General features: G+C 48.5%; 40 protein-coding genes (1 of these 40 running past the window's edge). 24 read left to right on the top strand and 16 right to left on the bottom strand.

The features are described from left to right. A protein-coding gene (locus tag HWI92_RS21725; protein ID WP_204664758.1) for a ribonucleoside-diphosphate reductase subunit alpha crosses the window boundary here: on the bottom strand, positions 1-2,386 show its 5' portion. Its footprint begins 59 nt before the window's first position; the window shows 2,386 of its 2,445 coding nt (coding positions 1-2,386); it begins with the start codon at positions 2,384-2,386; the stop codon falls past the left edge of the window. Positions 2,387-2,828: 442 nt separating this feature from the next. Here HWI92_RS21725 and HWI92_RS21720 point away from each other — a divergent pair, with 442 nt between their 5' ends. The 9 genes from HWI92_RS21720 (at position 2,829) to hemC (ending at position 9,591) form a co-directional block, all read left to right on the top strand. Then, on the top strand, positions 2,829-3,737 hold the full coding sequence (locus tag HWI92_RS21720; RefSeq protein ID WP_204659205.1) for a sugar phosphate isomerase/epimerase family protein: 909 nt from the start codon (positions 2,829-2,831) through the stop codon (positions 3,735-3,737). A gap of 122 nt (positions 3,738-3,859) precedes the next feature. After that, complete coding sequence (locus HWI92_RS21715) at positions 3,860-4,105, top strand: type B 50S ribosomal protein L31 (RefSeq protein WP_204659203.1); 246 nt, start codon at positions 3,860-3,862, stop codon at positions 4,103-4,105. Positions 4,106-4,221: 116 nt separating this feature from the next. Next, positions 4,222-5,409 (top strand): putative sugar nucleotidyl transferase, encoded by a 1,188-nt coding sequence (locus HWI92_RS21710; protein WP_204664757.1) that lies wholly within the window; start codon positions 4,222-4,224, stop codon positions 5,407-5,409. A 26-nt stretch (positions 5,410-5,435) separates the two neighbouring features. Continuing rightward, the gene (locus HWI92_RS21705; RefSeq protein ID WP_204659201.1) at positions 5,436-6,554 is read left to right on the top strand and encodes a DNA polymerase III subunit; all 1,119 of its coding nucleotides are present in this window, start codon (positions 5,436-5,438) and stop codon (positions 6,552-6,554) included. Further along, complete coding sequence (locus HWI92_RS21700) at positions 6,551-7,009, top strand: ATP-dependent zinc protease family protein (protein ID WP_204659199.1); 459 nt, start codon at positions 6,551-6,553, stop codon at positions 7,007-7,009. Before HWI92_RS21705 ends, HWI92_RS21700 begins: the two co-directional genes overlap by 4 nt. A gap of 36 nt (positions 7,010-7,045) precedes the next feature. Next, the gene (gene rimK / locus HWI92_RS21695; protein WP_204659197.1) at positions 7,046-7,948 is read left to right on the top strand and encodes a 30S ribosomal protein S6--L-glutamate ligase; all 903 of its coding nucleotides are present in this window, start codon (positions 7,046-7,048) and stop codon (positions 7,946-7,948) included. A 52-nt stretch (positions 7,949-8,000) separates the two neighbouring features. Beyond that, on the top strand, positions 8,001-8,318 hold the full coding sequence (locus HWI92_RS21690) for a type II toxin-antitoxin system HigB family toxin (RefSeq protein ID WP_204659195.1): 318 nt from the start codon (positions 8,001-8,003) through the stop codon (positions 8,316-8,318). Then, complete coding sequence (locus HWI92_RS21685; RefSeq protein ID WP_204659193.1) at positions 8,296-8,655, top strand: helix-turn-helix domain-containing protein; 360 nt, start codon at positions 8,296-8,298, stop codon at positions 8,653-8,655. The genes HWI92_RS21690 and HWI92_RS21685 overlap by 23 nt, the downstream gene beginning before the upstream one ends. Positions 8,656-8,667: 12 nt before the next feature. Then, positions 8,668-9,591, top strand: a complete 924-nt coding sequence (hemC, locus tag HWI92_RS21680) for a hydroxymethylbilane synthase (RefSeq protein WP_204659191.1) — start codon at positions 8,668-8,670, stop codon at positions 9,589-9,591. Between the two features lie 66 nt (positions 9,592-9,657). On the opposite strand, the gene HWI92_RS21675 is transcribed toward hemC, so the two are convergent. Then, positions 9,658-12,570, bottom strand: coding sequence for a TonB-dependent receptor domain-containing protein (locus tag HWI92_RS21675; protein ID WP_204659189.1), 2,913 nt, complete (start codon positions 12,568-12,570; stop codon positions 9,658-9,660). A 303-nt stretch (positions 12,571-12,873) separates the two neighbouring features. Here HWI92_RS21675 and HWI92_RS21670 point away from each other — a divergent pair, with 303 nt between their 5' ends. Both HWI92_RS21670 and HWI92_RS21665 read left to right on the top strand, forming a co-directional pair. Next, positions 12,874-13,944, top strand: coding sequence for a sensor histidine kinase (locus HWI92_RS21670; RefSeq protein ID WP_204659187.1), 1,071 nt, complete (start codon positions 12,874-12,876; stop codon positions 13,942-13,944). Then, positions 13,941-14,675 carry a LytR/AlgR family response regulator transcription factor gene (locus tag HWI92_RS21665; protein WP_204659185.1) on the top strand — a complete coding sequence of 245 codons (735 nt, stop codon included), beginning with the start codon at positions 13,941-13,943 and terminating at the stop codon, positions 14,673-14,675. The genes HWI92_RS21670 and HWI92_RS21665 overlap by 4 nt, the downstream gene beginning before the upstream one ends. 8 nt (positions 14,676-14,683) lie before the next feature. Here the strand turns inward: HWI92_RS21665 and uvrA are convergent, their stop codons facing one another. Then, the gene (uvrA, locus tag HWI92_RS21660; RefSeq protein ID WP_204659183.1) at positions 14,684-17,536 is read right to left on the bottom strand and encodes an excinuclease ABC subunit UvrA; all 2,853 of its coding nucleotides are present in this window, start codon (positions 17,534-17,536) and stop codon (positions 14,684-14,686) included. Between the two features lie 326 nt (positions 17,537-17,862). On the opposite strand from uvrA, the gene HWI92_RS21655 reads away from it, so the two are divergent. The 3 genes from HWI92_RS21655 (at position 17,863) to HWI92_RS21645 (ending at position 23,201) form a co-directional block, all read left to right on the top strand. Further along, positions 17,863-21,180 (top strand): SusC/RagA family TonB-linked outer membrane protein, encoded by a 3,318-nt coding sequence (locus HWI92_RS21655; RefSeq protein ID WP_204659181.1) that lies wholly within the window; start codon positions 17,863-17,865, stop codon positions 21,178-21,180. 28 nt (positions 21,181-21,208) lie between these two features. Then, a complete protein-coding gene (locus tag HWI92_RS21650; RefSeq protein WP_204659179.1) occupies positions 21,209-22,927 on the top strand; it encodes a RagB/SusD family nutrient uptake outer membrane protein in 1,719 nt (572 codons plus the stop codon). Between the two features lie 100 nt (positions 22,928-23,027). Further along, the gene (locus HWI92_RS21645; protein ID WP_204659177.1) at positions 23,028-23,201 is read left to right on the top strand and encodes a hypothetical protein; all 174 of its coding nucleotides are present in this window, start codon (positions 23,028-23,030) and stop codon (positions 23,199-23,201) included. Here HWI92_RS21645 and HWI92_RS21640 read toward each other — a convergent pair. From HWI92_RS21640 to HWI92_RS21625, 4 genes are read right to left on the bottom strand one after another with little or no spacing between them, the layout of a single operon-like run. Then, positions 23,198-23,524, bottom strand: a complete 327-nt coding sequence (locus tag HWI92_RS21640; protein ID WP_204659175.1) for a hypothetical protein — start codon at positions 23,522-23,524, stop codon at positions 23,198-23,200. The two genes, HWI92_RS21645 and HWI92_RS21640, sit on opposite strands and share 4 nt — an antisense overlap. Next, positions 23,517-23,759: a hypothetical protein gene (locus HWI92_RS21635; RefSeq protein WP_204659173.1), complete on the bottom strand. Its 243-nt coding sequence runs from the start codon at positions 23,757-23,759 to the stop codon at positions 23,517-23,519. Before HWI92_RS21635 ends, HWI92_RS21640 begins: the two co-directional genes overlap by 8 nt. 33 nt (positions 23,760-23,792) lie before the next feature. Continuing rightward, the gene (locus HWI92_RS21630; RefSeq protein WP_204659171.1) at positions 23,793-24,401 is read right to left on the bottom strand and encodes an IMPACT family protein; all 609 of its coding nucleotides are present in this window, start codon (positions 24,399-24,401) and stop codon (positions 23,793-23,795) included. Beyond that, complete coding sequence (locus tag HWI92_RS21625) at positions 24,391-25,578, bottom strand: MFS transporter (protein WP_204659169.1); 1,188 nt, start codon at positions 25,576-25,578, stop codon at positions 24,391-24,393. The genes HWI92_RS21630 and HWI92_RS21625 overlap by 11 nt, the downstream gene beginning before the upstream one ends. A 66-nt stretch (positions 25,579-25,644) precedes the next feature. Between HWI92_RS21625 and corA the strand changes: the two genes are divergently transcribed. Further along, on the top strand, positions 25,645-26,589 hold the full coding sequence (corA, locus tag HWI92_RS21620) for a magnesium/cobalt transporter CorA (RefSeq protein WP_204659167.1): 945 nt from the start codon (positions 25,645-25,647) through the stop codon (positions 26,587-26,589). Here the strand turns inward: corA and HWI92_RS21615 are convergent, their stop codons facing one another. Both HWI92_RS21615 and HWI92_RS21610 read right to left on the bottom strand, forming a co-directional pair. After that, the gene (locus tag HWI92_RS21615; protein ID WP_204659165.1) at positions 26,590-27,420 is read right to left on the bottom strand and encodes an FkbM family methyltransferase; all 831 of its coding nucleotides are present in this window, start codon (positions 27,418-27,420) and stop codon (positions 26,590-26,592) included. It lies immediately after the preceding gene. Between the two features lie 123 nt (positions 27,421-27,543). Continuing rightward, positions 27,544-28,428, bottom strand: a complete 885-nt coding sequence (locus HWI92_RS21610) for a glycosyltransferase family protein (RefSeq protein ID WP_204659163.1) — start codon at positions 28,426-28,428, stop codon at positions 27,544-27,546. Between the two features lie 233 nt (positions 28,429-28,661). On the opposite strand from HWI92_RS21610, the gene HWI92_RS21605 reads away from it, so the two are divergent. After that, on the top strand, positions 28,662-29,657 hold the full coding sequence (locus tag HWI92_RS21605; RefSeq protein ID WP_204659161.1) for a ribonucleoside-diphosphate reductase small subunit: 996 nt from the start codon (positions 28,662-28,664) through the stop codon (positions 29,655-29,657). A 183-nt stretch (positions 29,658-29,840) separates the two neighbouring features. Here HWI92_RS21605 and HWI92_RS21600 read toward each other — a convergent pair whose 3' ends face one another. Further along, on the bottom strand, positions 29,841-30,293 hold the full coding sequence (locus HWI92_RS21600) for a regulatory protein RecX (protein WP_204659159.1): 453 nt from the start codon (positions 30,291-30,293) through the stop codon (positions 29,841-29,843). 116 nt (positions 30,294-30,409) lie between these two features. Here HWI92_RS21600 and HWI92_RS21595 point away from each other — a divergent pair, with 116 nt between their 5' ends. From HWI92_RS21595 to HWI92_RS21575, 5 genes are all read left to right on the top strand, one after another. Continuing rightward, positions 30,410-31,225, top strand: coding sequence for a metallophosphoesterase family protein (locus tag HWI92_RS21595; RefSeq protein ID WP_204659157.1), 816 nt, complete (start codon positions 30,410-30,412; stop codon positions 31,223-31,225). 63 nt (positions 31,226-31,288) lie between these two features. Beyond that, positions 31,289-31,861: a Panacea domain-containing protein gene (locus tag HWI92_RS21590; RefSeq protein WP_204659155.1), complete on the top strand. Its 573-nt coding sequence runs from the start codon at positions 31,289-31,291 to the stop codon at positions 31,859-31,861. Positions 31,862-31,872: 11 nt separating this feature from the next. Then, on the top strand, positions 31,873-32,310 hold the full coding sequence (locus tag HWI92_RS21585; RefSeq protein ID WP_204659153.1) for a hypothetical protein: 438 nt from the start codon (positions 31,873-31,875) through the stop codon (positions 32,308-32,310). A 94-nt stretch (positions 32,311-32,404) separates the two neighbouring features. Continuing rightward, a complete protein-coding gene (locus HWI92_RS21580) occupies positions 32,405-32,644 on the top strand; it encodes a hypothetical protein (protein ID WP_204659151.1) in 240 nt (79 codons plus the stop codon). Next, a complete protein-coding gene (locus HWI92_RS21575) occupies positions 32,641-33,051 on the top strand; it encodes a PIN domain-containing protein (RefSeq protein ID WP_204659149.1) in 411 nt (136 codons plus the stop codon). The genes HWI92_RS21580 and HWI92_RS21575 overlap by 4 nt, the downstream gene beginning before the upstream one ends. Before the next feature lie 56 nt (positions 33,052-33,107). Here the strand turns inward: HWI92_RS21575 and HWI92_RS21570 are convergent, their stop codons facing one another. From HWI92_RS21570 to tyrS, 3 genes are all read right to left on the bottom strand, one after another. Further along, a complete protein-coding gene (locus HWI92_RS21570; RefSeq protein WP_204659147.1) occupies positions 33,108-33,386 on the bottom strand; it encodes a hypothetical protein in 279 nt (92 codons plus the stop codon). Positions 33,387-33,448: 62 nt separating this feature from the next. Continuing rightward, a complete protein-coding gene (locus HWI92_RS21565) occupies positions 33,449-33,661 on the bottom strand; it encodes a hypothetical protein (RefSeq protein WP_204659144.1) in 213 nt (70 codons plus the stop codon). A 142-nt stretch (positions 33,662-33,803) separates the two neighbouring features. After that, positions 33,804-35,105: a tyrosine--tRNA ligase gene (gene tyrS, locus HWI92_RS21560; protein ID WP_204659142.1), complete on the bottom strand. Its 1,302-nt coding sequence runs from the start codon at positions 35,103-35,105 to the stop codon at positions 33,804-33,806. A gap of 157 nt (positions 35,106-35,262) precedes the next feature. On the opposite strand from tyrS, the gene HWI92_RS21555 reads away from it, so the two are divergent. Further along, a complete protein-coding gene (locus tag HWI92_RS21555; protein ID WP_374757908.1) occupies positions 35,263-37,047 on the top strand; it encodes a family 43 glycosylhydrolase in 1,785 nt (594 codons plus the stop codon). On the opposite strand, the gene HWI92_RS21550 is transcribed toward HWI92_RS21555, so the two are convergent. The 3 genes from HWI92_RS21550 to HWI92_RS21540 form a co-directional block, all read right to left on the bottom strand. Further along, positions 36,998-37,594, bottom strand: coding sequence for a Uma2 family endonuclease (locus tag HWI92_RS21550; RefSeq protein ID WP_204659138.1), 597 nt, complete (start codon positions 37,592-37,594; stop codon positions 36,998-37,000). The two genes, HWI92_RS21555 and HWI92_RS21550, sit on opposite strands and share 50 nt — an antisense overlap. Positions 37,595-37,673: 79 nt before the next feature. After that, positions 37,674-38,912, bottom strand: coding sequence for an S-adenosylmethionine:tRNA ribosyltransferase-isomerase (locus HWI92_RS21545; protein WP_204659136.1), 1,239 nt, complete (start codon positions 38,910-38,912; stop codon positions 37,674-37,676). Positions 38,913-38,920: 8 nt separating this feature from the next. After that, positions 38,921-39,436 (bottom strand): hypothetical protein, encoded by a 516-nt coding sequence (locus tag HWI92_RS21540; protein WP_204659134.1) that lies wholly within the window; start codon positions 39,434-39,436, stop codon positions 38,921-38,923. Positions 39,437-39,550: 114 nt separating this feature from the next. Between HWI92_RS21540 and HWI92_RS21535 the strand changes: the two genes are divergently transcribed. Then, positions 39,551-40,111 carry a cob(I)yrinic acid a,c-diamide adenosyltransferase gene (locus HWI92_RS21535; protein WP_204659132.1) on the top strand — a complete coding sequence of 187 codons (561 nt, stop codon included), beginning with the start codon at positions 39,551-39,553 and terminating at the stop codon, positions 40,109-40,111. A gap of 73 nt (positions 40,112-40,184) precedes the next feature. Continuing rightward, positions 40,185-41,252 (top strand): branched-chain amino acid aminotransferase, encoded by a 1,068-nt coding sequence (locus HWI92_RS21530; protein ID WP_204659130.1) that lies wholly within the window; start codon positions 40,185-40,187, stop codon positions 41,250-41,252. Positions 41,253-41,295: the final 43 nt, after the last annotated feature.

The raw sequence follows: 41,295 nt of genomic DNA, 5'->3' as shown, positions 1-41,295 counted from the left end.
GGCTGTCACGCACAGGGGCCGGTTTGGTGCGCTCCTCTGCATACTGGACGTAGTTCAGCTCTTTTTCTGCTACCACAGCCATAGCCGGCTCAATTTGTACTTCTGCCTGCTTGCTGACAGTAAATTGTACAGGATCCGACGCGGCACGTGTACGCAGGTAGTACATGCCCGTTTTTAACCCTTTTTTCCAGGCATAGAAGTGCATGGATGTCAGCTTGCCGAAGTTGGCTTCTTCCATGAAGATATTGAGCGACTGTGACTGGCAGATGTAGGCACCCCTGTCGGCAGACATATCCAGCAGACTCCTTTGCTTAATTTCCCAGGCAGTCTTATAAAGATCTTTGATATTCTGAGGAATATTCGGGATCGCCTGTACCGACCCGCTGGCCCGCACAAGGTTGTTTTTCATCTCCTCATTCCAGAGTCCCAGCTTAACTAGGTCTTTCAGCAGGAATTTATTTACAACCACAAATTCTCCCGACAATACCCTTCTCACATATATATTGGATGTAAATGGCTCGAAACATTCGTTGTTCCCCAAAATCTGGCTGGTGGACGCGGTAGGCATCGGTGCCAGCAGCAAAGAGTTGCGAACCCCGTACTGAACCACATCTTTTCTCAACCTTTCCCAATCCCAGTTTTTACTTTCCGGCGTAACATTCCACATGTCAAACTGGAAGATACCCTGTGAGATCGGACTGCCTGCCCATGTTTCGTACGGACCATGTTTGACGGCCAGCTCCATAGATGCTTCCATTGAAGCGAAATAGATCGTCTCGAAAATATCCTTGTTTAGCTGACGGGCTTCATCAGAATCAAAAGGCATGCGCAATACACAGAATGCATCCGCCAGGCCCTGTACTCCGATACCGATCGGACGGTGTCTCTTATTGCTTTTTTCAGCTTCCGGAACAGGATAGTAGTTCAGGTCGATGATCTTATTCAGGTTGCGTGTGACAACCTTGGTTATTTCGTACAATTTACGGTGATCAAAACGCATGATACCATCGGCACCCTGCTCTACAAACTTGGGCAATGCAATGGAAGCAAGGTTACAAACCGCCACTTCGTCCGGTGCAGTGTATTCGATAATTTCGGTACAGAGGTTTGAAGACTTGATTGTACCCAGGTTTTTCTGGTTAGACTTGCTGTTTGCATGGTCCTTGTACAACATATAAGGTGTACCCGTCTCTATCTGCGACTCCATGATCGCAAACCAGAGATCCTGTGCCTTGATCGTTTTTCTGGCTTTTCCTTCCAGCTCATACCTTTCATACAGACGCTCAAACTCCTCACTATGCGTGTCGGCCAGGCCGGGGCATTCGTGCGGGCAGAAAAGCGACCAGGTATCATTGGCCTCCACGCGTTTCATAAACAAGTCCGGAATCCAGAGTGCATAAAACAAATCGCGCGCACGCTGCTCCTCCTTGCCATGGTTCTTTTTCAGGTCAAGAAAATCGAAGATATCAGAATGCCACGGCTCCATATAAATTGCAAAAGAACCCTTACGCTTGCCTCCTCCCTGATCCACATACCGGGCAGTATCATTAAACACGCGCAACATGGGGACAATACCATTCGACTGCCCGTTGGTTCCTTTGATATAAGTACCTGTTGCCCGCACATCGTGAATGCTCAGACCGATACCTCCTGCCGATTGCGAAATGAGCGCACAGTTTTTCAGGGTGTCATAAATTCCGTTGATGCTGTCTTCCTTCATCGTGAGCAGGAAGCAAGACGACATCTGCGGCTTTGGAGTACCTGCATTGAACAAGGTAGGCGTAGCATGCGTAAACCATTTTTCAGACAATAAATGGTAGGTTTCAATAGCTGCCTGCACGTCGTCCTGGTGAATACCCACAGCTACACGCATCAGCATATGCTGTGGTCTTTCAACAATTTTTCCCTCAATTTTCAGGAGATATGATTTTTCCAGCGTCTTATAACCAAAGTAATCGTAGGCATAGTCGCGGTCATATATAATAGTGGAGTCAAAAAGTGATGCGTTCTGGCGGATCACTTCATAAACCTCACGGGAAATCAGAGAGGCATTCTCGCCTGTTTTGGAGTCTGTGTATGTGTAAAGCCGCTTCATGGTAGCGGAGAAAGACTTTAATGTATTCTTATGCAGGTTGGAAATAGCTACACGTGCAGCAAGAATCGCATAGTCGGGATGCTTTGTAGTCATCGAGGCAGCGGTTTCAGCAGCCAGGTTGTCCAGCTCGGCAGTGGTGACACCGTCGTAAATACCTGAGACCACCTTTTTGGCAACCTCTACCGGCTGAATGTAGTTGGTGTCCAGACCGTAGCTCAGTTTCTCGATCCGGGCGGTCACCTTGTCGAATTTCACAGATTCGCGGCGGCCGTCCCGCTTGATGACATACATAGACATAATAGTTGTTGGTTTATAGGAAGTTAGCGTTGTTTTCTCTTGAAAAATGAAGTAGATAAATCAACTTGGGAGGCTTGAAATAACATCAAAAAAGGATCAAACACAACCTGCAAAATGGTCACCAAAATGGGCGTATGGGTATAGTACAAATTACCAAATTGTTAAGCTTCTTATTGTAAAGCGGTTAAGTATAAAGGTTACCAGATTTGAACCTGAAAAAATTTTCAAATTATTTTCCTTTAAAAATTTGTAAACATTTTTTCAGAATATGTCTTTTTATTCTTAAACTTTTACTATATCAATACCTAATTATCAGCTCTTTACAATCTTTTTCTTAATTAAATACATTCTAAATAGGTGAACTTCTCTAAAAGGGGATCATTAAGAAGATAAGAAAAACTTGAACAAACACTATTACTTACTACTAAATGATGATATGATTGACAAAACGACCAGTTCCTCTTCCAGAAGAGACTTTATCAGAAGTACTGCCGGCGCAGCTGCGGGGCTCATAGCAGCACCCGCCCTGTCATCGGCCTCCATTTTACCTTCCAACCGTGCATACAATCTGGCACTGGGTGTGTATGCTGCTTATGACAAAGCCAACTTCCTGAAAGAGGCGGGCTGTACCTACATTGAAGAGTCTGTTTCAGGTTTTCTGCTGCCAGCTACGGACGCACAATATTCCAAAAACCTGGAACAGCTGCATCAGCAACATTTTCCCATTAAATCATATGTTATACTGCTCCCCGGCACATTAAAAACGCTGGGTCCCGATGCCAACCATGAGGCAATTCTGGAAAGGACTGAACTGGTGCTGAAACGTGCCAAAGAATGCAATTCCCAGTACGTTGTTTTTGGGAGCGGTGCTTCAAGAATCATACCCGAAGGCTTTGACCGGAACAAAGCCAAGGCACAGCACATTGAACTCACCAGAAGAATGGCGCCCCTGGCCGAAAAATATGGGGTAACGATTGCCGTAGAGCCACTTAATCGGGGCGAAACCAACTTTATCAACAGCCTGGCCGAGGGCGTGGAGATCGTGGAAGCTGTCAAAAGTCCCGGCATAAAACTGCTGTGCGACATTTACCACATGCTGAAAGAAGATGAACCTGCTACTGAGATCGTCAAATACGGCAAGCATATTGTACACTGCCACATTGCTGAAAAAGAAAACCGCACGCCGCCGGGTGTAAAAGGCGACGATTTCCGTGCATACCTGAGCGCCTTGAAGCAGATCCGCTACAAAGGGGGATTGTCTATTGAATGCTTTGTGTACAACGATTTTGAAAAAGAAGCTAAAAAAGGGATCGAGGTACTGAAACAACAGCTTGCAGATGTGTAGGAAGCTACCTGTTAGAGTATTACCTGTAAAAAGATCAGATGCTACTATTGGTTGAACAAAAAGAATGCTTACTTTTGCAATCCTTTTCAGGGAAGCATAGAAACAAATAATACTATATACCAATGAAAAAAGATATTCATCCCAATTACAGAGACGTGGTTTTCTGGGATTTGTCTAGCGATTTCAAATTCATTACCCGCTCGACAATTGATACCAGCGAAACAATTACTTGGGAAGACGGCAAAACTTATCCTGTATACAAAGTAGAGGTTTCTTCACAATCACACCCTTTTTATACTGGTAAAAACGTACTGGTTGACACTGCGGGCCGTGTTGACAAATTCAGAAAGCGTTACGGACAAAAATAATTCCGGCTTTTTAAGGTTAGCTGTAAAACAGTCTTCCGGTTCTGTCCGGGAGGCTGTTTTCTTTTTTGCCATATGTGAAAAATGGCCGAACTTTGGCAGCACATACGATTAACCTGATGCCCAATATCATTCTTTTTGACGATCCGGCGCTCCGCACACAGCTTTTACCGCTTACCTACACCCGGCCCGTCGCGCTGATTCGTTGTGGCATCCACACGATTGCTGAAAAGTGGGAAGGCTATCTGCAAACCTCCGTGTCGTTTCTGACCGAGGACTATCTTTCTGAAAAATTCCCGGTCAGGCATACCTCCGGAAATCTGTACATCAATGGCGCCTTGTGCCCGGATCAGGATCTGGTAAAATCCATTCAGGAACTTGCGCCTGACACGAAGCTCGTCAATGCGTCCGGTGAAACCCTCGCAGTGCGTGCTGAAAAATGGCATCCCGGAGCAGATGCTCTTTCAGAATCAGTCCGCTATAATCAACCCTGCACACTGATCCGGCAGGTCTGGGATATATTTCTTCAGAATGGGAACCAGATCAGGGCCGACTTTGAACGCATTACGAAAAACCGCAAATCAGCAGCACTCACCGATCCATTTACACACTGCTACCATCCCGGACAGATTTTCATTGAAGAAGGTGCAGTCATCAAGGCTGCCATCCTGAATGCCGAAAACGGTCCGGTTTACATCGGCCGGAATGCCGTGGTTCAGGAAGGCTCCATGATACAGGGTCCCTTTTCACTGGGTGAATACTCCATACTGGCTCAGGGAGCCAAAATCCGCCCCAATACCACCGTAGGGCCGCATTGCAAGGTAGGCGGTGAGGTAAGCAACTGCGTAATTTCAGGCAACAGCAACAAGGGCCACGATGGCTACCTGGGCAATGCTGTGCTGGGCGAGTGGTGCAACCTGGGCGCCAATACCAACAATTCCAATCTCAAAAACGACCATACTGTTGTAAAGCTGTATAGCTATGCATCCGGTAGCTTTTCCGAAACCGGGTTGATTTTCTGCGGACTGATCATGGGTGATTATTCCAAAGCGGGTATCTCCACCATGTTTAATACAGGTACTGTGGTAGGGGTAGGTGTAAATGTTTTTGGAGCAGGATTCCAGGCCAAGCATGTACCTTCGTTTACCTGGGGCGGCAAGGCCGAAGGCTATGAGGAGTACCGGCTCGAAAAAGCATTGGGTGTTGCCCGGGATACGGTAGAAAGAAAACAAGTCGCTTTCACAGCATCGGATGAAAACATCATGCGTTACATTTTTGAAAATACAAAAGAACAACGCAAGGCCTGACAAGGCTTTTCCAAAATCATACTGCCGTGCTCTTTCAGAACATTCCGGGACTTGAACATATCAAAGCGACGCTCCGCCGCTCCGTGCACAACAGCCACCTGGCACATGCACAGCTTTTTGACTCCCCGGCCGGAGGCGGCGGCCTTGCCATGGCACTCGCATTTGCGACTTACATCAATTGCGAAAACCGGAGTGAGAACGATTCCTGCGGGGTTTGTGCTTCCTGCGTGAAAATGCAGAAACTCGTGCATCCCGACATGCATTTCATTTTTCCCATTGCTACCTCCAAAAAAGCAGACGGAAAAACAAGCGAGGCTTTCCTGCCGCTGTGGCGGACATTTTTACTGGAAAGCCCGTATCGCGTCCTGCCCGACTGGCTCGACTTTATTCAGGCCGAGAACAAGCAGGGAAACATTTCCGTGGAGGAGGCCCGGGGTATCCTCAGGAAACTTTCGGTGAAAGCCTATGAGGGTGAATATAAAATTCTCCTGATCTGGAAACCTGATATCATGAATGCGTCCTCTTCCAATGCAATCTTGAAAATACTGGAAGAGCCGCCTCAGAAAACCCTTTTTCTGCTTGTTAGTGATCAGTCCGACAAGCTGCTGACCACCGTGATTTCGCGCACCCAGCGCATTACCGTTCCCGCTTTTACCGATAAGGATGTACGAAGTGTGTTGAAAGACCTCTCGGTAACTGACAGCGTCGCCAGCCAGGTCGCATTCCTTTGCGACGGAAATCTGTCCGAGGCCATGAAGCTTGTGCAGGAAGCTGACGACGACCGGTCGGGCTGGTTTGCCGGATGGATGCGCTCCTGCTATAAATATGACGTGTCCCACCTCGTACGGCTAGCCGACAGCTTTGATGTTATGTCCAAGGAAAAGCAAAAAGGAGTGATGGAATATGCATTGCGGCTTTTCAGGGACATGCTCCTTTGGAGTCACGGCGCAGGCGAATTGTTGCGCGTTCCCGAGGAAGAACTTACTTTCGTCCAGAACTTTTCCAAAGCCGTCAGCATGACAGCGCTGAGTAAAATGATTGAAGAGGTAAACATTGCCTACTACCATATCGAACGTAATGTTCGTGCCAAAATGGTCTTTCTCGACCTGTCGCTTACCATGGCCCACTTCTTTCAGCGCAAATGAAACCTGCATTGACGGTGATCGGTGCCACCGATGTGGCAGACCTGCCTGAGCTCGGCTGGCACCAGGTGCCTGTCCGGGTCGATTCGGGGGCTGCTACTTCGGCTATACATTGTTCCAAGGTACGTTTGGTAAAAAGTGAAGATGATGAGGTAATCCTTGAATTTTTCCTGGATTATAAAAACGGCGCACCTCCGCAGTCATTTTATGCGAGAAACTTCAAGGAAACGATCGTACGCAATTCATTTGGCAAAGAAGAAAAGCGTTATGTGATTAAAACCAGGATTGAGATTTTTGGTAAAAAAATAAGAACAGAATTTTCCCTGGCCAACCGCCGCAAAATGAGGTATCCGATCCTGCTGGGAAGAAAGCTCCTGAAAAACCGTTTTGTCGTAGACGTCGCCCAGAAAGACCTTTCATTTTCCCGTAAACAGTCAAAAGCCGGGAAGCCTCATTGAACCCCCACCACATCTTCATTTACTTAAAGCCATTTTATGAAAATCGCCGTATTATCTACCAACCCCGACCTTTATTCAACGAGGCGTCTGGTAGAGGCAATCAAACAACGCGGTCACGAGGCATTGGTTATCGACCATGTCAAATGCTTTGTCATGATCGAAGGCGGCAGACCTACCCTGCTCTATAAAGGCAAGCCGCTCGACGAAATAGACGCCGTGATTCCAAGAATCGGAACTTCGGTGACGGGATTTGGCTGTGCAGTGGTGCGTCAGTTTGAGTTGATGAAGGTATTTACGACCGTAAAGTCGCAGGCCATACTCCGCTCCCGCGATAAACTCAGGAGCATGCAGGTACTCGCCAAATCGGGTGTTGATATTCCTAAAACCGTCATTGCCAAAAACCCGTCCCAGGTGAATGAGCTGATCCATCTTGTGGGAGGTCCGCCGGTCATTATCAAGCTGCTGGAAGGAACTCAGGGCGTGGGTGTGGTACTGGCCGAGACCATCAAAGCTGCCAAGTCGACCATTGAAGCTTTTTACGGACTGCGTGCCAACTTCCTGATCCAGGAATACATTGCTGAATCCCGCGGGGCTGATATCCGTGCATTTGTGATCGGCAACAAGGTAATTGCAGCCATGAAGCGGCAGGGAGCCGAGGGCGATTTCCGCTCCAACCTGCACCGGGGTGGCGAAGGCTGTGTGATCGAACTCACACCCGAAGAAGAACATACGGCGGTGTCTGCTGCAAAAGCATTGGGTGTGAAGATCGCCGGCGTGGATATGCTGCAATCAGCGCGTGGCCCGCTGGTGATGGAGGTCAATTCATCCCCCGGCCTCCGCGGCATTGAAGAGATCAGCGGGATTGATATTGCCTCATTAATTGTTGCTTACATTGAAGACAGGATTGTGACCGATGAAGGAGATACTGTTGGGGTGTAGCAGTTAATTAGACAACAATGTTACCACTTTGGTAACACACACTATCTTCGATATGCGTATTATCGCGGTAAAAACGCTTAAATATTATTTAGACAAACATCCGCACGCGGAACAGGCACTATTGTCATGGTACGAGGAAGCTTCCTCTGCTATTTGGGAGTCGCCAAACCAGTTAAAGGCACAATACCAGAGTGCCTCTGTGCTGACCGGTAAAAGGGTAGTTTTCAATATTCACGGTAATAAATTCCGTTTGATAGTGGATATTGAATTCAGATTGAAGATTGTCTTTATCGTATGGTTTGGCACACACAAGGAATATGATCAGATCGATGCAAAACAGATTAGTTATGATAACTCCGGTAAAAAATGACAGACAGTACGAGGAGGCGCTAGGCCGAATTTATTTGTTGATGCAGGAAGAGGTTCTTCCCGGGTCGCCGGAATCTGATGAACTTGAAGTACTCTCTATTCTTGTAAAGGATTATGAGAATGAACATTATCCGCTGCCTGCACCCAATCCACTGGAAGCAATCAGGTTCAGGCTGGACCAGATGGGCATGACTGAGAAGGAGCTGTCAGAGATCCTGGGCTATCGCTCCCGGAAGTCCGAGATACTATCCGGTAAAAGAAAATTGAGCCTTTCCATGATCCGAAAGTTGAACGAGAAGCTCCACATTCCGGCACAGGTGCTGATTCAACCTTATTAACGAACATTTATAATGCTAATAAAAATAGGAACCCGCGGCAGCAAACTCGCACTATGGCAAGCATACTACGTTGAGAAAATGCTGCAGAAAGACGGGATTGATACCCAAATCATTATTATCGAAACCAAAGGAGACAAGATTCTTGACAGGTCACTTGCTAAAATCGGGAGCAAGGGGGTATTTACCCAGGAACTTGAAGATCAGCTTCTTACTGGCGCCATTGACATTGCAGTACACAGTGCCAAAGACCTCCAATCGTCTCTGGACCTGGCATTTGAACTCATCGCATTTACCGAAAGAGAAAAAGCAAATGATGTGCTGGTGAGCCGGAACACAAGCCTTTCCTTAAAGAGCGGCGAAACATTCGTGGTAGGCACTTCCTCTACGCGGCGCATTGCAGTCCTGAAACATTTTTACCCGCATATCAAAACCGTAGACATGCGCGGTAACCTTCAGACCCGCCTCAGAAAGCTCGACGAAGGCCAGTGTGATGCATTGCTTTTAGCCTATGCCGGCGTTCACCGCATGGAGTACGACGACCTGATTGCCGAACACCTGCTGCTGGACGAGTTTACACCTGCTGTGGGCCAGGGTAGCGTAGCCATTGAATGCGCCTCGGCGCTTTCCGGTGAGAAGAAAGCGTTGCTCAAAGCGCTGCTCAATGATGAAGATACTGAAAAGTGCCTGCTGGCCGAACGTGCATTCCTGCACAAACTGCAGGGCGGATGCAGTGTTCCTGTATTTGGGATGGCAACGCTGCATGCAAAGCAGCTGAGCATGACGGGCGGCATCATCAGCCTGGACGGCAGTAAAGTGATCCGTAAAACACTCGCCGGCTCCGAAACTTACCCCGAGCAATTGGGAACAGCCATTGCCGATGAATTGCTGGATGCCGGCGCGGGTCAGATTTTAGAAGAGATCAAAGGACATCAATAGCTTTACCAATCAACAAAAAACCCGGCTCAATGCATTGAGCCGGGTTTTTTGTTGCTATATACCGTATTATTCTTTTTTCGGGATTGAATCCGCAGGAACTACCGGTCTTGCGGTAGAATCCTGCTTCATTGGTTGTACTGGTAATGCAGGACGTGCTGTGCTGTCAGGCCGCATGGTCGAATCGGGCAGGGTAGTTGCTGGCTTGATGGTAGAATCAGGCGTAGTTACCGGAGCTTTCAGTGAATCAGGCGCAACCATGGGTTTTGCAGCAGAGTCCGGGCGTGCTGCATTGGGGTTCACGATGGTTTCACGGGGTGAACGCAGCGTGCTGTCTGTCGCCGAGCGCAATCCCCCCTGCGTCCTGGTACCAGCCGGGCTGCCTGCCGGACGGTTTGTAGGAACAGTAATGGCAGGTGCTGCTGATTGTCCGCCGCCTGCATCCATACCGCCGCCTTCGCTTTTCTGGTCATCATTATTGATAGACTTTCTTCTGCGCGTTTTTTGTTCGGTAAATGTCATTTTACCCAATCGGTACGAGAAGTTCACCCTGAAACCGCGGTTAAACAGATAATTGGTATTGTTCTGGGTAAATGTTCTTGATTCAAGGCTGGTTTTCATTTTAAATGAAGGTGCCAGGAAATTCTCCATACCAAAACCTATGCTGCCGCGCTTGTTTTTGAAATCCTTTTTGATCCCCAGGTCATACATCCTGAAACCTGCCTGGGTACCCTGCAGCTGCACTTCCCGGCCACGCATGAAACCGCCGCCCTGCAATCCCCAGCCATTTTTGATCGTAAGGCTGGTACGGAAGCGACCACTAAGTACAAAGCCACTGTTAGACGACTGCAATGAAATATCCGGACTGTTGTTAGACAGGTTTGCATAGTAGGCATCAAAACCTCCTCCAACCTGCCATTTTTTAAAGAAGGTAATGTTACCAAAGATGTTTACCCCCACATTTTTCTTCTCCCCAATGTTCCCGTAAGTTGTTGTAATCACCCCTTCCGGGCTGGTCGTACGGATGCTTTCAATGGAGTTATTGGTAAATCTGGCAAACGTAGATACATTGACATACACTGAATTTTTAAAGAAGCTGGTCCCCAATTCCACCTGGTCGGTAAGCTCGGGACTCAGGTTGGGGTTACCAACTGTAACATTTAGCGGGTTAGCCGCATTTACATTGGGATTCAGAAACTGGATACCCGGGCGCTGCAGCCTGCGGTTGTAGGCCAGCTTCACCGTCTGTCCTTTTCCGAAAGTCTGCGACAGGTTGATGCTGGGTACCAGATTACCGTAGGCGGGCAGGTTAAGACTCCCCTGCTCGCCCTGGGTTGCATTGATGCTGGTGTACTCATAACGCGTTCCCGCCTTAATCGTAAACCTGCTTTTGGTTGACAAAGTGTAAGAAAAATATCCTGCGGCTACATTCTGGTCGTAATCGAGGTTGCTGGCTGCCTGAGGCGTACCCATGGTATTGTAGTAATCATAATTACTTACTACCTGCCGGAATATACCTTTACCACCAATTTCGAGGAGCTGATTTTCCTTGATTGGCGTTTGGTAGTCGAGCTGTACCGTACTTTCCTGGTTATGGCTGCTGTTATTGTTTCCCTGCGAGCCGAGCATTTCGCGGATCTGGTTGGTACTTAATGCAAATACATTGGCGTCGTAATCATTAGTGCGGTTGTTGCGGCTGAACTGGGTCGAAATACTCAGCTCCTGCTGCGGCTTGCCGAGTGTTTTCAGGTAATCTACATTCACGTCCCAGGTACCCGACAGATCTTTTACATCCACATCCCGGTAAGAAGTTGTGGTGCTTGTTCCCTGCGTGTTGAAGGTGGTGAGCTCCTGCGTGTTTTTCATGTTCCGCAAGCCATAACGCACCCCTGCCGACAGGGATGTTTTGGAATCGATCTCGTAATCCCAGCCCAGATTATAGGACCCAAATGCAGTACGGTTATCCGACTTGGTTGTTTGTCTGATCGAGAAGTTCTCAATTTTACCTACCTGCAGGTTTTCTGATTTACCCGGCATATTGTAGTTGAACCGGCCGAACCCGCCCAGGCTGAAACCCATTTTGCCAACCCGGTAATTGCCCCTGAGCCCCAGGTTGGAACCCCGGTTTCCAATGCCGGTATCCACATTGAGGGTACCGCCCTGTATCGTACTTTTTTTGGTAACAATGTTGATGATCCCCGCCGAACCTTCCGCATCGTACCGGGCCGAAGGCGATGTAATCACCTCCACCGACTTGATCATATCCGCGGGAATCTGCTTCAATGCATCGGCTACGCTGGTAGCAATGATCGTGGAAGGCTTGTTGTTGATCAGCACGCGCACATTGGAACTGCCGCGGAGGGAAACGTTCCCGTCCAGATCCACGGTCAGCATCGGCACTTTTTTCATAACGTCCGACGCGTCCCCACCTTTGCTGGTAATGTCTTTTTCAGCATTGTAAACAAGGCGGTCTACCTTCTCCTCGATCATTTGCGCCATACCGACCACTTCCACTTCTTTGAGCTGCACTACATCAGGTGCAAGCGCAATTGAGCCCAGATCCAGGTCTGTTTTGCGATCAATTTTGATGTCCTTAACGGTTTTTGTTTTATACCCGATAAAAGAAATCAGGATATTGAAGTTTCCCGATGCTACCTTGCTAAGACTGAACTGTCCCTTCTCGTCGGTGGTGGTACCATCAATTGGGTTGTTGGTTTTGGTATCGACCAGTGCAAGCGTTGCAAATTCTACGGGCTTTTTACTGATGGAATCTACAAGTATCCCCTTGATCTTGCCGCTGCCTTTGGGTGCGTCATCCAGGGTACCGGGGATGGCTGTTTGGCGCTGACGGTCACCGCCACGCTGGAAATCTCCGCCTCCACCTGAGGGACGTCCACCGCCACCTCCGGGAAACTGGGCAAATGCTGTTGATGTAAACCCTGTCAGCAGGGTGAGAAGTGTAATTCGTAAAACAAGTTTCATGGTTTGAGGTATTGAAAATGTATCCTGCGGAATATCAAAATAAGCTGCTCTTTTCCAGTCTTGAAAAGGGGATAGACGGAAAACGGGTATGTACCGATCAACAGCTGTTTTTGAACGATAACGGCATGTTTACCTCTTTATAAAAGCACGTGCCCGCCTGCCGGCCGGATTGATAGACTGGCTTGTGCGAACAGTCGGTATTTCCCGTACATTGATCGATTGAAATGGCTGCTTACCTTTTTTAGGTGTAAGATTGCAGCCGAATGCAGCGTTTTCTGGCAAACGAACTAATTGAATCTATTCATGGACACACGGGCTGCCAAGAAATACCCACCGGTTTTCTTGCATATTTTAGGATGGAGCTTTCTGGGATTATTCCTGATGTGGCAGCCGCTCAGCTGGCAGATTGTATTCCCGATCTCATTCTGGATCAAGCAAACGGTACTTTTCACACTGCTGATCAGCATATTTTACCTCAACTACTATTTCTGGTTTCCTAAGTACCTCGCCAAGAACCGGTATATGAAGTTTATCCTGTTCAACATCATCTCGGTGGTGATGCTGGCGGTATGCATTGAACAGGTCAAAATATTTATTAATCACGGCGAGCAGATGGACCGTGCTTTTAAAGAAGCCAGGGAATTGAATGGGGATAAAAAGCCTCATGACCGGCTCGACTATTTCTCATTGCTTACTGCATTGATGGTCATAGGGTTAAGCACCAGCGTAGCTGCTGTAAGAACGGCCCAGATGGACAAGCAGTTCAGGCAAAATCTTGAAAAGGAAAAGATTAACTCGGAGCTGTCATTTCTGAAAGCGCAGATCAACCCGCACTTCTTTTTCAATACGCTCAATAACATTTACGCCCTGACGGTCATCGACGTGGAGGCGGCGCGGGAAGCTTTGCATAAGTTATCGCGGATGATGCGGTATGTGCTGTACGAAACGCAGCATGGCACCGTCCTGCTCAGTCAGGAAATTGCATTTGCCCAGGATTACATTCAGCTCATGCAGCTCCGCCTGACCGATAAGGTTACGGTACACCTGGACCCGCCCAGCCCGCTCCATGACGTTTCCATTGCACCCATGCTGTTTTTACCTTTTATAGAAAATGCGTTTAAACACGGTGTAAGTGCCGTACAGCCCAGCAGGATCGACATTCAGATCCGGCAGAGGGATCACAAGATTTTTGTAGAAATAAAAAATACCCTGTTTACCGACAAGCGCGCCATCCTTGATGAAAGCAATGGGATAGGCCTGGCCAATACCCAGCGCCGCCTCGACCTGCTGTATCCCGGCAAGTACCAGCTCGCCGTGAACGAAAACAAGGAAGAAAAGGAGTTTGAGGTACATCTGGAACTGGAAACTGCATGAACGTACTGAATTGCATTGCGGTGGACGATGAGCCGCTGGCACTCGGACTGGTTTGCGCATTCATTGAAAAAACACCTTTCCTCTCCCTGGCCGGACGTTATTCCAGCGCGGTGGAGGCTTTGCAGATGATTCAGAATGCGGCAATTGACGTCATATTCCTGGATATACAAATGCCTGATCTTACAGGAATCGAACTTGCCCGCATACTTGAAAAAGCGGGTAACAAGGCTCCCAGGGTTATTTTTACAACAGCATTTAACCAATACGCACTAGACGGCTTCCGGGTCGACGCTCTTGACTATCTCCTAAAACCCTTTAATTACGAGGAGTTTCTCCGCGCAGCTTCGAAAGCACAGAGCTACGCGGAACTCCTCCAAAAAGCATCGTCCTCCGGCTCACCCGAGCCGAAGGACGAATACTTGTTCCTGAAAGTGGAGTATCAGCTTGTACGCATTGCCTACGATGACATCCTGTATACCGAGGGACTAAAAGACTACGTAAAGGTGCATCTGAAATCGGACTCCAAGCCCGTACTTTCCCTGACCAGCCTCAAAGCACTCGAAGAAAAGCTGCCTCCTTCCCGGTTTATGCGGGTACACCGCTCATTTATTGTCAACCTGGACAAGATCAGTGCAGTAACCCGCAACACCATCCAGATCGGCACGGCCACAATCCCGGTGAGCGATCAGTACAAGGATACATTCAGCCAGTTTTTAAGTAAATGGATGTGAGCTGAGGTTTATTTCAGCTCTTCCTGCAAAAAGTGTCCGGTAAAGCTCCCTTTTACCCTGGCTACCTTCTCGGGTGTGCCTTCTGCAATAATGCGTCCGCCACCCGCACCGCCTTCGGGTCCCACGTCAATGATGTGGTCAGCTACCTTGATCACGTCGAGGTTATGCTCAATGATCAGGACCGTATTGCCTTTTTCCACGAGCTTGTTGAGCACATTGAGCAAATGCCTGATATCCTGAAAGTGCAGTCCGGTAGTAGGTTCATCCAGGATGTACAGCGTCTTACCGGTATCTCTTTTTGAAAGTTCTTCCGAAAGCTTCACACGCTGAGCCTCCCCGCCCGACAAAGTGGTCGCATGTTGTCCCAGCGTAATATAGCCCAGTCCCACATCATTCAGTGTCTGCACTTTCCGAAGCAGCCGCGGCTGATTTTCAAAAAATTCAAGTGCAGTTTCAACCGTCATATCCAGCACGTCGGCAATGGATTTTCCTTTAAACCGCACTTCGAGCGTTTCCCTGTTGAACCGCTTTCCTTTGCAGGTTTCACATGCAATGTGCACATCCGGCAGGAAGTCCATTTCGATCTTCTTCATACCGGCACCTTCACAGTCCTCGCAGCGCCCGCCTTTTACATTGAATGAAAACCGTCCTGGCTTGTAGCCCCGGATTTTCGCTTCGGGAAGTTCTGCAAAAAGGGTGCGGATATCCGTAAAAAGGTTGGTATAGGTAGCCGGATTGGAGCGGGGCGTACGTCCGATCGGCGACTGGTCCACCTCAATGACCTTATCAATGTGTTCAAGCCCATCAATGGATTTGTACGACAGCGGCTCTCTTCTTGATTTATAAAAATGATGGTTGAGGATCGGAAAAAGGGTTTCATGGATCAGCGATGACTTCCCGCTGCCGCTCACCCCTGTCACGCAGATCATCGTACCCAATGGAAACGATAGCGTCACGTTTTTCAGATTATGCCCGGTACAGCCTTTGATTGTAATGGCATTGCCGGTTCCTTTCCTTCTTTTTTTGGGTATTTCAATGGATGCACGTCCGCTGAGGTACTCGGCCGTGAGCGAGCCGTTTTCGAGAAATTGCTGCGGCGTTCCCGAGCCTACTACGTTGCCTCCGTGCCGGCCAGCGCCGGGCCCGATGTCCAGAATGTAGTCGGACGCCAGCATCATGTCCTTGTCGTGCTCCACCACCAGTACCGTGTTGCCCAGGTCGCGCAGACTTTTTAATGAGTTGATCAGCCGTACATTGTCACGTTGATGCAGGCCGATGCTTGGTTCGTCCATAATGTACAGCACGCCCGTCAGCTGGGTACCGATCTGCGTAGCGAGGCGGATCCGCTGGGCTTCTCCCCCGGACAATGTGCGCAGGGCGCGATTGAGCGTCAGGTAGTCAAGCCCCACATCCAGCAGGAAACCTACCCTTTTACGAATCTCTTTCAGCACCTCATGCCCTATTACCTGCTGACGTTCTTCCAGGCGGCCTTCCAGCCCGGTAAGCCACACGCCGAGCTGGCTGATGTCCATGTCCGACAGCTCAGCGATGTCTTTTTTATCAATCTTAAAATGTAAGGATTCCTTACGCAAACGCTTTCCATTGCATTCCGGACAGGTTTGCGTAGTCATGAAGTCTTTCAGCCATTCCAGGATCTTATCATTGCCGCTCTCCTGCTGTCTTTTCAGAAAATTGATAATCCCGTCAAACTTCGTCTCCCACTCTGTGCCGGGGTACTTTTTGGAAGGTACCTGCACTGCTTCCTCACTGCCGTAAAGGATTACTTTCACAGCCTCGGCCGGGAATTTCTCAATAGGCGTAGTCAGTGTAATTTTGAATGGCTTGAGAATCACTTCAAGCTGTTTGAAGATCCAGGCATCGCGATACTCGCCCAATGCTGTAATACCGCCCTTGCTGATGCTCAGGGAACGGTCCGGCAATATGGATTCTTCGGTAATTTCTTCAATAATACCCAGCCCCTGGCAGGTAGGGCACCAGCCATAAGGTGAGTTGAATGAAAATGCATTGGGCGCCGGATCGTCGTAGCTGATCCCGGACTCAGGATCCATCAGGTTTTGTGAAAAGTAATGTACTTCTCCTTTTTCATCCAGGATCATCAATGCACCTTTCCCCTGCTTGATGGCCGTCGCTACCGACTGGCTGAGGCGGTATCTCGATTGCGGATCATCCTCTTCCTTTTTAGGCACCACGCGGTCAATCACAATTTCAATATCATGGACCTTGTACCGGTCAAGCTGCATTTTGGGAGAAATATCCTGTACTTCGCCGTCCACGCGCACCTTGGTGTAACCCAGTCTTGCAATTTGTACAAAAAGCTCCCTGTAATGCCCTTTCCGGCCCTTCACCGCAGGCGCGAGCATGGTGATCTTCTTTCCTGTAAACTGACTGAGCAGCTGGTTGACGATCTGATCCTGCGACTGCTTAACCATTTTACGGCCTGTCACATAGGAGTAGGCCTCGCCTGCGCGGGCGTACAGCAGGCGCAAAAAGTCATAGATTTCGGTCACCGTCCCAACGGTGGAACGCGGATTACGGGAGGTTGTTTTTTGTTCGATGCTGATCACCGGTGAAAGTCCCGTGATCTTATCTACATCGGGACGTTCCATTTCGCCTATAAAGCCGCGCGCGTAGGAAGAAAAGCTCTCCATATAGCGGCGCTGACCTTCGGCATAAATGGTATCAAATGCCAGCGACGACTTGCCGCTCCCGCTTATACCGGTAACGACCACCAGCTTGTTGCGCGGAATACTGACGTCAATATTTTTAAGATTATGTTCCCGGGCACCTTCCACTTCGATCAGGTCAGGCCCTTTTACATCGGTTAATTCTGTTTGTTCCAAAATAATTTGACTTTGGTCGGATAAATTTTCAGCTGAAACTATTTACGGATAACCACAAAATCAGGCCAAGAGTTGCAAAAAATCAGGATGCTGTCCCTGACACACGAACGTATATAGACAATTGTTCAAACGGCTTTATTTCATCCATATACAAACATTTTCTTACTGAGTCACCGGCATAAAACTGCTAATAGTAACCAATAGTTATTTAATATTATTTATGAAAATTATGCTATCAATTACTTGCATACAGGTCTATTATTGTATTTTTAGATAAATAAATATTATTATTGACCGCCTATTAATCACTTTTACAAATTCATTTTATGGGAAAATTTTTACGGACAGGTTTGATGCCTGCTTTCGTGCTGGTGCTCATACTTTTGTGCAGTATTGGAGCACAGGCACAGGAACGCCGTGTTACCGGCAAGGTCACTTCTTCTGTGGACAAAATGGGCCTGCCGGGTGTGAACGTTCAGGTAAAAAACACAACTACCGGCACCGTAACTGATGCAGATGGTAATTTCACGATCAATGTCGGTACCGGAAACGATGTACTGGTGTTCTCTTCTATCGGTTTTGGCAAAAAAGAGATTACGGTTGGTAACCAGTCGGCCATTAATATCACGCTGGAAGATGATGTAAAAAGCCTGAGTGAAGTGGTTGTGACAGGTTATGGATCACAATCCAAGAAGGAGATCACCGGTGCGGTAGCCACGCTTGATGCCAAGCAGCTGCTTTCCACACCGTCTACCAACCTGGGCCAGGCATTGCAGGGCAAGGTTCCCGGTGTGGTAATCGGCAATGACAACAGCCCGGGCGGCGGCGTGTCGGTGCGTGTGCGGGGTTATGGTACGATCAATGATAACTCCCCTTTGTATGTGATTGACGGTGTACCAACCAAGGGTGTGGGTGCAAATGGGGTTTCCAACACGCTCAATACCATCAACCTGAACGATATCGAATCTATGCAGATCCTGAAAGATGCCTCGGCGGCGTCAATCTACGGATCACGCGCGGGGAATGGGGTTGTAATTATTACAACCAAGAGAGGAAAGGTTGGCAAACCCGTATTTACCTACGATACTTACTATGGTACCCAGCGTCCCGGCAAGCTGCTGAGCATGCTCAACACCGACCAGTATGCGGCACTGACCTGGGAAGCGCGTATCAATACGCTGAACCTTGCAGCGATGAAGGACGGCGCTTTTCCGCAAGGTACCGTGCTCACGTATCCCAAGCATGCACAGTTTGGCAATGCATCCGAACCGAAAGTTCCTGATTACATCTTCCCGTCGGGAGCCTACGAGGGTGACCCGCGCCTGGCGCAGAATGCCGATGGCAGCTATATTAATTACAGTACCGATGTTAACTCAGCCGATTTTAACAAAACCAAATGGCTGATCACCAAAGCCAATAAAACAGGTACTAACTGGATGAAGGAGATCTACCAGCCTGCTCCTATTCAGAATCACCAGATCGGAGTATCAGGAGGATCGGAAAATGGCCGGTATGCCATGTCGCTCAACTATTTTAACCAGCAGGGGCTGATGATCCATACCAGCTTCAAGCGGTATACACTGCGGTCCAATACGGAATTCAACATTAACAAGCGGGTGCGAATGGGTCAAAACTTCCAGGCGGGCTATGCTACCCGCGTAGGCCAGCCCAATGGTAACAATGCCGAAAGTAACCCTACTTCGTTCGCCTACCGCGTACCGTCAATCGTTCCGGTGTACGACGTAGCCGGTAACTTCGCAGGAACGCGCGGAACGGACATTGACAACTCCGTAAACCCGGTATCGCTCCTGTACCGGAACAAAGACAATGATCAGATTGAAGTAAGGCTGTTCGGCAATGCATATGCCGAGGTGGACATCCTGAAAAACCTGACTGCCAAAACCAGCTTCGGTATTGACTACAACCTGTACAACTACCGCAACTACGTGCCCCGCGACATTGAGTCCGCCGAAGCACGAAGCACCCAAAGCCTCACCACCACCAATAATTACGAATGGACCTGGACGTGGTACAATACGCTGACCTACAACATTCCTATTTCGACTACCCAGAAGCTGAACGTGCTGGTAGGTACAGAGTCGATCAAGAATTACTATGAAAACTTTGATGCTACCCGTACCAACTTTCTTGTGGATGCATTGGATAATCATTACCTGAGCGCAGGTACCGGCGTGCAGACCAATAATGGCGGTGCAGCCAACTGGCGGCTGGCTTCGGAATTTGCAAGAGCGAGTTACAGCCTGTCGGGCAGGTACCTGTTTGATGCGACTGTACGCCGCGACCGTTCATCGCGCTTTGCGGCGGCCAACCGCGTGGCATACTTTCCGGCATTGAGCGGAGGCTGGGTGATTTCGGATGAGAGCTTCCTGAAACCCACTGCTTCCTGGCTCTCTTATGCCAAGGTTCGTGTAGGTTGGGGACAAACAGGCAACCAGGAGATCGGTAATTATAATTCCTTTACCCAGTTTGCAACCAATCCCGCGCTGTCCTTTTACGATTTGAATGGTGCCAAAACATCAGCGATACCAGGCTACGAGCTGATCCAGTTTGGTAACCAGAAAGCCAAATGGGAAACAACCACTTCCACTAACATCGGTCTTGACGCCGCTTTGTTCAAAGGAAGCCTCGACGTTGCTTTTGACTGGTACACCCGCAACACCAGTGATATGCTCTTCCCCGTAGCACCTCCGCTGACTTCCGGCGTAGCTGCTTCACCTTTCCAAAATATTGGTTCCATGCGCAACCGGGGTATTGATCTTGGATTGAACTACAACGGGAAGCTGCTGGGCGGAGACCTTACCTATACCGTGGGAGGAAACATCAGTACCTACCGCAATGTGGTTACCCGTACCAATGGTGATCCCAATACCCAGTACTTCGGGATCAATGACGAGCGTATCCAGAACTTTGTGGTAACCCAGCAGAACTACCCGATCTCCTCGTTTTTCGGTTACCGGCACGACGGCATTTTCCAGACCGACGCCGAAGCGGCTGAGGCCCCGAAAAACAACCTGGGCTCGAATGAAAACCGGGCAGGGCGCTTCAAGTTTGTGGACGTAAATGGTGACAAGGTGATCGATACCAAGGACCTGAGCATCATCGGCAACCCGCACCCTGATTTTACTTACGGTATCAACCTGAATGTTAACTACAAAAACTTTGGGTTAACCTTGTTTGGGGCTGGCGTACAGGGCAACCAGATTTTCAACTACGTGAAGTACTGGACAGACTTCCCGACCTTTTTCGGTAACAAAAGTACACGGATGCTGAACGAGTCGTGGCGGCCGGGCAAAACCGACGCCATCCTGCCGCAGCTCAATTCGAGCGATCAGGTGAGCATCCTGCCTTCCGACTATTACCTTGAAAGTGGTTCATTTTTCAGGTTCAAGAACATTCAGCTTGCCTATTCACTGCCCAAAGGCATTGCCTCTAAGCTGGGCCTGGGTCCCTGCCGCATTTATGTTCAGGGCCAGAACCTGATCACAATTACAAAGTATTCCGGGATGGACCCTGAAATCAACCTGCGTAATTACGGTGCAGGTAACGACCGGCAGATTGGTGTGGATGGCGGTGCCTATCCTACTTCCAAGCAGTACATCGTGGGCCTTAACGTAAGCTTTTAGTCATTCCAGGACATTAATATTTATACCAATGAAAAAGATCGCTATACTGTGCTCATCCCTTGCGCTGGGCATTTTCAGCTCCTGCTCGGATTCATTCCTGGACGTTCAGCCCAAGGCTGCGCTCAATGCGGATATTCTGCAGAATAAAGTGGGCGTGAATGCCCTTCTTACGGGTGCCTATGCATTGCTCGACGGCTGGGCCACATCCGAGGGTGCCTACCGCTCCTACAATGTGGGTGCCGACAACTGGGTGTATGGAAGCGTAGCCTCCGACGACGCCTATAAGGGTACCAATGCGGGGGACCAGCCCCCCATTTCACTTATTGAAACCGGGAACATTGCGGCGGATAATATCTACTTCCGGGGTAAATGGAGGGGAATGTACGATGGGATTGCCCGCACCAATGACGTGCTGCATACGCTCGCCAAAGTTACTGATGTGACGGACGCCGAACGTACCCAAATCATTGCCGAAGCCAGGTTTCTGCGCGGGCACTACCATTTTGAGCTGAAAAAAATGTTCAACATGGTGCCTTACATTGACGAGACAGTGTATGACCCGAACAACCTGGAAAGCACCAAGCTTCCGAATACAACCGACATTTACCCTAAAATAGAAGAAGACCTCAAAGCTGCATACGAGGCACTGCCTGCCTCGCAGTCACAGCCGGGCCGCCCGACCAAATGGGCTGCCGGTGCCATGCTGGCGAAGGTTTACCTGTTTCAGAAAAAATACGGTGATGCCAAGACGATTCTGGAAGCCATCGTAGCGAGCGGCAAGTACAGGCTGGTAGACAAGTACCACGATAATTTCCAGGCATCTACCAACAACAATGCCGAGTCTGTATTTGAGGTACAATATTCTGTAAATGACGGAGCTGCCGGAGGTGAAAACGGAAACATCGGTTCCACGCTGAACTACCCCTACGGAGGTGGTGCATTTACCACTTGCTGCGGATTCTTCCAGCCTTCGGTAAACCTTGCAAATGCATTTAAAACGGATGCAAACGGACTTCCCCTGCTCGATACTTTCAATGAATCAGACCTCCCCAATGATCAGGGCATTGAGTCCACAGCTCCATTTACGCCGTACACGGGTACCCTCGATCCACGCCTCGACTGGACTGTAGGACGCCGTGGCATTCCTTACCTCGACTGGGGTATCCACCCGGGAAAAGCCTACGTGCGCGACCAAACCTACGGAGGACCTTACTCGCCCAAAAAACATGTTTCGCACAAGTCGGATCCGTTTTTTGCTTCCAACAACCGGCTTAATGCCAATAATTTCAGGCTGATCCGCTATGCACAGGTTTTACTCTGGCTGGCTGAGATAGAGGTAGAAAGCGGCAGTCTTGAAAAAGCCAGGGGCTATGTAAACCAGATCCGGGCACGTGCTGCCAAACCCGAAGGTTTTGTTAAAAATGCAGACGGTACACCAGCTGCCAACTACCTGATCAAAGAGTATCCGGGACCATGGACCGACCAGGCCTTTGCGCGAAAAGCAGTAAGGTTTGAAGAGCGCCTGGAACTGGCTATGGAAGGCAACCGCCGCTTTGACCTCGTACGCTGGGGCATTGCTGATGTAGTGATGAACAGCTACTATGCGGTGGAAGGAACCAAAAGGGCTTACCTGAAAGGAGCCCAGTTTATAAAAGGCAAACACGAGTATTTCCCGATTCCGATCCAGGAAATCCTCAACAGCCAGGTAGGCGGAAAACCCACGCTGACCCAAAATAACGGATATTAAACTCTCAACCCTGTCAGTGAGAAAGCCGGTTCGCTTGCGACCGGCTTTTCTTTTTGTTTACGGAGCAATACCTTTACATAACCGGCAAACAGGACCAGTTATGAAAATTACGAACGAAAGTGAATACGAGCAGGCTTCCGAGCGGGCCGACGAGCTGTGGAGTGCTAAAAAGGGTACGCCAGAAGAGAATGAGTTACAGGAGCTCCTCAAAGCCATCAAGGCTTATGAAGATGATTTTATAAAAATGCTGCGCAATAGTGACGATGTGCTTTAAGGAGCTACATCTGACAACAGCTTTTCCAGCTCATTGGGACCAAGATCCGGCCTGACCTGTTTATCATAAATGGTCAGCAGGATAACTTCTTCCTTAGCGACCAATACACAGGTAATTACTCTTGCCCCACCACTTTTACCCTTTCCTTTGCTTTTGATTGAAAGGCGTACTTTATAGCAGTTCCGGCCCAGTGGCGTGCCTACAATGGGATTCAGGGCCAAAGCATTTCCCAGCTCAGAAAGCTCTTCCTTTAAAGAACTATATTTTTTGATCAGCTTTTTTGCCTCCTTTTGAAAAGTGCCGGATGCCCGAACTTCAAACATTGGAAAGAAAATCTTTCAGAGTAGGCAGTACAACTTCTCCATTTTCATGCTTTCGTACCTCTTCAAGCCCGAGACGAATTTTGGAAAGAAGCTCAGTTTTTGACATCGAATCATCATCTCCCACCAACACAGAGGCAAGCTTGATCCTTTCTTTTTTTGGAAGCTGCTTTGCAAGTTCCGTAAGTTGGCTTACTGACAAACGAATTTTGGTATCAAGCTGTAATGTTGTTTTCATAGCATCATCAGGAAAGAACTTCAATTTACGAAACTATCCCAAAAGCTGTACGTTGACTCCCTCCACTTTACCGGTGCGGGTCATGAAGGGTTCAATGAGCGAAGAACGGACCTCTACGGTGAGGCTGCATTCCATTTCAAAGGCCTGAGCGAGAACCGGCAGCTCCATTTCCTTTACAATCCGCATCACATCGTTCATTTGCAAATACCCGAAATGCAGCTGGTAAGTGCTAGAAAAATGTCTGACGATGATTTCAGCTGCATTGAGTGCTTCTTCGGTCGCGGTTTTATAAGCATTGATCAACCCCGGAACTCCCAGCAGCGTCCCCCCGAAATACCTTACGACTACCACCAGCAGATTGGTAACATCTTTGGAATACAGCATATTCAGGATCGGGCGACCTGCTGTACCTGCAGGCTCGCCGTCATCACTCATCCGGTAGCTCATCCGGTCGGTACCGAGGCGATAGGCGTAGCAATGATGTACGGCTTTGGGATGTAGCTCGTATAGTGCAGCCAGGCAGGCTTTCGCTTCGGATTCGTTGTGCAGCGGATAGGCGTAAGAAAAGAATTTACTCCCTTTGTCTTTGAAAAAACCTTCTGCTGGTTCCGCGATGGTGCGGTATGTATCGTCAAACAGCACGGGTGCGGCGTTTTTTGAACTGGTAAATTGTAACCGTGTACGCCAGTGCAGCCAGGGCAAATCCTGCCATGGAGAAGAATACGAGCGGAAGATTTTCTCTTTGATTTTTAAACAAACCCGCCGACAAAAATGCGCCCAAACCAATACCTGCTTCCAGCGAAATAAACATGGTGGCAATGGCCCTGCCGCGGTTATTGTCACCACTCAGGTCGACCGTCCAGGCAGACAGTACCGGCGACAAAATGCCCATCGCCATACCAAAAAACGCCGCTCCGATCAGGAACAAGGTAATGCTGTCGGCATAGCCGGTAATGATCATCGCACAGGTCAGTACACAGCAGCCGGCGATGGTAACGGGCATACGGCCATGCTGGTCGGAGATTTTGCCTGCGAAAAGCCTTATTAAAATAGAGAATAGCGTAAAAACCATGAAGTAGTACCCGCGATTGGTCAGGCCGAGGTAAGTACTGAAATCGGGCGTGACCGTAGAGACGGCCCCGTAGCCGAAGTAGCACAGAAAAGTAATGAGGGCCGGACTGAGTACGTCAGGCTCAAAAATATCCCTGCGGGTAATCTTAAATGCATCCACCGAAAGCCGCTGCTTTTCCTTCAGAGTCTCCTTCATATTGAGCAGAATGGCAATGGAAAGAAACGCGAAAAATGAAGAGGTATAGAAAAGTGCATTCAATGAAAATGCCTGGCTGATCAGACTCCCGATCGCCGGACCAAAAGCGGAGCCGACGCCCATGCACATGCCGTGAATGCCCATGGCCTCACCCCGGCGATTGGCCGGAACAATGTCGGCCACATAGGCTGAAGTACCTGTAGGCTTGAAACCGGTAGAAAAACCATGTACCAGCCGGAGGAGCAAAAACGGCATAACCGTCGTAAAAACGGGATATAAAAACCCGCAGACAAAGCAGACCAATGACCCGAAAGCCATGACCGGCACACGCCCGATCCGGTCGGTGAGGCGGCCACTGAATGGGCGCGACAAGCCCGCTGTCAGCGTAAAAAGTCCGATGATTGCTCCTTTGTAATCGCCCCCGCCCATGGTTGAAAGGTAGCCCGGAAGCTCGGGAATAAGCATATTGAAACTGGAAGAGAACAAAAATGAGCTAAGGCCCAGCAACCAAAATTGTGTCGTGAATATTCCGGCAGAAGCATTATTTTGCATCGGGCAAAAATACGAGGATCAGCATAATAGTTTTCCATACTTCTTCTTTTTTACCAATTTTAGAGCATGGTTCGCATATTTTACAAAGAGGGAAGGCTGATCAAGCGGGAGAATGATATCCGGGAACTTGGACAAATTAAAAACCTGGTTTGGGTTGATCTGCAATCTCCATCGCCGGAGGAGGAAGAGTGGGTAGAGAACAAGTGCAACATCAGTTTTCAGACACCCCAGGAAATTGTAGAAATCGAAAGCAGCTCGCGTTTTTTTGAACAAAACGATACCATTAACGCCAACTCCAACTTTCTGAGCATTGATCGTGACGGATATGAAACTTACCCGGTTTCATTCATTCTGCACCATAATGTGCTTTTTACCTATCGCCGCGGAGACTCAAAAACGTTTGCTGATACGGTCAAGAAAATGAAGGTCAGCCAGGAGAGCGTGCATACCGGCGTGGACTTCATGCTGCTCCTGCTCGAAACACGCATTGAGGCCGATGCCGATTCACTGGAAGGGATTTCGCGCGACATTTCGGCAATCAGCAAGAACCTGACGCATGAGCAGAAAGCCCGGCAGGAAGTACTGATCCGCATCAGCGGTCTGCAGGAAATTACCATGATGCTCCGCGAAACGAGCATAGACAAGCAGCGGGTACTTTCAGGGATATTGCGGAGCCAGTATTTTCCGGAAGAGCGCAAGGAGCATTTGCGCATTATTTTGAAAGATATCAACTCCCTGCTGGAATATACCACCTTCAACTTCGAGCGGCTGGAATATCTGCAGAACACCTTTATGGGTCTGATCAACCTGGAACAAAGCCAGGTGATCAAGATTTTCACGGTAGTGACGATCATTTTTATGCCACCTACGCTCATTGCGGGTATTTTCGGAATGAACTATAACCATATTCCGTCCACTGCGGAGCCGTGGGGTTTCTGGGTGTCGCTGCTGCTGATGGTATTTTCTTCCCTGATTGTCCTGTGGTTTTTCAGGCGAAAGCGGTGGATATGATCAGGCTTCTTCGGGTACTGCGTAAAAGTTGAAAGTTTTCCACTTGTTCATATCCCTGGGTCCGGCCAGGTGGCTGATTTTTGCATTTTCATCAAAATCAGAGAAGTAATACAGCTTGTAACCCAGCTCGGTAACCATATGGTAAAGCTCTGCCCGCTCTTCGGGAGTTGCTTTGGGAAAACATTCGGCCACCAGCACGGGCTTGTACTTGCGGATAAGCTCACTGATGGAACGGATCACCTCCATGTCAGCTCCTTCCACATCCACTTTGATGAATGCCAGGCGTGACAGGGCTGAGGTATAGTTGGCTTTCAGGTATTGTTCGAGATTAATGCCCTTGATCTTTTCGGGAAGCTGAAATGCACCCTGGTCTTCCACTACTTCATTGGAAATGCCCCCATTCCCGAATGATGCCTCCGATGAGCTGTAAGAAAATTCCCCTTCCTCCTTCGTAATCGCATAGGGCAGAGGCACAATGTTGGTTTTGTCCGGATTGAGCGAAGCGTTGATCTGCAGGATCTTGAAAACATGCGGATTGGGATCAAATCCGATGGTCGTGCCCGTTTTGCCTGCTGCCAGTGCCATCGGAACAGTAGTATCCCCGATATTGGTGCCGATATCAATGCAGAGACTGCCTTCGCTGATGAACTTTCTGTAAAAATTCACCTCGGCCTGGGTAATGGTTTTGGGTGAAACAAGGGGATTCTGCCAGTTGGCAAATGAAACTTCACCTTCTTTTTCCAGCGGGAAAACATTGACAATGTGCGGATATTCCTGAAACTGGCGCCTGGCTTTCTTGCGGGCCAATGATTTTTTGAAATACTCAAACATGTAGTGGTAAAGCTTAGGTATGATAGATCTGTTTTTAGCGGGTAAATAGCGGCTCAAAATACGACTTTCATCAGGTATTCCGCCGTTCTAATGGTAATCTAATAATAAATGTAATTAACGACGTCAAATAAGGCGGTAATTCCTGAACTCGAACAGGCGACGGCCCGTCTTTTTTTCAAACCAGTAAAGCAGTGCATCTTTCAGCCTGAATTTTTTGCGCGAAATATCAAAGCTCACATTCCAGGTCTGCCGGCCGATCCGGTCCTGCATGACAGCGGGGTGAGTACCTTCAAATACTTTCAGCGAGTCAAATTCCTCATAGTCAAAGAAATCCTCAGACTGAAGTATCTTTTCCCACGCTTTATCCTCATGCCAGAACCGGCTTACATTTTTCATCTTGGTCTTCATCTGCACGGGGCTTTTCACCCATCCATAATGGTACACCGCGGCTCCGGAGTGCTTCACTTTCAGCTTTTCTCCTCCCCTCCTGAACCCCTGCGCATCGCGGTAGGCTGATATGGGCGTGCCGGCCGGCGTTTTTTCGTACCGGATGATACGAATTTCGCGCCGGTACCATTTGCGGCTGTCGCCTACATAATCGTAGGTGCCGTAAAAGTGCAGGTAGTCAAACAAAAGTCCCTCCACCTCCGGATTATCCTTGTACCGGCGGCAGCTTTCGAGAATGCTGTCGTGGTATTTTTCATGCACCGCCTCATCGCCCTGGATGTAAAATGCCCAGTCGGTATCCGGCGAGACGTGCTGCAATGCTTTATCCGTTTCCACAGCCAGCACCCTGCCGCCTTCCCGCAGCGACATATCCCACTCGGTCTCTACAATCCGTATTTTATCAGACCCGATGGACCTGATCAGCCCAAGCGTATCATCGTCGCTGCGGCCCACGCTCACCACCATTTCGTCTACAACCGGCAGGATGGACGTAATCGCCTCCACGATGGGATAATCATTGATGACGGCATTTCTGATGATTGTAAACCCGGAAATTTTCAATGTAACAAGTTGTTAAAACAGGTAAAAAGAGGCTGATTTCGATAAGGTATTGGCTCCCGCAAAGTTAACCGAATATTAGGAAGCAAGCGGCCGCACGGGGGTGCAAATAGACTCTTCTTTCCTTGAAATTTCAACCCAAAGCCCTTAGATTTGTTTTCCTCCATGCCCGGCAACCGAGGCCGGGATTGTCTAACGTTATAGGTCATATCCGCGTAAATATTAAAAATCCAATTATGTCACAAGAAATAATCAGACAGGAACCCCTGTTGACGGAAGATCCTTTGCGGTTTGTGTTGTTCCCGATCAAGCATTCGGATATCTGGGAAATGTACAAGCGCCACGAGGCTTCCTTCTGGACTGCGGAAGAGATTGACCTTTCGCAGGATATGAAAGACTGGGAGAACCTCAATGACGGTGAGCGGCACTTTATATCACATGTACTCGCATTTTTTGCTGCATCTGATGGTATCGTAAACGAAAATCTCGCTGTCAATTTTCTGAGCGAAGTACAATATGCCGAGGCCAAGTGCTTCTATGGTTTTCAGATTGCGATGGAAAACATTCACTCCGAAACCTACTCGCTCCTGATTGATACTTACATCAAAGATCCTGTCGAAAAAGATCGCCTGCTCCGCGCAATCGAGACGATCCCATGTGTGCAGAAAAAAGCAGAATGGGCATTGAAGTGGATCAACAGTCCCGTATTTGCAGAGCGTATCATCGCATTTGCTGCTGTTGAAGGCATTTTCTTTTCAGGTTCGTTCTGCTCTATTTTCTGGTTGAAAAAACGCGGACTCATGCCAGGGCTGTCGTTCTCCAATGAGCTGATTTCGAGAGATGAAGGCCTGCATTGCGAATTTGCGTGCCTGCTTTATACCCAGCATATCATGAACCAGCTGCCCAAGGAGCGTGTGATCGAGATTATGGTGGATGCGGTAGAGATCGAGAAAGAATTTGTGAGCGAAGCATTGCCGGTATCGCTGATCGGTATGAATGCGGAGCTGATGAAGCAGTACATCGAGTACATCGCCGATTTCTGGCTCGAACGCCTCGGCTGCCCGAAACAGTACGGATCTGCCAATCCTTTTGACTTTATGGAGCTGATCTCACTGCCTGGCAAAACCAATTTCTTCGAAAAACGCGTAGGAGAATATCAGAAAGCCGGTGTGATGAGCGGGATCAAAGACAAAGAGTCAGGTAACAAAATTTCGTTTGATTCGGATTTTTAATCGACTTGGCCGCCGGCCCTTAGACTCCGCTCAGGGTGACAAAAGTGAGGGCTTGCCATATCGAATGAGCCGGAACTTTTGTCAGGCTGAGCGCACCGGGCCGCCGGGCGATCGAAGCCAGATCGAATGAGCCGCAGCCCTTGTCATGCTGAGCGGAGTCGAAGCACCCCCGGCCGCCACGCCTCAAACTTCTTCCAGCAACTTCCAAACAAGTTCGCTTTCATAACCTTTGGCCAGAGCATATCTGGCCAATTTTTGTTTTAGGATGAGCTGATTGGTTTCGGTCTTTTCCAGTGCAACCTTCTTCTTCTCCAAAAGCTGCTTCAGATTGGCCACATAATCCACGTCGCCGATCTCTTTCATGCCGCTTTCAATGCTGTACTTGCTGAGGCCGCGGCGGCTGAGCTCCTGACGTATTTTCATCCTGCCCCAGTTCTTGATCCTGAACTTGCCGCCAGCGTAAGTTTTGGCAAAACGTTCCTCACTGAGATAGTTCATGGCAATGAGCTCGGCAATGATTTCGTCGGCTTCGTCGCCCCAGACGTTCCACTTTTTAAGCCGCAGCTTTACCTCATCCTGTGTGCGTTCCTGGTAGGCACAATAGGAGGCTGCCTTTTGTAAAATGAGCCTGTCCATGGTTTTACCGTCGTGTTAAATATTTGTAATGCTGCAAGAATAAAGAAAATATCTGACCGGGATGATTATTTTTGAAACCACTAATACCCGTGCCAGCCTTGTAATCTGCCAAACCCATGTTTTTAAAAAGAAGATCATTTCTGCAACTCTTACCTGCTATTCCGGCGCTCCCGCAACTGCACCAAAAAAGCGGGGAAGGCAAGGCCGCCCGCATTGCATTGCGTTTTATCGTTGCCTCCGACGGACATTTCGGCCAGCCGGATACAGATTATAAAACGTTTCATGCCGACCTGATCAGCTGGGTTAACCGTGAAAAATTGCAGAAAGGTGTTGATTTTCTGTTTATCAACGGTGACCTCATTCACGACGATCCTACCCTGCTGTACGATTTTAAAAGTACCATTTCTAACCTGCGCGTGCCTTTTTATGTGAGCCGGGGAAATCATGATAAAGTGGGGCTGGATGTGTGGCAGAGTACGTGGGGATACCCTACCAACCATAGTTTTGCCAAAGGTGAGTATGCATTTGTGGTGGGCGACACGTCCAACGAAAAGGGCGAGTACGTTTGTCCGGATGCGGCCTGGCTGCGCACCGAGCTGGCCAAGTATGGTGAAAAGAAGGGGATTTTTGTTTTCCTGCACATTACCCCTGCCAAATGGACCGTCAACGGGATTGAATGCAAGGAAGTGATTGAACTGTTTGAGCAAACGCCGAATGTAAAAGCGATTTTCAACGGCCACGACCACGACCAGGACAGCACCAAGCAATACGGCAAAAAGCCTTACTTTTTTGACGGGCATTTCGGCGGCAACTGGGGCACGGCTTACAAAGGTTACCGGGTTGTGGAAATTTACGAGGATCACAGCTGGCAATGCTACCAGTACAATCCCACTGCGGCCCCGGTTTTGAATACTTTTTCGGGGAAGGGGTAAGGCCCACCTCGTTTCGCTTACATTCAAAATTGGTTATCTTTGCAGGCCAAACTATACACAACAATGAAAGCATATCATCATAAAAAAGCTGCGCAGCTAATCAATTATTTTGCCGATTATAATGGGGGTGCAATCAATAAAATGAAAGCATTCAAGCTCATTTGGCTGGCAAACAGGCTGCATCTTAGAAAGTATGCGAGAACGATTACCGGCGATGTCCACTATGCCATGTCGTGGGGACCGGTGCCTTCCAATACTAAAGAACTCATTGAAAGTAAAGTATCTGTATCATCTACGGAAAAACATTATTTTGATCAATATTTGATTCTAGACGGGCATCTGATTCGTTCCGTCGAAGCTGTAAACGCAAAAGTATTTTCAGAAACTGATCTCGAAGTAGCTGACGAAATATTGAAGCATTACAACTCTCTCGATCAATTCGAACTCGTCAATTATTCTCACTATTTCCCCGAATGGAAGCGATTTCAGGAGAAAATTGAGCAGTCAGGTTCCAGCTACAAGATGAACCTGAGCGATTTCTTTGAAAACTACATCGATGAAAAAGGCCTCTTCAATGATTCTCAGGAAGACCTGAGCCTTACGAAAGAGATTTACTTCGAAACTGCAAATTCTTAATTGTTCGGGAAATGACAGCCGAAGAATTGAGGCAGGCATTCGTGTCTGGCAATATCCTATGCATTTCCGATCCTCAGATCGCTAATGGAATTCCGCATTACCACATATTTATCAAGAAAATAGAAGGTAAATACCTGACAACCGTCTGCTGTACTTCTCAGTTTGAGAAAAATGTCGCGCATATCCGACGTGTCAGAGAAAGCCTTGACACTTTGGTCTGTATCGACCATGAAACGCCCGACAATTGGTTGCACGACTTTACCTATGTTAATTGTAATGGATACTTATCGTATACAGAAGATGAGCTGCTATTACTAAATGCCAGGCGAGATATTCCGTTTTGTGGTGTTGTCACTGCATTTGAGTTTCAAAAGATCATCCATGGATTTCTGATCAGCCGGCGTATTGATGAAGATTTTAAAGAGGAAGTTCGGGGAATGATTCGATGATCCGAGAATGTCAGGAGTCTAGACATTGGACTCCTTTTAGAATTTGATTAAATTTGAGTTTAATTGAAATTAATACAGACACTAATTTAACATTATGACACATACCCTCACTATTGAGGCGAACAATGAAGCCGATTTCGCCCTCGTTAAAGAACTTGCAAGCCGCCTTGGTCTTGCTATTAGAGAATCACATCCGAAACGCCTCACCAAAGAAGAATCATTAGCACTATTAAACAAAGTTGCCGGGAGCTGGGAAGGTCCTGAAACGGGTGATGAGATTAATGCCATGATTTACAATTCTCGTTACAGCGGAAATCGAGATGTCGAGTTATGAACCAATATTTGCTCGACACAAATATTTGCGTTCACTTGCTTAAAGACGAATACGATGTCAAAGATAAAATAAGCGATGTCGGAGTAGAATCGTGCTATCTTTCAGAAATTACCCTGGCCGAACTACTATATGGGATTGAAAACAGCTCGCCACAGCAACGACCAAAAAATCGGGAGCGGTTTGTATGGTTGGAAAACTTATTCCTTGAAAGAATAATTTCTATAAGCGCCGCACTTCACGAATTTGGCAAGCAAAAGGCACATTTGAGAAGAATTGGTCGGCCAGTTGGGGATTTTGATATTTTGATTGGAGCTACGGCGATCGTGAACGACCTTGCATTGATTACGCATAACACCCGTGATTTTAGAAATCTGAGTGAGATCCGATTGTTCGACTGGATTACATAGTGCAGATCATATAAAATACCAGCAGCAGCAAATATCAACCACGCGCCGGCCCGTCACTACGAAGCCTTCCACCTCACCGATGTCTCACCCAATTGCGTAATTAACGTCACCACCCGAAGTTGATTTGCAATGTGCATACGCATCTCCGGCGTCACATTTTCGAGGTCTTCTGTAAATAAAAAGGTTTCAATGAGCGTGTTAAGAGAATTTACGATTTCTGCACTCTTGTCCCGTTTAAAAAACTCACTCACCAGTTCATGTTGTTGACGCAGCAGAAGTGCTTCGGCTTCTGTAAATGAATCTGAGGCTTTGTTTAGATTGGATTTAATGATCATTTTGGTAGTGGTTTATAGTTGAAATTTGTAGGAAAATCCGATAAATTTTGAGCAAAAAAAATTTAGTCCGGCGTAAATAACACTTCTGTTTTCACTTCAATCTTTCCAAATTCTTCAAGAATGCTTTTCATTCGCTTTTCTGAAATACCCTGATTATAAGTGAAATCTCTCCAAGCAGTTGTCAGCTTTCCTTTTTTCACATCCGGCGGAAGGTTAGGATACATTTCTGTCAACCACCATTTGAATGCTTCTGTTACCGATGTGAATTTCTTCATTACAAAAATATAGTTTTGTAGGAAAATCCGATAAAAATTCCTGGATTTAATTTTCAAATCTAGAAAAGTTTAGGAAAATCATACAAAAAAGGAGGCTCCAGCCGGAACCTCCCTAGTTATTGCTAGTCGAATTCTTCCAATACTAAGCAATGCGGATCAAATGATTCTTCTTCCCCTTCGACACCAGCAAAAATTTGTCCTGTAAAAGACTGAATTCACTCAGCGGCTGCTCGGCGGAGGTAACTTTTACTTTATTGATACTCACTGCATTCTGCTGGATGGCGCGGCGGGCTTCGCCTTTGGAGGCATAGATTTCATTGTTCGTTACCACTGAAACCAAGTCGGTAATGTTGGTTGTTGTGTCCCAAACTTCGCGCGTAATTTCTGTTTGCGGCACGCCTGTGAAAATCGTATCAAACTCGTCCAGCGCAATGCCTTTCAACGTTTCCAGCGTCGCCTTGCCGTAGAGTACCTCGGTCGCTTTCAGTACCAGCTGGTACGCCTGCTCGCTGTGGATGCGGGCCGTGAGCTCCGAGGCCAGCGCTTTCTGCATAATCCGCAGGTGCGGCTCGGCAGCGTGGCTCACTTCCAAAGCCTCAATTTCGTCCCTGTTTTTCAATGAAAATACCCGCAGGTAACGCGGCAGGTCCTCGTCGCTCTGGTTGAGCCAAAACTGATAAAATTCGTACGGCGAGGTCCGCGCAGGATCCAGCCAGATGTTGCCGCCCTCGCTTTTCCCAAACTTCGACCCATCGGCCTTGGTCACGAGCGGGGTCGTCAGCGCGTATGCTTTGAAATAACCTTCCTCATCTCCCTCTTTCCGGCGGATGATTTCCGTACCCGTCGTAATGTTGCCCCACTGATCGGAGCCACCCATTTGCAGGCGCACGTTTTTGGTTTTATATAAATGGTAAAAATCGTATCCCTGCAAGAGCTGGTAGGAAAACTCCGTGAAAGAAATACCAGTTTCCAGCCGCTTTTTTACAGAATCTTTGGACATCATATAATTGACGCTCAAAAACTTACCTGCTTCACGCAAAAATTCAAGAAAGCCGATGTTTTTAAACCAGTCGTAATTATTAACCATCTCGGCCGAATTTTCGCCGCAGTCAAAATCAAGAAACTGTTCGAGCTGGCGGCGGATACCTTCCTGGTTTACACGCAGCGTGTCCTCATCCAGGAACGACCGCTCCGAAGCCTTGAAAGAAGGATCGCCAATCATCCCGGTTGCCCCGCCCACCAATGCGACCGGCTTGTGGCCGGCGCGCTGCAAATGCACCAGCAGCATGATCGTCGCCAGGTTACCGATGTGCAGCGAGGGGGCCGTGGGGTCAAAGCCGATATAACCCGTGGTCATCTCCTTTTTGAGTTGCTCCTCAGTTCCGGGCATCATGTCGTGCAGCATGCCCCGCCAGCGTAGTTCTTCAATAAAATCGGTATGCATTTTTAACGGGTACTAATGTTTTTTGATAGAGGCGCAAAGGTACATTTTATCATTTTCAAAAACCCCGAACAGTCCGCGGGTTTTCAGGTATCACCATGTTTATTCCTTTAAAAACCCTAATTTTAACTATCTAAAAAACCCAATCCACACGCATATGATGTTCAGGAACCTGCTCTGCACGCTTGTTTTTACGATTGCATGCTGCTGGCACTCAGCCGCCCAGAGTACCTATTGCAATCCCATGGACATTGATTATAAGTACAACTTTGAGCAGATGAACGAGGGCATTTCCTACCGCTCGGGGGCTGATCCGGTCATTATCAACCACAAAGGTGAGTACTTTCTTTTTGTCACGATTTCGGGCGGGTACTGGCATTCCAAAGACCTGCTCAACTGGAAATACCTGACGGCCAACCGCTGGCCATTTGAGGATATGTGTGCGCCGGCGGCTGTTTTGGTGCGGGATACGCTTTTTCTTTTTCAATCAACTTTCGAGTCGCGGCCTATCCTGTATTCCGTAGCTCCGGAAAAAGGGATCTGGGAGTTTTACAATCGGTGGACGCCCCGGCTGCCCAAAGATATTGGTCCGTGGGACCCTGCCCTGTTTCACGACCCTGATACCGACAAATGGTATATGTACTGGGGTTCGTCCAATGTGTATCCCATTTTCGGTTCGGAGCTCGACTACTCAAAGCGACTGGCTTTCAAGGGGCAGTATCAGGCGATGTTTTGGTTAAATCAGTACGAGCACGGCTGGGAGCGTTTCGGGCCTAACCACTCCGATCCTTTCAAACCTTTTACCGAAGGTGCGTGGATGACCAAGCACAAGGGCAGGTACTACCTGCAATATGGCGCGCCGGGCACCGAGTATAATGTGTACGCCAATGGTACTTACGTGGGCAACAGTCCGCTGGGGCCGTTTACCTATGCGCCTTACAACCCGGTTTCCTACAAGCCGGGCGGCTTTGCGACGGGTGCAGGACATGGAAATACTTTTCAGGACAATTTTGGAAATTACTGGAATACCGGTACCACCTGGATCGGCTTCAACTGGGGCATGGAGCGTCGCATTGTGATGCACCCGGCCGGGTTTGACAAAGACGGGCAAATGTTTGCCAATACACGTTTCGGCGACTTTCCGCATAAGCTGCCTTCCAAAACGTGGACGGGCAAAGCGGACGAACTGTTTGCAGGCTGGATGTTATTGTCTTATAAAAAACCGGCTGTCGCTTCTTCAACACTCGACACGATGAATGTCGCCAAAATTACCGACGAAAATCCGCGTACCTTCTGGGCAGCACGCCAGAACAAGCCCGGCGAAACGGTTACCATCGATTTACAGACTGAGCATGATATTAAGGCTGTACAGGTCAACTACGCCGACTACCGCTCCGACATTTACGACAATGACCCTGGCAAGGTGTATACCCAGTTCAAAATCCTGGTTTCGTCCGACGGCAATGCATGGAAAGAAGTGGTTGATCTTTCCCGGGAACCCAAACGTGACCGACCCTGCGCGTACGTGGAGCTGACAGCGCCCGTAAGAGCTAGGTATGTGCGGTACGAGCATGGCTACGTGGCATCGCCAAATCTGGCAATAAGCGAATTCCGGATTTTTGGGAATGGATTGGGAAAAGCTCCTGAAACGCCTGCAAAGTTCACAGCAGTACGGCAGAAAGATGAGCGCAATGCCGATCTGAAATGGGAGAAAGTGCCTGGCGCGGTCGGGTACAATGTGCTCTGGGGCATTGCACCCGACAAGCTTTATCAAACGTACCAGTTCTGGAATGATGAGCCGGATACCTTCGAGCTGCGGGCACTGAATGTGGGCGTACCGTACTACTTTGCAATTGAGGCTTTCAACGAAAATGGGGTGTCAAAAATGAGCAGCGTTATCGCTCCTCAGGAGGCATCGGCTCAGCCTCTTCCGGTAAAAAAGTAATGTCTTCGTAAATCGCAGCCACCGACATGGAGAACCCGAATTTTTCAAAAGGCACTTCGTCGGTCAGCTGAGCAAAGGTCTGATAAGTCCAGACATCACCCTGATTGGAGCGGGTGTACAACTGGACGTAACATTCATTTTGTGACACCAAAAGGTAATATTGAAGCGAGGCAATCTGCTTGTAGAGTTTGAGCTTGAATACCTGATCATAACCGGCAGAACTTTTTGACAAAACCTCGACCAGAATGCTCGGATTGCGTACGATGTAAGTACTAGCGAAATCTTCGGCAGAGCAGGTAACCATCGCATCAGGATAGCAGTAGGAGAAATTCCTAATGCATTCCACCTTTACACCTTCCGCAAAAATCTTGCAGCCCTTCGGCTTAAAAACTGCTCTTAAAAGCGTACGGACATTATCGATGATCTCATTGTGCCTCAGCGTCGTGCCCGCCATCGCGAAGATCTCCCCATCATAATATTCATGGCGGATTTCACTTTGCTCTTCGAGTTCGAGATACTCGGGTACGGTGTAGGTGTTTGTTTCCATTTGCGCTGTCCCATATGTGAAGTGTGTTTTCGTGTGAAAAAACAAAATACACATTTGTTTCACATAACAACGAAACCGATTATCCTCCGGTCGAATTCCATAAAAGCGAACTGTCGCCGTAGCTCAGGAAGCGGTAATCGTTTTCCAATGCATGGGCATAAATACGCTTCCAGTCGTCACCCACGAATGCAGCGACGAGCAAAATCAGGGTAGAGCCCGGCTGGTGGTAGTTGGTCACCAATCCTTTGCACATGCGGAATTTGTAGCCCGGAAAAATAAAAATTTCGGTTTCACCTGTCAGCGCATCCAAGTTTTCCTGGTCCATATAGAATGCAATGGATTCCAATGCTTCCCGCGTAGTGGGAAGGTCGGCTTCGTCGAAGGGATAAGGATACAGTTTTTCAATAAAAAAAGATGTCGTTTCTTTCCTGAATAACTTCACACCATACCAGTACAAACTTTCCAGCGAACGCAGCGAGGTGGTGCCGACGGCCACAATGCAGTCCTGTTTAGCCAATAAATCCCCGATGAGTTCGCGCGTAAAAACGATTTGTTCCGAATGCATTTTGTGCTCCGTGACCGTGTCCGCTTTGATAGGCTGAAAAGTGCCCGCGCCCACATGCAGGGTCAGGAAGGCTTTTTCAATACCCTTTTGCGAAAGTTTTTCAAAAACATGTTCCGTAAAGTGCAATCCCGCAGTCGGGGCAGCAACTGCTCCGTGCTGGTCGGCGTAAACCGTCTGGTAAGTTTCTGAGTCAGATTCCTCGGTGTCGCGGTTAAGGTAGGGCGGGAGCGGGATTTGCCCCAATGCTTTTACAATGTCCAGGAAAGGCACATCCGCATCCCACGACAGCCGGACTTCATTGCGCTCAAAGTCTGCGTAAGCCACAGAAAGTTCGACCGGCTGCTCATTGATATGGATATCCCTGGAAAGCACATCGCCGACTTTCCAGCGCTTTTTATTTCCGATCATGCATTCCCAGACGCAGCTGCCGCGAACGAGCATGGCATCATTAATAATGCGCGTAGGTTGCTCGGGATGCAAAAGCAGGATCTCAATCGTGGCGCCCGTCGGTTTTTGAAAATAGGCCCGCGCGGGGATCACTTTTGTATTGTTGAAAACAAGCAGTGCATGGGAAGGCAAAAAGTCGGGCAGACTGGTAAACTGGCTGTGCTGGATTTTATGATTTTGGTAAACCAGCAACTTCGACTGGTCGCGCCGGGTCAGCGGATATTTTGCGACACGTTCATCAGGCAATTCGTAGGTATAATCGCCCAATGCAATAGACTCCGCCTGCTGCAACCAATCGTTTTTCATGCAATGCATTATTCAAGTTTGTCGTCAGGCACAGGGGTCCAGAGCAGCCCAAATGGCAGCAGGAACACTCCGATCAGCAAAGCCACTCCCAAATAGAACACCCACGAAAAATCAAACACGTCAAGTTTGTACTGTGAGCTGTTGATGGTTGCGAGTGCAAACAGGCTGAACCCGGTAATGGTATTAATTACGGCGACCAGGCAGTAAAGCCAGTTCACCAGGTGCTCGCCCAGCTGCTCGGGGTATTGCGCCCATACTTTCTTTTTAAAAATAGGCAGGTGAATGGGATTAACCTTGGGCAGAGGCCTCGCAAGTCCGGCCAGACCCACATTGTTGATCAGGAAAATGCCCATTACAATGTAAAAAATGTGCTCCTTGCTGACATACCGTTCGGCCAGGCCCGATTCCGTAAAATCTACTGCTACCTGGTCGGGGAAGAGCGAGTAAGTCCATGCCAGCGCCCCTAAGACCAGCGCCAGGGACATCCAGCGCCATACTTTTATTGCAAATGTTGTAATTTTCATGAATTGTCAACCTCCCTGAGGTTTATTTCGCCACATTAAACTGGGTGCAAAATTAGGGCGGGAAGCCGCGAAAACCTAATTGACAAGGCCTATTCAGAAACCAATTGTTTTAGCATGAAAATATACACCAAGACCGGCGACAAAGGCATGACCTCGCTCATCGGCGGTACACGTTTGAGCAAGGCACATGTCAGGATTGAAGCCTACGGAACTGTCGATGAACTGAATAGCTATATTGGTCTGCTCCGCGACCAGCCCGTGAACGAACACCGGAAGGATCTGCTCAAGGAAATCCAGGACAGGCTTTTCACGATTGGCTCGCACCTGGCCTCCGAAGCGGACCAAAAGAAGCGGCCCCTGCCCGACCTGTTGGATGACGATATCAGGCTGCTGGAAAGTGAAATGGACCGGATAGATGCCCTGGTGCCTCCCCTGCGCGCATTTGTACTGCCCGGCGGACATGCATCCGTATCCTTCGGGCATGTGGCGCGGACAGTATGCCGGAGGGCGGAGCGGGCCGTAATTCATCTGCAGCAAAGCGAGGAGGTAGAGAGCATTGTCGTGCGCTACCTGAACCGACTTTCCGACTATCTTTTTATGCTTTGCAGGGCCATGACCGCAGAGCTTGGAAGCGAGGAAATTACGTGGCAACCGAGAGTATCTCCCAAAAATTAATTGTTGTGCTAAACATCAATAATTTATAAGTTAAATTATTTAAATTGCACGAAATACAAAATTCCAGGGCATCATGACAGCCGATACAATTCAGATTGAAGTTCAGCAGACATCCCAATCACGTTTGCAGGAGGTTGATTTTAACAACCTTGTTTTCGGCCGGAACATCTCCGACCACATGTTTATCGCGGAGTATCGTGACGGCCAGTGGCAGGATCTCCGGATCGTACCTTATGGCGACCTCGCTCTCAGTCCTGCCACCGCAGCGCTTCACTACGGTCAGGCGATCTTTGAAGGCATGAAAGCCTATAAGAACGAGGAAGGTGAAGTACTTCTGTTCCGCGCGATTGACAACTGGAAAAGGCTTAACAAGTCGGCGGAGAGACTTTGCATGCCTTCGATCCCGGAAGAAATCTTCATGGGCGGGCTTACCGAGCTCATCCGCCTCGATGCAGACTGGGTACCTTCCCAGGAAGGATGCTCGCTGTACATTCGCCCGTATATGTTTGCTACCGACCCGTACATTGGTGTAAAACCATCTGATTCATACTACTTTATCATTTTCACAAGTCCGGTAGGCAGCTATTATGCCAAGCCTCCGCGCGTGAAAGTGGAGACCCATTTTATCCGTGCAGCAGAAGGTGGCGTAGGCGCTACCAAATGTGCCGGCAACTATGCAGGATCCCTTTACCCGGCACGTCTTGCCCAGCAGGAAGGCTACGACCAGCTGATCTGGACGGATGCCCGTGATCATCAGTACATTGAAGAATCAGGCACCATGAACATCATGTTCATGATCGATGGCAAGCTGGTAACACCTTACGTTTCTGAAACCACGCTGGACGGCATTACGCGGAAAAGCATTGTTGACGTCGCAAAAAGCTGGGATATTCCTGTGGAAGAGCGGCGCGTATCGGTAAAGGAAATCATTGACGCCATCAAAGACGGAACGCTGGAAGCAGCTTTTGGTGCGGGTACGGCGGTGGTAATTTCTCCATTCGCGACCATCGCTTACGAAGGTGTGGATTACCAGCTTCCTGAAATCAGAGAGGATTCATTTGTCGTAAGGGTAAAAAATTACCTGACCAACCTCCGCACCGGCAAAGAAGAAGATATTTTCGGCTGGATGCTGAAAGTTTAGAATCAAGGTTGAAATCAACAGAATTACAGCCCGGACCAGATTG

The organism is Dyadobacter sandarakinus (assembly GCF_016894445.1).
Taxonomy (GTDB): domain Bacteria; phylum Bacteroidota; class Bacteroidia; order Cytophagales; family Spirosomataceae; genus Dyadobacter; species Dyadobacter sandarakinus.
This window is presented reverse-complemented; position numbering and strand designations above follow the sequence as displayed.

Coding starts and splice junctions, on each gene's coding strand:
- HWI92_RS21685 (WP_204659193.1), top strand. CDS start 8,296: ATGATAACTCCGGTAAAAAATGACAGACAGTACGAGGAGGCGCTAGGC.
- HWI92_RS21530 (WP_204659130.1), top strand. CDS start 40,185: ATGACAGCCGATACAATTCAGATTGAAGTTCAGCAGACATCCCAATCA.
- HWI92_RS21550 (WP_204659138.1), bottom strand. CDS start 37,594: ATGGAAACAAACACCTACACCGTACCCGAGTATCTCGAACTCGAAGAG.
- HWI92_RS21650 (WP_204659179.1), top strand. CDS start 21,209: ATGAAAAAGATCGCTATACTGTGCTCATCCCTTGCGCTGGGCATTTTC.
- HWI92_RS21555 (WP_374757908.1), top strand. CDS start 35,263: ATGTTCAGGAACCTGCTCTGCACGCTTGTTTTTACGATTGCATGCTGC.
- HWI92_RS21545 (WP_204659136.1), bottom strand. CDS start 38,912: ATGAAAAACGATTGGTTGCAGCAGGCGGAGTCTATTGCATTGGGCGAT.
- HWI92_RS21665 (WP_204659185.1), top strand. CDS start 13,941: ATGAACGTACTGAATTGCATTGCGGTGGACGATGAGCCGCTGGCACTC.
- HWI92_RS21635 (WP_204659173.1), bottom strand. CDS start 23,759: ATGAAAACAACATTACAGCTTGATACCAAAATTCGTTTGTCAGTAAGC.
- HWI92_RS21535 (WP_204659132.1), top strand. CDS start 39,551: ATGAAAATATACACCAAGACCGGCGACAAAGGCATGACCTCGCTCATC.
- HWI92_RS21675 (WP_204659189.1), bottom strand. CDS start 12,570: ATGAAACTTGTTTTACGAATTACACTTCTCACCCTGCTGACAGGGTTT.
- HWI92_RS21590 (WP_204659155.1), top strand. CDS start 31,289: ATGAAAGCATATCATCATAAAAAAGCTGCGCAGCTAATCAATTATTTT.
- HWI92_RS21585 (WP_204659153.1), top strand. CDS start 31,873: ATGACAGCCGAAGAATTGAGGCAGGCATTCGTGTCTGGCAATATCCTA.
- HWI92_RS21720 (WP_204659205.1), top strand. CDS start 2,829: ATGATTGACAAAACGACCAGTTCCTCTTCCAGAAGAGACTTTATCAGA.
- HWI92_RS21615 (WP_204659165.1), bottom strand. CDS start 27,420: ATGTTTGAGTATTTCAAAAAATCATTGGCCCGCAAGAAAGCCAGGCGC.
- HWI92_RS21540 (WP_204659134.1), bottom strand. CDS start 39,436: ATGAAAATTACAACATTTGCAATAAAAGTATGGCGCTGGATGTCCCTG.
- corA (WP_204659167.1), top strand. CDS start 25,645: ATGGTTCGCATATTTTACAAAGAGGGAAGGCTGATCAAGCGGGAGAAT.
- HWI92_RS21710 (WP_204664757.1), top strand. CDS start 4,222: ATGCCCAATATCATTCTTTTTGACGATCCGGCGCTCCGCACACAGCTT.
- HWI92_RS21575 (WP_204659149.1), top strand. CDS start 32,641: ATGAACCAATATTTGCTCGACACAAATATTTGCGTTCACTTGCTTAAA.
- HWI92_RS21570 (WP_204659147.1), bottom strand. CDS start 33,386: ATGATCATTAAATCCAATCTAAACAAAGCCTCAGATTCATTTACAGAA.
- HWI92_RS21580 (WP_204659151.1), top strand. CDS start 32,405: ATGACACATACCCTCACTATTGAGGCGAACAATGAAGCCGATTTCGCC.
- HWI92_RS21715 (WP_204659203.1), top strand. CDS start 3,860: ATGAAAAAAGATATTCATCCCAATTACAGAGACGTGGTTTTCTGGGAT.
- HWI92_RS21600 (WP_204659159.1), bottom strand. CDS start 30,293: ATGGACAGGCTCATTTTACAAAAGGCAGCCTCCTATTGTGCCTACCAG.
- HWI92_RS21690 (WP_204659195.1), top strand. CDS start 8,001: ATGCGTATTATCGCGGTAAAAACGCTTAAATATTATTTAGACAAACAT.
- HWI92_RS21565 (WP_204659144.1), bottom strand. CDS start 33,661: ATGAAGAAATTCACATCGGTAACAGAAGCATTCAAATGGTGGTTGACA.
- HWI92_RS21640 (WP_204659175.1), bottom strand. CDS start 23,524: ATGTTTGAAGTTCGGGCATCCGGCACTTTTCAAAAGGAGGCAAAAAAG.
- HWI92_RS21670 (WP_204659187.1), top strand. CDS start 12,874: ATGGACACACGGGCTGCCAAGAAATACCCACCGGTTTTCTTGCATATT.
- hemC (WP_204659191.1), top strand. CDS start 8,668: ATGCTAATAAAAATAGGAACCCGCGGCAGCAAACTCGCACTATGGCAA.
- HWI92_RS21595 (WP_204659157.1), top strand. CDS start 30,410: ATGTTTTTAAAAAGAAGATCATTTCTGCAACTCTTACCTGCTATTCCG.
- HWI92_RS21625 (WP_204659169.1), bottom strand. CDS start 25,578: ATGCAAAATAATGCTTCTGCCGGAATATTCACGACACAATTTTGGTTG.
- rimK (WP_204659197.1), top strand. CDS start 7,046: ATGAAAATCGCCGTATTATCTACCAACCCCGACCTTTATTCAACGAGG.
- HWI92_RS21655 (WP_204659181.1), top strand. CDS start 17,863: ATGGGAAAATTTTTACGGACAGGTTTGATGCCTGCTTTCGTGCTGGTG.
- HWI92_RS21645 (WP_204659177.1), top strand. CDS start 23,028: ATGAAAATTACGAACGAAAGTGAATACGAGCAGGCTTCCGAGCGGGCC.
- HWI92_RS21605 (WP_204659161.1), top strand. CDS start 28,662: ATGTCACAAGAAATAATCAGACAGGAACCCCTGTTGACGGAAGATCCT.
- HWI92_RS21700 (WP_204659199.1), top strand. CDS start 6,551: ATGAAACCTGCATTGACGGTGATCGGTGCCACCGATGTGGCAGACCTG.
- tyrS (WP_204659142.1), bottom strand. CDS start 35,105: ATGCATACCGATTTTATTGAAGAACTACGCTGGCGGGGCATGCTGCAC.